Annotated in this window: 48 protein-coding genes (2 of these 48 cut by a window edge); 39 read left to right on the top strand and 9 right to left on the bottom strand. The window is 62.5% G+C overall.

The window, feature by feature from the left end; translation table 11 throughout:
• A protein-coding gene (locus tag DTP52_RS16225; protein ID WP_109754265.1) for an excinuclease ABC subunit UvrA crosses the window boundary here: on the bottom strand, window positions 1-2,505 show its 5' portion. The gene continues 174 nt to the left of window position 1, outside the view; the window shows 2,505 of its 2,679 coding nt (coding positions 1-2,505); its start codon is at window positions 2,503-2,505; its stop codon lies off the left edge, out of view.
• Window positions 2,506-2,700: 195 nt separating this feature from the next.
• Here DTP52_RS16225 and DTP52_RS16220 point away from each other — a divergent pair, with 195 nt between their 5' ends.
• From DTP52_RS16220 to nahK, 9 genes are all read left to right on the top strand, one after another.
• The gene (locus DTP52_RS16220; protein WP_109754264.1) at window positions 2,701-4,179 is read left to right on the top strand and encodes a hypothetical protein; all 1,479 of its coding nucleotides are present in this window, start codon (window positions 2,701-2,703) and stop codon (window positions 4,177-4,179) included.
• 284 nt (window positions 4,180-4,463) lie between these two features.
• Window positions 4,464-6,632, top strand: coding sequence for a transcriptional regulator NosR (nosR, locus tag DTP52_RS16210; RefSeq protein WP_256594258.1), 2,169 nt, complete (start codon window positions 4,464-4,466; stop codon window positions 6,630-6,632).
• A gap of 53 nt (window positions 6,633-6,685) precedes the next feature.
• Window positions 6,686-8,605 carry a TAT-dependent nitrous-oxide reductase gene (gene nosZ / locus DTP52_RS16205; RefSeq protein WP_109754262.1) on the top strand — a complete coding sequence of 640 codons (1,920 nt, stop codon included), beginning with the start codon at window positions 6,686-6,688 and terminating at the stop codon, window positions 8,603-8,605.
• A 25-nt stretch (window positions 8,606-8,630) separates the two neighbouring features.
• Window positions 8,631-9,944 carry a nitrous oxide reductase family maturation protein NosD gene (locus DTP52_RS16200; RefSeq protein WP_109754261.1) on the top strand — a complete coding sequence of 438 codons (1,314 nt, stop codon included), beginning with the start codon at window positions 8,631-8,633 and terminating at the stop codon, window positions 9,942-9,944.
• On the top strand, window positions 9,941-10,858 hold the full coding sequence (locus DTP52_RS16195) for an ABC transporter ATP-binding protein (RefSeq protein ID WP_109754260.1): 918 nt from the start codon (window positions 9,941-9,943) through the stop codon (window positions 10,856-10,858). The genes DTP52_RS16200 and DTP52_RS16195 overlap by 4 nt, the downstream gene beginning before the upstream one ends.
• A complete protein-coding gene (locus DTP52_RS16190; RefSeq protein WP_109754259.1) occupies window positions 10,855-11,685 on the top strand; it encodes an ABC transporter permease in 831 nt (276 codons plus the stop codon). Before DTP52_RS16195 ends, DTP52_RS16190 begins: the two co-directional genes overlap by 4 nt.
• A gap of 32 nt (window positions 11,686-11,717) precedes the next feature.
• Window positions 11,718-12,245, top strand: a complete 528-nt coding sequence (locus tag DTP52_RS16185; protein WP_109754258.1) for a nitrous oxide reductase accessory protein NosL — start codon at window positions 11,718-11,720, stop codon at window positions 12,243-12,245.
• A gap of 241 nt (window positions 12,246-12,486) precedes the next feature.
• Window positions 12,487-13,650: a nitric oxide-sensing protein NosP gene (gene nosP, locus DTP52_RS16180; RefSeq protein ID WP_109754257.1), complete on the top strand. Its 1,164-nt coding sequence runs from the start codon at window positions 12,487-12,489 to the stop codon at window positions 13,648-13,650.
• On the top strand, window positions 13,580-16,222 hold the full coding sequence (nahK, locus tag DTP52_RS16175) for a hybrid sensor histidine kinase/response regulator NahK/ErcS' (RefSeq protein ID WP_109754256.1): 2,643 nt from the start codon (window positions 13,580-13,582) through the stop codon (window positions 16,220-16,222). Before nosP ends, nahK begins: the two co-directional genes overlap by 71 nt.
• A 145-nt stretch (window positions 16,223-16,367) precedes the next feature.
• Here the strand turns inward: nahK and DTP52_RS16170 are convergent, their stop codons facing one another.
• The 6 genes from DTP52_RS16170 to DTP52_RS16145 form a co-directional block, all read right to left on the bottom strand.
• Window positions 16,368-17,033: a response regulator transcription factor gene (locus tag DTP52_RS16170; protein ID WP_053122521.1), complete on the bottom strand. Its 666-nt coding sequence runs from the start codon at window positions 17,031-17,033 to the stop codon at window positions 16,368-16,370.
• A gap of 59 nt (window positions 17,034-17,092) precedes the next feature.
• Window positions 17,093-17,626 carry a PQQ-dependent catabolism-associated CXXCW motif protein gene (locus tag DTP52_RS16165; RefSeq protein WP_109754255.1) on the bottom strand — a complete coding sequence of 178 codons (534 nt, stop codon included), beginning with the start codon at window positions 17,624-17,626 and terminating at the stop codon, window positions 17,093-17,095.
• Between the two features lie 250 nt (window positions 17,627-17,876).
• Window positions 17,877-18,671: an ABC transporter permease gene (locus DTP52_RS16160; protein ID WP_109754254.1), complete on the bottom strand. Its 795-nt coding sequence runs from the start codon at window positions 18,669-18,671 to the stop codon at window positions 17,877-17,879.
• On the bottom strand, window positions 18,668-19,399 hold the full coding sequence (locus DTP52_RS16155) for an ABC transporter ATP-binding protein (RefSeq protein ID WP_109754253.1): 732 nt from the start codon (window positions 19,397-19,399) through the stop codon (window positions 18,668-18,670). The genes DTP52_RS16160 and DTP52_RS16155 overlap by 4 nt, the downstream gene beginning before the upstream one ends.
• Window positions 19,396-20,385, bottom strand: a complete 990-nt coding sequence (locus tag DTP52_RS16150; RefSeq protein ID WP_109754252.1) for a YVTN family beta-propeller repeat protein — start codon at window positions 20,383-20,385, stop codon at window positions 19,396-19,398. The genes DTP52_RS16155 and DTP52_RS16150 overlap by 4 nt, the downstream gene beginning before the upstream one ends.
• 26 nt (window positions 20,386-20,411) lie before the next feature.
• Complete coding sequence (locus DTP52_RS16145; protein WP_109754251.1) at window positions 20,412-21,578, bottom strand: ABC transporter substrate-binding protein; 1,167 nt, start codon at window positions 21,576-21,578, stop codon at window positions 20,412-20,414.
• Between the two features lie 154 nt (window positions 21,579-21,732).
• On the opposite strand from DTP52_RS16145, the gene DTP52_RS16140 reads away from it, so the two are divergent.
• Genes DTP52_RS16140 through DTP52_RS16130 form a run of 3 tightly spaced genes read left to right on the top strand, consistent with a single transcriptional unit; the run spans window position 21,733 to window position 23,893 of the window.
• Entirely contained in the window at window positions 21,733-21,999 is a 267-nt protein-coding gene (locus DTP52_RS16140; protein ID WP_109754250.1) for a hypothetical protein, read from the top strand.
• A gap of 2 nt (window positions 22,000-22,001) precedes the next feature.
• Window positions 22,002-23,255 carry a histidine kinase gene (locus DTP52_RS16135; RefSeq protein WP_109754249.1) on the top strand — a complete coding sequence of 418 codons (1,254 nt, stop codon included), beginning with the start codon at window positions 22,002-22,004 and terminating at the stop codon, window positions 23,253-23,255.
• Complete coding sequence (locus DTP52_RS16130; protein WP_109754248.1) at window positions 23,255-23,893, top strand: response regulator transcription factor; 639 nt, start codon at window positions 23,255-23,257, stop codon at window positions 23,891-23,893. The genes DTP52_RS16135 and DTP52_RS16130 overlap by 1 nt, the downstream gene beginning before the upstream one ends.
• Window positions 23,894-24,078: 185 nt before the next feature.
• On the opposite strand, the gene DTP52_RS16125 is transcribed toward DTP52_RS16130, so the two are convergent.
• Window positions 24,079-24,723 (bottom strand): pentapeptide repeat-containing protein, encoded by a 645-nt coding sequence (locus tag DTP52_RS16125; protein WP_109754247.1) that lies wholly within the window; start codon window positions 24,721-24,723, stop codon window positions 24,079-24,081.
• 248 nt (window positions 24,724-24,971) lie between these two features.
• A complete protein-coding gene (gene exaA / locus DTP52_RS16120) occupies window positions 24,972-26,828 on the bottom strand; it encodes a quinoprotein ethanol dehydrogenase (protein WP_109754246.1) in 1,857 nt (618 codons plus the stop codon).
• A 254-nt stretch (window positions 26,829-27,082) separates the two neighbouring features.
• Here exaA and pedF point away from each other — a divergent pair, with 254 nt between their 5' ends.
• The 27 genes from pedF to DTP52_RS15985 form a co-directional block, all read left to right on the top strand.
• On the top strand, window positions 27,083-27,544 hold the full coding sequence (gene pedF / locus DTP52_RS16115; protein WP_109754245.1) for a cytochrome c-550 PedF: 462 nt from the start codon (window positions 27,083-27,085) through the stop codon (window positions 27,542-27,544).
• Window positions 27,545-27,549: 5 nt separating this feature from the next.
• Entirely contained in the window at window positions 27,550-28,425 is an 876-nt protein-coding gene (locus tag DTP52_RS16110; protein WP_109754244.1) for an ABC transporter substrate-binding protein, read from the top strand.
• 10 nt (window positions 28,426-28,435) lie between these two features.
• Window positions 28,436-29,194 (top strand): quinoprotein dehydrogenase-associated SoxYZ-like carrier, encoded by a 759-nt coding sequence (locus DTP52_RS16105; RefSeq protein ID WP_109754243.1) that lies wholly within the window; start codon window positions 28,436-28,438, stop codon window positions 29,192-29,194.
• 16 nt (window positions 29,195-29,210) lie between these two features.
• Complete coding sequence (locus DTP52_RS16100) at window positions 29,211-30,146, top strand: quinoprotein relay system zinc metallohydrolase 1 (protein ID WP_109754242.1); 936 nt, start codon at window positions 29,211-29,213, stop codon at window positions 30,144-30,146.
• 285 nt (window positions 30,147-30,431) lie between these two features.
• Window positions 30,432-32,207, top strand: coding sequence for a PQQ-dependent methanol/ethanol family dehydrogenase (locus DTP52_RS16095; protein ID WP_109754241.1), 1,776 nt, complete (start codon window positions 30,432-30,434; stop codon window positions 32,205-32,207).
• A 294-nt stretch (window positions 32,208-32,501) separates the two neighbouring features.
• Window positions 32,502-34,022: an aldehyde dehydrogenase family protein gene (locus DTP52_RS16090; RefSeq protein ID WP_109754240.1), complete on the top strand. Its 1,521-nt coding sequence runs from the start codon at window positions 32,502-32,504 to the stop codon at window positions 34,020-34,022.
• 269 nt (window positions 34,023-34,291) lie between these two features.
• Window positions 34,292-34,363, top strand: a complete 72-nt coding sequence (pqqA, locus tag DTP52_RS16085; RefSeq protein WP_003243383.1) for a pyrroloquinoline quinone precursor peptide PqqA — start codon at window positions 34,292-34,294, stop codon at window positions 34,361-34,363.
• A 132-nt stretch (window positions 34,364-34,495) separates the two neighbouring features.
• Window positions 34,496-35,653 (top strand): alcohol dehydrogenase-like regulatory protein ErcA, encoded by a 1,158-nt coding sequence (ercA, locus tag DTP52_RS16080; RefSeq protein WP_109754282.1) that lies wholly within the window; start codon window positions 34,496-34,498, stop codon window positions 35,651-35,653.
• A complete protein-coding gene (locus DTP52_RS16075) occupies window positions 35,637-37,007 on the top strand; it encodes a hybrid sensor histidine kinase/response regulator (protein ID WP_109754239.1) in 1,371 nt (456 codons plus the stop codon). Before ercA ends, DTP52_RS16075 begins: the two co-directional genes overlap by 17 nt.
• A 178-nt stretch (window positions 37,008-37,185) precedes the next feature.
• Window positions 37,186-38,373: a DUF1624 domain-containing protein gene (locus DTP52_RS16070; protein ID WP_371925596.1), complete on the top strand. Its 1,188-nt coding sequence runs from the start codon at window positions 37,186-37,188 to the stop codon at window positions 38,371-38,373.
• A 385-nt stretch (window positions 38,374-38,758) separates the two neighbouring features.
• Complete coding sequence (gene mqo, locus DTP52_RS16065) at window positions 38,759-40,402, top strand: malate dehydrogenase (quinone) (RefSeq protein ID WP_109754237.1); 1,644 nt, start codon at window positions 38,759-38,761, stop codon at window positions 40,400-40,402.
• A gap of 476 nt (window positions 40,403-40,878) precedes the next feature.
• Entirely contained in the window at window positions 40,879-41,481 is a 603-nt protein-coding gene (locus DTP52_RS31645) for a transposase (RefSeq protein ID WP_109754236.1), read from the top strand.
• A 68-nt stretch (window positions 41,482-41,549) separates the two neighbouring features.
• Window positions 41,550-43,112, top strand: coding sequence for a ShlB/FhaC/HecB family hemolysin secretion/activation protein (locus tag DTP52_RS16055; RefSeq protein WP_371925595.1), 1,563 nt, complete (start codon window positions 41,550-41,552; stop codon window positions 43,110-43,112).
• Between the two features lie 17 nt (window positions 43,113-43,129).
• Window positions 43,130-44,929, top strand: a complete 1,800-nt coding sequence (locus DTP52_RS16050) for a DUF2341 domain-containing protein (protein WP_109754234.1) — start codon at window positions 43,130-43,132, stop codon at window positions 44,927-44,929.
• Between the two features lie 10 nt (window positions 44,930-44,939).
• Window positions 44,940-45,365, top strand: a complete 426-nt coding sequence (locus DTP52_RS16045) for a biopolymer transporter ExbD (protein ID WP_003201710.1) — start codon at window positions 44,940-44,942, stop codon at window positions 45,363-45,365.
• Between the two features lie 2 nt (window positions 45,366-45,367).
• Window positions 45,368-46,075 carry an energy transducer TonB gene (locus DTP52_RS16040; protein ID WP_109754233.1) on the top strand — a complete coding sequence of 236 codons (708 nt, stop codon included), beginning with the start codon at window positions 45,368-45,370 and terminating at the stop codon, window positions 46,073-46,075.
• Between the two features lie 40 nt (window positions 46,076-46,115).
• On the top strand, window positions 46,116-47,807 hold the full coding sequence (locus DTP52_RS16035; protein WP_109754232.1) for a putative porin: 1,692 nt from the start codon (window positions 46,116-46,118) through the stop codon (window positions 47,805-47,807).
• Between the two features lie 15 nt (window positions 47,808-47,822).
• On the top strand, window positions 47,823-48,470 hold the full coding sequence (locus DTP52_RS16030) for a DNA repair protein (RefSeq protein WP_109754231.1): 648 nt from the start codon (window positions 47,823-47,825) through the stop codon (window positions 48,468-48,470).
• A 22-nt stretch (window positions 48,471-48,492) separates the two neighbouring features.
• Entirely contained in the window at window positions 48,493-48,972 is a 480-nt protein-coding gene (locus DTP52_RS16025; RefSeq protein ID WP_109754230.1) for a YbjN domain-containing protein, read from the top strand.
• The gene (locus DTP52_RS16020) at window positions 48,969-49,913 is read left to right on the top strand and encodes a peptidylprolyl isomerase (RefSeq protein WP_109754229.1); all 945 of its coding nucleotides are present in this window, start codon (window positions 48,969-48,971) and stop codon (window positions 49,911-49,913) included. The genes DTP52_RS16025 and DTP52_RS16020 overlap by 4 nt, the downstream gene beginning before the upstream one ends.
• Window positions 49,914-50,090: 177 nt before the next feature.
• Complete coding sequence (locus DTP52_RS16015; protein WP_109754228.1) at window positions 50,091-51,071, top strand: LysR family transcriptional regulator; 981 nt, start codon at window positions 50,091-50,093, stop codon at window positions 51,069-51,071.
• Window positions 51,072-51,204: 133 nt separating this feature from the next.
• Window positions 51,205-51,702, top strand: coding sequence for a GNAT family N-acetyltransferase (locus DTP52_RS16010; RefSeq protein WP_109754227.1), 498 nt, complete (start codon window positions 51,205-51,207; stop codon window positions 51,700-51,702).
• Window positions 51,703-51,799: 97 nt separating this feature from the next.
• Complete coding sequence (locus DTP52_RS16005; RefSeq protein WP_109754226.1) at window positions 51,800-52,294, top strand: hypothetical protein; 495 nt, start codon at window positions 51,800-51,802, stop codon at window positions 52,292-52,294.
• A 117-nt stretch (window positions 52,295-52,411) separates the two neighbouring features.
• Complete coding sequence (locus DTP52_RS16000; RefSeq protein WP_109754225.1) at window positions 52,412-53,083, top strand: DUF3313 domain-containing protein; 672 nt, start codon at window positions 52,412-52,414, stop codon at window positions 53,081-53,083.
• Between the two features lie 125 nt (window positions 53,084-53,208).
• Window positions 53,209-53,709, top strand: coding sequence for a thiol peroxidase (gene tpx / locus DTP52_RS15995; RefSeq protein ID WP_109754224.1), 501 nt, complete (start codon window positions 53,209-53,211; stop codon window positions 53,707-53,709).
• 191 nt (window positions 53,710-53,900) lie between these two features.
• Entirely contained in the window at window positions 53,901-55,217 is a 1,317-nt protein-coding gene (locus DTP52_RS15990) for an MdtA/MuxA family multidrug efflux RND transporter periplasmic adaptor subunit (RefSeq protein WP_109754223.1), read from the top strand.
• Window positions 55,214-57,671, top strand: the 5' portion of a protein-coding gene (locus tag DTP52_RS15985) for an MdtB/MuxB family multidrug efflux RND transporter permease subunit (RefSeq protein WP_109754222.1). The gene runs 638 nt beyond the window's last position; the window shows 2,458 of its 3,096 coding nt (coding positions 1-2,458); the start codon lies at window positions 55,214-55,216; its stop codon lies off the right edge, out of view. Before DTP52_RS15990 ends, DTP52_RS15985 begins: the two co-directional genes overlap by 4 nt.

Raw genomic sequence — 57,671 nt, 5'->3', positions numbered from 1 at the left:
GACGCGCATGTCGTGTTCCACGACCACCACCGTGTGGCCTTCATCCACCAGGCGATTCAACTGCACCAGCAAGCGATCCACGTCCTGGGGATGCAGCCCGTTGGTTGGCTCATCCAACACATACAAGGTCGCGCCCCGGGCCTTGCGCTGCAGTTCTGTTGCCAGCTTGATCCGCTGGGCTTCGCCGCCGGACAGTTCCGTGGCTGGTTGGCCCAGGCGCAGGTAGCCCAGCCCGATATCCTGCAACACTTGCAATGAGCGCCTGGCCGCTGCTTGCTCGGCAAATACTTCGAGTGCCTGGTTTACGGTCAGCTGTAGTACCTGGGAAATGTCCAGGCCCTGCCAGCTCACCGCCAGGGTCTGCGGGTTGTAACGCGCACCATGGCAGGTGGGGCAGGGGGCGTACACGCTGGGCATGAACAGCAATTCGACACTGACGAAGCCTTCACCTTCGCAGGTCTCGCAACGGCCCTTGGCGACGTTGAAGGAAAACCGCCCGGCATCGAATCCCAATTCCCGCGCCTGCTCTGTCGCGGCGAACAGTTTGCGCACGTGGTCGAACAAACCGGTGTAGGTGGCGAGGTTGGAGCGCGGCGTGCGGCCGATGGGTTTCTGGTCCACCTGAACCAGCCGCTTGACCGTATCGAGCCCGGCGACAACGCGCCCGGCGCTGGTTTGCACCGGTTCGTCTTCCAGGCTTTGCTCGTCGGATTCGACGTTGGGGCCGGGCTGGCCCAGATGGGTGCCGACCAGGTCCAGCAGGGCCTGGCTGACGAGGCTGGATTTGCCCGAGCCAGAAATACCGGTCACGGCAGTGAAGCAGCCCAAGGGAAAGGCCGCGCTCAGGTTGTCGAGGTTGTTGCGGGTGATGCCTTCCAGGCGCAACCAATCCCTGGGTGTCCGTGGGCTACGCGCCGCCGCCTGCTCTTCGTCAAAGAGGTAGGCGCGGGTTCGTGATTCAGGCACTTGTCCAAGACCCGCCGGCGGACCGCTGTAGAGCACTTTCCCGCCTTGTTCGCCGGCGTCCGGGCCGACGTCGATGAGCCAGTCGGCGCGGCGCATGGTATCGAGGTCGTGCTCGACCACAAACACGGAGTTACCGGCTGCCTTGAGGCGTTGCAGGGCGCCAAACAGCGCTTCGCTGTCGGCCGGGTGCAGGCCGGCAGAGGGTTCGTCCAGCACGTAGATCACGCCGAACAACTGGGAATTGAGCTGGGTCGCCAGGCGCAGGCGTTGCAGCTCGCCGGAGGACAGCGTCGGTGTGCTGCGCTCCAGGGCCAGGTAACCGAGGCCCAGGTCGATCAGGGTGACGATGCGTTCCAGCAGCTCGGCGGCGATGCGTTGGGCGGCCAGGCGCTTCTCCAGGGAAAGGTTGGGGGTATGACGGGCGTCGGGCCCGCCCGCGTGCGGGCTCTCGCCCCTGGCGGCGCGTTGTTCACGGGCCTCTCGGGTTTGCCGGTGGCTGAGGACGTCCCCCGTTTCTTCGGCCTGTTCAAGGTAGTCGGGCGCCAAGACACCCTTGAGCACCTCGGCCAATTCCAGCAACGGCAGGTGCGACAGTTCGGCGATGTCCAGGCCGGCAAAGGTCACGGTCAGTGCCTGGCGTTTGAGGCGCTTGCCCTCGCACACGGGGCAGGGGCTGGCGCGCATGTATTGCGCCACGCGTTTGCGCATCTGGGCGCTTTGCGAGTGCATGAAAGTGTGCAGCAGATAGCGTCGGGCGCCGCTGAACGTGCCCTGGTAACTGGGTTCGAGCTTGCGCTTGAGGGCGGCGCGGGTCTGGGCCGGAGTGAGTCCGGCGTATACGGGAACGGTAGGGGTTTCTTCGGTGAAGAGAATCCAGTCCCTTTGTTTTTTCGGCAGGTCGCGCCAGGGTATGTCGACGTCATAACCGAGGGTCACCAGGATGTCCCGCAGGTTCTGGCCCTGCCAGGCCATGGGCCAGGCGGCCACGGCGCGCTCACGGATGGTCAGCGACGGGTCCGGCACCATGGACGCTTCAGTCACTTCATAGACTCGACCCAGGCCGTGGCATTCCTGGCAGGCACCCTGGGGCGTGTTGGGTGAAAAGTCCTCGGCGTAGAGCATCGGTTGGTTGGCAGGATAGCTGCCGGCGCGGGAGTAGAGCATGCGGATCAGGCTCGACAGGGTGGTGACGCTGCCCACCGATGAGCGCGCGCTGGGTGTGCCGCGCTGTTGCTGCAAGGCGACTGCCGGGGGCAGGCCCTCGATGCTGTCCACGTCCGGCACGCCCACCTGGTCGATCAGGCGCCGCGCGTAGGGCGCAACGGACTCGAAATAGCGACGCTGGGCTTCGGCATAGAGCGTGGAAAAGGCCAGCGACGATTTGCCAGAGCCCGACACGCCGGTGAACACCACCAAGGCATCGCGGGGGATGTCCACGTCGACATTCTTGAGGTTGTGTTCGCGGGCGCCACGTACCCGGACGAAGCCGGTGGTTTCAGGCAATGAAGCGATGGGGGCGGGGCCGGAGCGTGAGGGCATGGGGCGTTCCTTGTGGGCGTCTGCTTGGGGCGTCTTGGCGTTCAGGTGAAATGGCGTCACGGGGGAGAATGGAACCTGAGTCACAGCGTTGACAATTATGCGACCGGGTTCGTCCGTTCTCGTGCGATAAAAATTTACTCCGGACAAAAGAGATGAGAAAAGCTTTGCAGTTTTCCCATGGATACGGACCTCCCCATGCCTCGATCAAAACTGCTCACGACTCTGTTTGTCGCACTGCTGGCCGGCGCCGCGCTGTGGTACATGTGGATGATTGCCAGCGCCAAGCTGGAGTGGGGTGGCGACAGCCCTGACCAGCAGCAAGTGGGCGCGGTGAAGGATACTCGGTTGCGAGCAATGACCCAGTATTGCACGGGGGTAACGGTGACTGCGCAGGGAACCTGGCTGGTGGCGCGCCTGGAGAGCGACGCGCAAGCGCTCGAGCCGGCCGCTGACGTCGTGAACCTGGATGTGGTGGTCTATGGCAAGGCGGATGAGAACAAGGAGTCGGAAGAGTCCGGGGCCTTTGCCGGTTTGTTCTCTCGCGGCGACAAGGAAACCTCTTTCATTTCCCGCCTGGATGCCCACGGGCAATTTCAACTGGTAGCGCATGTCAGCGGTGCCGCCTGCCTGGTGGCCAGTCCGGATGGGGGCAGCGTGTTCCTGCTCACGGGCCTTGATCGGCCTGAAACTGCGAACACCGATGAGATCCGCCAGACCGTGGTCCTTCGCAGCGATGACCAAGGCCGGCGCTGGACCTGGTTGACCAAAGGCTGGTTCCCCGAGGCCGATCAGTTGGCGTGGAACCTGGCCCCCTATTTCCATGGGTCGAATGAAGTCTGGGTCTTGGGGCGACCGAGCGCACCGGACGAGGGGAGCATGCAAGGGACGCCAGGCGCGATCTCCACGGGTGTCTTTTACTCTGCCGATCGCGGTGCGAACAGCACCCCGATAATGGCCCCCGAGTCGCTGCTGGTATCGACCGAATACCTGCACAACAAACGTCCCGACGTCACTGAGTGGCAGACAAACGCAGGCGAACATGGGGAAACCCAGACCAATGTCCTGCAGTTGGACGCCCAGCACGCGTTTATCTGGGTGTCTCAACGCTTCTGGGGCAGCCATCCAGATGGTGTCAGCGACAACATTGCGTTCAACGTCACCACGCGAGCCCGGTTGCACGCCAAGGCAGGGCAGTGGCAGGTGGTGGACGTGCAGCGTGATGACAACCTGTTTGTGGGCAAGCTGATACAGAACGATGCCGGGCGGGTGATCGGGCTGATTGACCAGGGGGACCACGGGCAGGACGTCGTCGCCGAACTGGACACCACCGCGCTGACCTGGACACCCTTGAGCGACCTGCCCAGTGTGTTTGCGCCATTGGCATCGGACAGTAGATTGCGCGGTGGCAATTTTTGGGTGGGCCGTGACACCTTGTTGATCAACACCAGCAGCGAACACCACCCACCGCGCTGGCTCTACTGGTGGTCGGACGCGAACATCTCCGCCGACGGAGTGTTCTATTCCAGGGATTGGGGCCGCTCCTGGCAACGCCTCGACATCGATGGCTACCTGGGCATTCTGGGCTTTCAACCCGCGCAGGACCGCGTGATCTGGGCCAAAGGCAACTGGTACGACAATAATGACGGGCGCATCTACTCCTATGGGTTGCGCTGAGGTTGGACCGAGCGCTGTTATTTGAATTGACATCAACTTGTGGCGAGGGGATTTATTCCCGCAGGGTTGCGAAGCAGCCCCTATGAGGCTGATCAGATTCAATCTGGCACACTGCGGGGAAGGACTTTGGGGCTGCTTCGCAGCCCAGCGGGGATAAATCCCCTCGCCACAGGTTATTTGTGAGTAGGGGTTAAGTTTTTCCCAAGTTGATTTCAATCAAGGGCCGATAAGGGGGGCGGACCCTACGATGATCGCCAAGATCCTGTCTTTAAGACCTGGCGTCCATGACCCCTCTTTTCGTGATGCAGCACCCATCCCGTTTCTGGCTCCGCGCACTGTTCACCCTCCTGTTTTTATTCGCGGGCCTGGCCCAGGCCAAGGACTACGGCGACATCCAGCAACAGCGCATCCACCATGTCCTGAAGCAGACCGACTCGATCTCCGAGCCCGAAGGGCGGTTCAAGGTGCGCAAGCTGTCCGCTGCCGGCAAGGTCCTGGGTTATGTGTTCCAAAGCCTGGACGTGGTGGACATTCCCGCCTATTCAGGCAAGCCAATCAATGTCCAGGTGGTCCTCGATCCGGCCGGTGTGATTCTCGATGCCTATGTACTCGAACACCATGAGCCGATTCTGCTGATTGGCATCGCCGAAGAAAAACTCCATGCATTCAGCGCGCGCTACAGCGGCATCAAGGTCAACCAGCGGGTGGTGGTGGGGCATTCCAGCGACCCGAATGCCGTGACGGTGGATGCCATTGCGGGGGCCACCGTCACGGCGATGGTGGTCAACGAGGTCATCATGCGTGCCGCCCATGATGTCGCGGTGTCCCTGGGCCTGGTCAAGGGCGATGCCGGGTTGGCCGTGGCGCCAGCCCGTGTGCGCGAGGATATCTACGAGCCTGCCGACTGGAAGACCCTGACCGGCAACGGCGCTGTACGGCGCCTGCACCTGACTCGCGGTCAAGTGGACGCCACCTTCAAAGGCACCGAGGCCGAACAGGTCGAAGTCGCCAGCGCCGAACAGGCCGACGATACCTTTATCGACCTTTACGTCACACATCTGAACCCGCCCACCATCGGCCGCAATCTGTTGGGCGAGACGCAATACCGCGCGCTGATGAGCGAGCTCAAGCCGGGTGAACAAGCCATTGCCGTGATGGGCAGCGGGCGCTATTCCTTCAAGGGCTCGGGTTATGTGCGCGGCGGCATTTTCGACCGGGTGCTGTTGCGCCAGTTCGGCGATGTCATCAGCTTTCGCGACATGGACTTCCAGCGCCTGGATGACGTGGCCGTCGAGGACATGCCTGAGTTCGATGAAATGGCGATTTTCATCGTCCGCGCGTCCCACCGCTTCGATCCCGGCTCGCCCTGGAGCCTGGAGCTGCTGATACGCCGCCAGACCGGGCCGGTCAGTGGCATCTTCAGCAGCTTCGAGCTGGCCTACCAACTGCCCGAGCCGTACCTGGAGCGGCCATTGCCGACCGCTGAGCAACTGGCGGCCGCCGAAGAAGCCAGCCGGCCGATGTGGCTGACGCTCTGGTATCAGAAAGGTGTCGAAATCACTGTCCTTGGCATCGCCCTGCTGGTGCTGACGGCAGTCCTGTTTTTCCAGGATTCACTGGCCCGGCGGCCAACACTGTTGCATTGGGTGCGTCGCGGTTACCTGGTCTTCACCGTGGTGTTCCTTGGCGGCTACGTCTTGGCGCAACTGTCGGTGGTCAACGTGCTGACGTTCGTCCATGCCTTGTTCGAGGGCTTTCGCTGGGAGCTGTTCCTCACCGATCCGCTGATCTTCATTCTCTGGGTGTTCACCGCCGGCAGCATTCTGCTCTGGGGACGCGGAGTGTTCTGCGGCTGGCTGTGTCCGTTCGGCGCGTTGCAGGAGCTGATCAACGAGTTGGCGCGCAAGCTCAAGGTGCCGCAATACGAGTTGCCATTCGCCGTTCATGAGCGGCTGTGGGCGATCAAGTACATCATTTTGCTGGTGCTGTTTGGCGTTTCGCTGGAGTCCATGGCCACCGCCGAACGGCTGGCCGAAGTCGAGCCCTTCAAGACCGCCATCACCCTCAGGTTTGACCGCCAGTGGTGGTTCGTGGCCTACGCAGTGGGCCTGCTGGTGATCAACCTGTTTACCCGCAAGGTCTATTGCCGTTACGTCTGCCCACTGGGCGCAGCCCTGGCGATGCCGACCCGGCTACGGCTGTTCGACTGGCTCAAGCGTCGCAAGGAATGTGGCAACCCCTGCCAACTGTGCGCCAAGGAATGCGAGATCCAGGCGATTCATCCCGATGGCCGGATCAACGCCAACGAATGCCATTACTGCCTCGACTGCCAGATGACCTGGCACAACGAAAACAAATGCCCGCCGCTGATCAACAAGCGCAAGAAGCGCGGCAAGGCGACCGTGACCGATCCGCAACTGATTCCCGTGGTGCAGGTGAACCCGGCGCCTTGAGGCACCCCAATGGCCTGTCCCTTGACCGTTTCATTCTTCATGGAGCACACAGCATGAGCGATAAAAAAAACCAAACCCCTGGCGCGGCGGAAGAGCCCAGGGGGGTCAGTCGGCGCAGTTTTCTCGGCACGGGTGCGGTAACGGGTGCGGTACTGGCCGGCGCAACGGCGCTGGGGGCCGGGACGTTCACCCGTGAGTCCTGGGCTGCGGCGGCCAAGGAGGCCAAATCCAAGATCCACGTCGGGCCTGGGGAGCTGGACGAATACTACGGTTTCTGGAGCGGCGGCCACCAGGGCGAGGTGCGGGTGTTGGGTGTGCCATCGATGCGTGAGCTGATGCGCATCCCGGTGTTCAACGTCGACTCGGCCACCGGTTGGGGCCTGACCAACGAAAGCAAGCGCATCCTGGGCGACAGCGCCAAATACCAGAACGGCGATTGCCACCACCCGCACATCTCCATGACCGACGGCAAGTACGACGGCAAGTACCTGTTCATCAACGACAAGGCCAACTCCCGCGTCGCGCGCATCCGCCTGGACATCATGAAGTGCGACAAGATCCTCACCGTGCCCAACGTGCAGGCGATCCACGGCCTGCGCCTGCAAAAAGTGCCGTACACCAAATACGTATTCGCCAACGCTGAGTTCGTGATCCCGCACCCCAACGACGGCCATACCTTCGACCTGCAAGACAAGAACAGCTTCACGATGTTCAACGCCATCGATGCCGAGAAAATGGAGATGGCGTTCCAGGTGATCGTCGACGGCAACCTGGACAACTCCGACGCTGACTACACTGGCAAATACGCCGCCAGCACCTGCTACAACTCCGAGAAAGCCTACGATCTGGGCGGCATGATGCGCAACGAGCGCGACTGGGTGGTGGTGTTCAACATCCCGCGTATCGAGGCGGCGATCAAAGCCGGCAAATTCATCAACCTGGACGGTTCCAAGGTGCCGGTGGTCGATGGCCGCAAAACCGATGGCAAGGACTCCGAGTTCACCCGCTACATCCCGGTGCCGAAGAACCCCCACGGACTCAATACCTCGTCGGACGGCAAATATTTCATCGCCAACGGCAAGCTGTCGCCCACCGTCTCGATGATCGCCATCGACCGCTTGGACGATTTGTTCGCCGACCGCTTCAAGGACCCACGCGAAGTGATCGTCGCCGAGCCGGAACTGGGCCTGGGGCCGCTGCACACCACGTTCGACGGGCGCGGCAATGCCTACACGACCTTGTTCATCGACAGCCAGGTGGTGAAGTGGAACATGGACGAGGCCATCCGCGCCTACAAGGGCGAGAAGGTCAATTACATCAAGCAGAAGCTCGACGTCCAATACCAGCCCGGCCACAACCATGCGTCCCTCACCGAAACCAGCGAGGCAGACGGCAAATGGCTGGTGGTGTTGTGCAAATTCTCGAAGGACCGCTTCCTGCCAACCGGCCCATTGCATCCGGAGAACGATCAACTGATCGACATTTCCGGTGAGGAAATGAAGCTGGTGCACGATGGCCCGGCGTTCGCCGAACCGCATGACTGCATTCTCGCGCGGCGCGACCAGATCAAGACCCAGAAAATCTGGAACCGCAACGATCCGTTCTTCGCCGACACGGTTGCCCGGGCGAAGAAAGACGGCATCAACCTGGAAACCGACAACAAAGTCATCCGCGACGGTAACAAGGTGCGGGTGTACATGACCTCGATGGCGCCGGCCTATGGCCTGACGGAGTTCACCGTCAAGCAAGGCAATGAGGTGACGGTGACCATCACCAACATCGACCAGATCGAAGACGTGTCCCACGGCTTTGTCATGACCAACCACGGCGCGAGCATGGAGATCAGCCCGCAACAGACCTCATCCATCACCTTCACCGCCGACAAGGCCGGCTTGCACTGGTACTACTGCAGCTGGTTCTGCCACGCCCTGCACATGGAAATGGTCGGGCGCATGCTGGTTGAAAAGGCCTGAGTCATTCACTAGGGAGACAGGCGCAATGACCGGGAATATGAAGTATCCAAACGTTTGTCGACCGGTCATTGCCCTGGTGTTCTGCCTGCTGTCGGGCGGCGCGTTCGGAGCGCCGCAGCCGATCACCGATTTGCCTTTGCAGGCCGAGGGTGACCAACAATGGCGCCTGCCTGCGGGCCAGTACCGGGGCTCGTTCAGCATTGACCAGCCCATGACCCTCACGTGTGCGTCGGATGCGGTATTCCAAGGCCAGGGTGAGGGAAATGGGTTGATCATTCGCGCCCCGAACGTGCGAATCCAGGGATGTACGTTCCTGGACTGGGGCCACGACCTGACGGCCATGAATGCGGCTGTTTTCATCCAACCGGTCGCCCAAGGGACCGTGGTTCGTGGAAACCGGATGCAGGGCCAGGGCTTTGGTATCTGGGTCGATGGCACCCGCGATGTCAGCCTGATCGACAACCGTATCCAGGGCGACCCCAACCTGCGTTCCCAGGACCGTGGCAACGGCATCCATTTGTATGCGGTGCACGGTGCCCGGGTCATCGGTAACCAGGTGCGCGAAACCCGTGACGGCATCTACATCGACACCTCCAGCGGCAACCTGCTCCAGGGCAATACCCTGGAGGACTTGCGCTACGGCGTGCATTACATGTTTGCCAACGATAATCGCCTGCTGGACAACGTCACCCGGCGTACCCGCACTGGCTATGCGTTGATGCAAAGCCGCCAGCTGACGGTCATCGGCAATCGCTCCGAACAGGATCAGAACTACGGGATCCTGATGAACTACATCACCTATTCGACCCTGCGCGACAACTTCGTCACCGATGTGCGCGACGGGTCTACCGGCGACACCATGATCACTGGCGCCGAGGGCAAGGCCCTGTTCATTTACAACTCGTTGTTCAACCGCATCGAAGGCAATCATTTCGAGCGCAGCGCCGTGGGCATCCACCTCACGGCCGGCTCGGAGGACAACCGCATCGCCGGCAATGCCTTCGTCCACAACCAACGCCAGGTCAAGTACGTTGCCACGCGGTTGCAGGAATGGTCGGCGGATGGGCGCGGCAATTACTGGAGCGATTACCTGGGCTGGGATCGCAATAGCGACGGCCTGGGTGACGTGGCCTATGAACCCAACGACAACGTCGACCGCCTGCTGTGGCTGTATCCCCAGGTGCGGTTGTTGATGAACAGTCCGGGAATCGAACTGCTGCGCTGGGTGCAGCGAGCCTTCCCGGTGATGAAATCTCCCGGGGTGATGGACAGTCATCCGCTGATGGAAACGCCTGTCCAGCCCCCGCAACGCAACAGTGCTGAGGAGGACGCGTCTTGAACGTCGTCGAGATCGAAGGTGTCAGTCAGCGCTATGGCGATGTCACGGTGCTGCGCGGGCTGGACTTGAACCTGGCCCAGGGCGAGGTGCTCGGCCTGTTCGGGCACAACGGTGCGGGCAAGACCACGACCATGAAGTTGATCCTCGGTTTGCTGCGGGCCAGCGAGGGCGAGGTGCGTGTCTTCGGGCGCGCGCCCAGCGACCCGAGCGTGCGGCAGATGCTCGGTTATCTGCCCGAGAACGTCATGTTCTATCCGCAGTTGAGTGGGCTGGAAACCTTGCATCATTTTGCCCGGCTCAAAGGCGCCGCACCGGAGCAGGTGGCGCGTTTGCTCGAAGAAGTCGGCCTGGCGGACGCGGCCCGGCGGCGGGTGAGCACCTATTCCAAGGGCATGCGCCAACGCCTCGGCCTGGCCCAGGCACTGCTTGGCCAGCCGCGCCTGTTGCTGCTGGACGAGCCGACCGTGGGGCTGGACCCCATCGCCACCCAGGACCTCTATCAATTGCTCGACCGCCTGCGCTGGCAGGGCACCAGCATCATTCTGTGTTCTCACGTCTTGCCAGGCGTGGAAGCGCACATCAACCGCGCCGCGATCCTCACCCGAGGACGCCTGTTGGCCCTGGGCAGCCTGGCCCGGTTGCGCGAGGACGCGGGGCTGCCGACGCTGATCCGCGCCTCGGGCCTGTCCCGGGCCGACTGGCTTCGTCAGCATTGGCGCAGCGAAGGGCATGCCACCCAAGGTTGGGGCGCCGAAGGGGTGCAGGTGTCGGCGCCGGATGGCAGCAAACTTAAATTGCTGCGCCAACTACTGGCCCAGGATGACCCGACGGACGTCGAGATCAAGCCGCCGTCCCTGGAGGATTTGTACCGGCATTACATGGTCCGTGCCGCAGCCGAGGAGGCCAGCCTATGAATCCGGTCTGGAACATGGCCCGCAAGGAATTCAGCGATGGCTTGCGCAATCGCTGGTTGTTGGCGATCAGCCTGTTGTTCGCGGTGCTGGCGATCGGCATCGCCTGGCTCGGTGCGGCGGCGTCCGGTCAACTGGGGTTTACCTCGGTGCCCGCCACGGTGGCCAGCCTGTCCAGCCTGGCGACCTTCCTGATGCCTTTGATTGCCTTGCTGCTGGCCTATGACGCGATTGTCGGCGAGGACGAGAGCGGCACCTTGCTGCTGTTGCTGACCTACCCGTTGGGGCGCGGCCAACTGTTGCTGGGCAAGTTTGTCGGTCACGGCCTGATCCTGGCCCTGGCCACCTTTATCGGATTCGGCTGCGCGATGCTCGCCATCGCCCTGTTGGTGGACGATGTCCAACTGAGCCTGCTGCTCTGGGCCTTCGGTCGATTCATGGTGTCCAGCACACTGCTGGGCTGGGTTTTCCTCGGGTTGGCCTACGTGCTGAGCAGCTTGTCGGCAGAAAAATCCACCGCGGCCGGATTGGCCCTGGGGGTCTGGTTTTTCTTCGTGCTGGTGTTCGACCTGGCCTTGCTGGCGTTGCTGGTGCTGAGCGAGGGGCGGTTCAGCCCGGAGCTGTTGCCATGGCTGCTGCTGTTCAACCCTACCGACGTGTATCGGCTGATCAACCTGTCCGGGTTCGATGCCGCGTCCAGTGGCGCCGCGGTGCTGACCCTGGGCAGCGACTTGCCGGTGTCGGGGCCTTTGCTCTGGCTGTGCCTGGGCCTGTGGATGGCGGTTCCGTTGTGGCTGGCCTATCGGTTGTTCAATCGCCGGTGCCCGTGAATTTCTAAACTTGATCAAGGGAGCATGCAACGATGAACAGGGTGTACTTCAAGACGGGCCGCCTCATGGCCGGATTATTGATGTGTCTGGCGCTGGCGGCTTGCGGCAAGGCCGAGCCACCGGCGACCAGTGAGGCGACGCTGGCGTTTCATCCCAGCGATGAGTGCCATGTGTGCGGCATGGTCATCACCGACTTTCCCGGCCCCAAGGGCGCGGCAGTCGGGACCGATGGCGTGAAGAAATTCTGCTCGCCGGCAGAGATGCTGGGCTGGTGGTTGCAACCGGAAAACCATCGGGCCGACGTCAAGCTGTATGTCCACGACATGGGCCGCAGCCATTGGAATACGCCGGATGACGCTCACCTGATCGACGCCCGGACTGCCTACTTCGTCATCGGTAGCGGGCTCAAAGGCGCCATGGGCGTCGTACTGGCCTCGTTCTCCGACCCCCAGGCGGCACAGAAACTCGCCAGCGATACCGGCGGTCAGGTGTTGCGCCTGGAAGACATCGACCAGAAACTGTTGGGGCAGGCCACGGCCATGTCGCCGATGAGCCACTGATATTGTCTGCACACCGAACGGCTCTTGTGGCAAGGACGCTTGTGGGAGCAAAGCTTGCTCGCGATAGAGGCGCCTCGATTCTGCCAGACCGCATCGCCTCTATCGCGGGCAAGCCTTGCTCCCACATAGCGGGAGTAATCTCATCCCATGGAAGCGTCCACCCGCTACCCAAGTAGCATTCGTCGACCCGGCGCGGCTTCGTACACTCAGGGCTCCTATCACGCACCCGCCGGAGGCGAAGATGCAGCAGGCCCAGAGCGAAGGTGTGGTGAGCGCCATGTCCCAGGCCACGGACGTCCAGCAGGTGGCCCAGGAGTTGGCGCGGCAGTTGTTGCACCCGTACCTGGGTTTCGTGCTGTTTTTCTGTTCCGCCGAATACGACTTGCCGGCCCTCGGCCAGGCGTTGTCCCAGAGTTTCGGCGGGATTCGCCTGGTGGGCTGTACCAGCGCCGGTGAAATCACCACCCAGGGTTACGGCCGCAATTGCGTGACGGCGGTGGGGTTCGATCATCGGCACTTTTCCATTGCCGCCGAGCTGATCGGCGAAATGGAGCACTTCAGCCTGATCGACGCCCAGCAAATGGTCGAGCGCCTGGCGAGCGGTTGCCGCAGCAATGCCTTGGCGCCGATCAAGGGCCACAGTTTCGCCTTGACCCTGCTCGATGGCCTGTCCAGTCGCGAGGAAATGGTACTGGCGGCGTTGAGCGCCGCGCTGGGGGACATCCCGCATTTCGGTGGTTCGGCCGGTGATGACAACTACCTGACCCACACCCATGTGTACTTCGAAGGCCAGTTCCACAGCGGCGCGGCCGTGGTGTTGCTGATCAACACCTGGCTGGAGTTCGAAGTGTTCACCACCCATCACATCCTGCCCCGGCAAGAGAAGTTGGTGGTGACTGGCGCCGACAGTACCTCGCGACGGGTCTATGAGCTCAACGCCGAACCCGCTGCCGAAGAATACGCCCGGCATATCGGCGTGCCAGTGAGTGCACTCGACTACCGGGTCTTCGCCGCCCATCCACTGGCGGTGCGCATCAACGACCAGTACTACGTACGGGCGATCCAGCAGGTGCACCCGGACCTGAGCCTGAGTTTCTACTGCGCGGTGGAGAACGGCATCGTCCTCACTGCGATGACCCCCGGCCCGTTGCTGCACAACCTGCAAAGCCTGTTCGACGGCTTGCAGGCGCGCCTCGGCGACTTGCTGCTGACCATCGGCTGCGATTGCTTCCTCCGGCGCCTGGAGCTGGAAGATCGCGGCGGCCTGGAGCAGATCGGCCAATTCCTGCGCGAACAACGGGTGATGGGGTTCAACACCTATGGAGAACAGTTCAATGGCATGCATATCAACCAGACGTTCACCGGAGTTGCCATTGCCCGACATCGCGTCCCCGGACATCGCTGAGCTGCAGGCCCAGCTCGCCACCCTGCAGCATGAAAACCGCAAGTTGCGACGCATCAACGAGGCGCTGATCGAGCGGGTGGAGTCCGGCGTAACCCGAGGCAACGACCCCTATGCGGCGTTCCAGCACTCGGTGGTGCTGGCCGAACAGGTGCGCGAGCGCACCGATGCCCTGAACCAGGCCATGGCCGAGCTCAAGGCCGGCAATCACTTGTTGGGCGAGGCGCGGCTGCGGGCGGAAACGGCTCATCGGCACTTGATCGATGCGATCGAAAGCATCTCCGACGCGTTTGTGCTGTTCGACGAGCAGCAACGCATTGTCCTGTTCAACAGCCGTTTCAAGGCCTTCTGGGCCAACAGCCGGGTGCGCATCATCGCTGGCATGCGTCTGTCCGAGGTCAAGCGCCTGATGACCGCCAACGGGCTGTTCAGCGAAGAACCCCGCGGCCAGGCCGATGAGCATGTGCTGTATCGCTTGCAAAATGGGCGATGGCTGCAAGTCAGCGAGCGGCCGACCCAGGAAGGTGGACGGGTGATCCTGTTCACCGACATCACCGACGTCAAGCTCAGTGAAACCGTGCGCCGCGAGCAGGCCATCGCGCAGAAGTCCCACTTGTTGCAGCGGGCGGTGGACAACCTGTCCCAGGGCGTGGCGATGGTCAACGCCCAGGGTGTGCTGGAGCTGTGGAACCGGCGCTTCCTCGAACTCAGCGGCCTGGCCCCGGTGGCGGCTCATCGGCCGTTCAACGAAGTGATCGCCGACAGCGAACTGCAACTGCTGACCCCGGCCAGCCGCGACAGTAACGGCCGGCTGATCCACGAATGTGAGCAGCGCCTGTCCGATGGCCGGGTCCTGGAGGTCCGCACGCATCCACTGCCTACCGGCGGCTACGTCAACACCTTTACCGACATCACCGAGCGCTACCAGCACGCCGAGGCCCTGAGCGAAAGCGAGCGCTGGATTCGCCTGATCACCGACCATGTGCCGGCGCTGATCGCCTATCTCAATGCCGACCTGGTCTACGAATTCACCAACAAGGTCTACGAGCAGTGGTATTGCTGGCCCCGTGGCGTGATGCTTGGTCAGAGCCTGCGCGAAGCCCACAGCGAACAGCATTACCAGCGCCTGGAAGCCTACGTGGCCCGGGCCTTGGCGGGCGAGAGCGTGACGTTCGAATTCGCCGAGACCAACATCAACAACCAGGAGCGCTACATGCTGCGCTCCTATGTACCGAATCGCTTGGCCAACGGCGAAGTGGTGGGGATCTTCGTGCTGATCCGCGATATCACCGAACGCCGCCGCACCGCCGAAGCGCTGCACCAGGCCTATCAGAACCTGGAACAGCGGGTCCAGGAGCGCACCGCCGAACTGACCACCCTCAACGACCAGTTGTTGCGCGAGATCGACGAGCGCAGCCGTGTGGAATTGCGCCTGCGCGAGGCCAAGCGCGAGGCCGAGCAGGCCAACCTGTCGAAGACCAAGTTCCTCGCCGCGGTCAGCCATGACCTGCTGCAACCGCTCAACGCCGCCCGGTTGTTCACCAGTGCGCTGCTGGAGCGCCGCGAGCCGGTGGCCAACACGCAGCTGGTGCGCAACGTCAGCAATTCGCTGCAGGACGTGGAGAATCTGTTGGGCACCCTGGTGGACATATCCAAGCTGGACGCCGGGGTGATCAAGGCCGATGTCGCACCGTTCGGCCTCAGCGAGTTGCTCGATAACCTCGCCGCCGAGTATGTCCAGGTCGCCCGTAGCGAAGGGCTGGCGCTGCACTATGTCGGCTGTTCAGTGTTGGTGCGCAGCGACATGCAATTGCTCGCGCGGATCCTGCGCAATTTGCTGACCAATGCCATTCGCTATACCCCCAGCGGCCGTGTCGTGCTGGGCTGCCGGCGGCATCGCCAGAGTGTTTCGATCCAGGTCTGGGACAGCGGCATCGGTATTGCCGAAGACCGTCTGGAGGAAATATTCCAGGAGTTCAAGCGCGGCGACGTACAGCGGCCGAATCAGGACCGTGGGTTGGGCCTGGGCCTGGCGATCGTCGAGAAGATCGCCGGGATCCTCGGGCACCGGATCCAGGTGCGCTCCTGGCCGGGCAAGGGCTCGATGTTCGCCGTCGAAGTACCTTTGAGCGCCACTGCGCCCAAGCCGTTGCCATGCCTGGACATGAGCGAGCCGATGCTCGAGCGACTGCGCGGAGCGCGGGTCTGGGTGCTGGATAACGATGCGGCGATCTGCGCCGGTATGCGCACCTTGCTGGAAGGTTGGGGGTGTCGGGTGGTGACCGCGCTGTCAGAGCAAGACCTGGCGCGGCAGGTGGACAACTACCATGCCGAGGTCGACCTGCTGATCGCCGATTATCATCTGGACCACGATCAGAACGGCGTCGATGCCGTGGCCCGGATCAACGCCCGCCGGGGTTCACCGATCCCGGCGATGATGATCACCGCCAACTACAGCAACGAGCTCAAGCAGCAGATCCGCGAGCGCGGGCACACCTTGATGCACAAGCCGGTGCGGCCGATGAAGCTGAAGATTGCGATGAGTCATCTGTTGGGCCAGATCCAGGGCCATTGAGCCGAACACTGTTGTGGCGAGGGAGCTTGCTCCCGCTGGGCTGCGAAGCAGCCCCCAGGGTCTGTCTGGCATATCGAGTTGTCAGGGTTTAGGGCCGCTTCGCGCCCCAGCGGGAGCAAGCTCCCTCGCCACAGGGTTGTGCGCCTCAACGCCGCAGATAAGCCCCGAAATCAATATCCCCGGCACTGAGGATCGCCTGCACCCGGTTGTGCACATTGAGCTTGCGCAGGATCGCCGAGACGTGGGCCTTGACCGTGGTTTCGGCGATGTCCAGGGTGTAGGCGATCTGTTTGTTCGACTCGCCCTTGGTCATGCGTTCGAGTACCAGCAGTTGCTTGCGGGTCAGGGCCTGGAGCAGTTCCGGCGGGAACGCGGGGGTTTCGTTCAGGCGCCGGCCCATCGGGCTTTTTTGCGTGCGAATGATGTCGGGCGGCAGGTACACGTTGCCGTTGAGGATCTGCTCGATGGCGTCGGTCATCTGCGAGCGTGGCGAGGATTTGGTGATGAAGCCCACCGCGCCATAGGTGATGGCCTGCAGCACCACCTGCTTGTCCTGCTCGGCGGAGACGATCACCACGGGAATGGTAGGTGCCTCGTTGCGCAGGTTGATCAGGCCATTGAGCCCGTGCATGCCGGGCATGTTCAGGTCCAGCAGGATCAGGTCCAGGTCGTCGTGCTCGGCAGTCAATGCCAGGGCACTGTCCAGGTCGGCGGTCTCCATGACCTCGCTGCCAGGAAAACCGTCGCTGATGACGTTGTGGATGGCTTCGCGAAACAGTGGGTGATCGTCGGCTATCAGGATTTTATACATGGCCATTCACCTCGTTATTGTCGTGTGGGGCAGGGCAGTTGCACGCACTTTTTGCATGATCATGGAAAGGGTTCGGGCCGGGCCGCTTGCAAGGGCAGGTTGGCCGCCTCCCAGGCATCGAGGCCATCGCGGTACCAATACAAATGCTTATAGCCCATGGCAGCGGCGCGTTTTACCGCGTTCCAGCTCAGCCAGCAATCGGCGCGGCAATAAAAGACCAGCGGTAGATCCAGCCGCCCGCCGGTGGCCGTGCGCAGGTGATGGCTGAAGTAGGCCTGCCAGGTGGGGTCGAGATCGCCGTCACCGGTATTGGCCAGCCACAGGCTGCCGGGGAGGTTGGCATGGGGTTCGCTGTCGATGAAACGTCCCTGGACCCAGGGACGGCGATAGACGTCGATCAGGATCGGGGGGGAGGCTTGGCCAAGCAGGCGTTGCAGGGCCTGGGTGTCGAGGGTCTGGGCGCCGTCGACGGTGGCGGGCGTCGGGCTGCGGTATTGGGCGATGCGATAGCCCTGTGCTGAAAACAGCGCGGTATCGGCCTGCGCGACATTCAGCGCCAGGCCCAGCAGGAGGATCGCCAGCAAACGGGGCATAGGATTTATCCTTTTTGTTATGCGCCCATTACATGCCAGGGTCGAGGTCTTGTGAATGCGACCATAGACAGGAAAACCGGTACTAAAGTAGTAATTTGAGTGTTAAAGACCCGCGCGACATGGAGAACATGCACCGAACCCTGTGGGAGCAAAGCTTGCTCGCGATAACGGTGTGCCAGTCAACATCAATTCTGGATGAACCGCCGCCATCGCGAGCAAGCTTTGCTCCCACAGACTGTACAACGAGGCGTTAGCTGCCGGCCTTGCGCAACGCCGCATGCTGCGGATTGAACGTCCACACCGCCAGCAGCGCGAACACCAGGGTCAACCCCACGCACACCACCATCGCCAGCAGGTTGAACCGCTCATACAGGGCAAACCGCACCAATTCCACGCCATGGGTGAACGGGCTGACTGCGCAGAGCCAGTACAGCCACGGGCTGGCTTCCTGCATTTTCCACAGCGGGTACAGCGCCGAAGACAGGAAGAACAGCGGGAAAATCACGAAATTCATCACCCCGGCAAAATTCTCCAGTTGCCGGATGGCATTGGACAGCAGCAAGCCCAGGGCGCTGAGCATCAGGGCCACCAGCAGCAAGGCCGGCAGGGCCAGCAGCAGGCCCATGGTCGGTGGCTGGATGCCGTACAACCAGGCGATGGCGAGGAAGGCATAGACCTGCAACAGCGAGATCAACGAGGTCGCCAGTAACTTGCTTGCCAACAGGAAAGCCCGGGGCAGGGGGCTGGTGAGCAGGACGCGCATGCTGCCCATTTCCCGGTCATAGACCATCGACAGCGAACCCTGCATGCCGTTGAACAACAGGATCATGCAGGCCAGCCCCGGCACGATGTACACCTCGTAGGGGATGTAGGTGTCGTAGGGCGCGATGATGGCGATGCCCAGGGCCGCGCGAAAGCCGGCGGCGAACACCAGCAGCCACAGCAGTGGCCGCACCAGGGCGCTGAGCAGCCGTGTGCGTTGCAGCACGAAGCGCAGCCATTCGCGCGTCACGATGCCGCTGAAACAATACCAGTACGCGCTCATGGGTGGACTCCCTTGGCGGTCAAGAGTGTGAAGGCTGAGCCGAGGCTGCCGCCGTGTTCCAGGCTCACGGCATCGGCGCGGCCACTGGCGACCAGGCGGCCTTGATGCACGATCAACAGGTCGTCGCTGGGCTGCACTTCGTCCAGCAGGTGAGTGGTCCAGAGCACGCTGATGCCTTGCTCGCTGCACAGTTGCCGGATGTGCAGGCCCAGGGCGAGGCGGCTGGCCGGATCGAGGCCGACGCTGGGTTCGTCGAGCAGCAACAGGCGCGGTTCATGGAGCAGGGCGCGGGCGATTTCCACCCGGCGTCGATGGCCGCCGTTGAGGTCGCGCACCCGCTCGTGGCGCCGCTCGGTCAGGTGCTGGCGGGTCAGTTCGGCGTCGATGCGGACGGCGCCCTGGCGTCGCGAAAAGCCGTGCAGCGCCAGGTGATAGCGCAGGTTCTGTTCAATGCTCAGGTCCAGGTCCAGGGTGCTCTGTTGGAACACTACGCCCAGCTGGCGCAAGGCCGGTCGTGGTGACTTTTGCAAGGAGTGGCCGCCAACGCGGATGTCGCCGTGCTGTAAGTCATACAGCCGGGTGAGCAGGGCGATCAGCGTCGACTTGCCGGCCCCGTTGGGTCCCAGCAGCGCGGCGAAACGTCCGGCGGGCAGACTGAAACTCATCTGTTTGAGGGCTTCGCGTGCGCCATAGGCAAAGCTCAGGTCGCTGACTTCCAGGGCGTTCATGGCGTAACCACCACGCCCCAAGGGTAGCGCCCGACTTTCACCGACTTGAGGACCTTGCGGCTCTCCACATCGATGACCGAGACGTCACCGCTGACGCCGTTTGTCGCCAACAGTTGCTTCTGGTCCGGGGTAAACGCCAGTTGCCAGACTCGGCGGCCCACCAGCAGGTAATCCAGCACTTCGAAGGTCTTGGCATCGATCACCGCCACATGGTTGGCCGGGCCCAGCGCGACGAACGCCAGTTTGCCGTCGGCACTGAGCTTGATGCCCACCGGCTGGACCTTGTCCGGGTGCACGCCTTTGATCTGGAACGTCAGGGTCTTGAGGATTTTACGCGTAGCCACATCGAGCACGGTCAACGTGCCGCCGATCTCCGCCGAGGCCCAGAGCTGCGTACCGTCGCGATTGAATTCGACGAAGCGCGGCCGCTGGTCCACCAGGGTGTTGTCGGCCAGGGTCTGGGTGCTGGTGTCGATCCAGTGCAGCATGTTGGTGGTTTCACTGGTGTTGACCGCCCACTTGCCGTCAGGGCTCACGGCCATGCCTTCGGGCTCGACACCCACGCCGATCTGGCCCAGCACTTCGGAGGTCTGGGTGTCGATCACCGTCACCAGCGCATCGTCTTCGTTGGACACATACAGCCAACGGTCGTTGGGGTGCAGGGCGAATTGCTCTGGATCTTTGCCGGAGGGCAGTTCCTTGATGATTTTGCGGGTGGCGACGTCCATCACCTGGACCCGGTCCGAGTCACTGGCGCAGATGTACAACAGGCGATTGTCATGGGACAGCAACAGGCCTCGGGGGCGTTGGCCCACCGGTAGGGTGTCGATGACTTCCAGGCTTTGCATGTCGATCAGGCTCAGGCTGTTGTCTTTCTCGTTGGAGACCCAGGCGATGCTGGCGGCGGCGGGGCCAGCGGCCAGCAGGGCAGCGCCCAGGGCGAGGGCTTGGCAGAGCCGGGCCGGGTAAATCAGGGAGCGACGCATGGCGGTTTCCTTATTGTTGTTATCGATCAGGGGTAACGGCAGCTCACCTCGGGCTGGTCATAGCCCAGGCTGTCCATTTCATTGGTAGGGTGGAGGAAACCGTCCTGGGGCGAGGTGCTGACCAATGCCCGGGGTTGGACCAGGGGAATGGGTTGGCGCAACTGGCCGTTCCAGGGCCGATAACTGAGCTTGCGGCCCTTGAAACCGTCCAGGGGCAACTGGTCGCTGAGGGCCAGTTGGCGGATAGCGAGCGGGTCGTCCTGACGCAACTTGCTCACCGCGCTGGCGATGCTGCGCACGGCGATCCAGGCGGCGAAGTCGCGGTCGTTCATCCAGCGTCCGGCCAGGGCTTCGAAGCGTTTTTGCAACTGCGCCGCGCCGTAGGTTTCCACGGTCTTGTGCCAACCGGTGGGCGTCAGCCCTTGGGTGCCGGCCACCGGGCGTGGGTACCAGGTCTGGTAGGGCAGGTATTCGCCGAAATCGCCGCGCTCGTCGGCCACCAGCACCACGTCGTACTCGGCGGTCTGGGTGAACAGCGGCATGTCGGCCTGGGCGCTGCGACGCTGGTCGTTGTCGAACTGCCAGGCCTTCTCGGCGACGATCTTCATGCCGAAGCGTTTCATCGCCCGGCGCAATGCGGCGGCATAGGCCTGGTCCTCGGGCGTCTGGCCCACGATCAGCAAGGCCCGCTGCCATTTACGCACGACGCTGAATTGCACCAGAGCATCGGCGAGCATGGCGCGGTCGGGCAGGCTGTGCAGTACGTTGCCCAGGCAGTCGGTGGTACGCAGGCTGTCGTCGGGGCTGCCGGCGTTGAACAGCAGGCTGTCGGGCAGGGCGGCGCTGAGCTGGCGCAGGCTGGCGACCGGTGCGTTGACCACGAACAGCCGCAGGCCCTGGTCGTGTTGGGCGCGGGCGGCCAGGAGCAGCGCTTCGGGAGTGTCGACGCTGGCGCTTTCCAGGCGGTAGTCGTGCTTGAGAAAACGTCCGGTGCTGTTGCTGTCGATGATCGCCAGTTCAGCACCGCGCAAGCCGGCATCGGCCGGTTCGGCAATGACGTTGGACAGCAGCGGGCCGGGGTCGGGGCGATAGCCCAGGTAGCCGATGCGCACTTGCAGCGGTGTGGCATCGCCAGCGTGAGCGGTTGCCGCTGCCAGCAGAGAAACCAAGGCGTAACTGACGAGCCGGCGCATGACATCCTCCATTGCGGGTAGCGCCAGCATAGGAAGCCAGGGGGGCGGGGGAAATATGTAGAAAGTACCGCCGGTGCAGTACCAAGGTAGTAACTCGCCTTGGCGGCCGGGGTTTTAGCATGCAAGGCATCGTCATTGACCAGGAGGGACGACCATGCGGATTCTCAAAGCGCTGCTGCTGCCGTTTCTGCTGATCCTGAGCCTGGTTGGCGTTGACCGGCTGGCCGGTAAAAAAATCGGGTGCAATGGACATAAAAGCTGCGGCCACCCCGTAACCCCGGTGGGAGCGAGCCTGCTCGCGATAGCGGCCTCACATCCAACATTATTGTCGACTGACCCACCGCTTTCGCGAGCAGGCTCGCTCCCACAAGGGATTTGTGTCCGGCGCGGATGTGAGTTCATCCCGGCAATGGGCCGCTAACCATGTCAGCCCTCTGGCGCATCAACCTCTGGGTGTCAGCCTTTTTCGCCCTGGTCACCCTGGCCTGTGCCGTCCTGTTGTTGCACCAAGCCACGACCGATGTGAGACGAGAACTGCAATCGGCCGAGTCGGTGGTGCATTACCTGCGCGAAACCGCCGAGCGCGACCCGGCCAGTCTCCAGATGCGCTTGACCGGTAGCCTGCGTCATGTGCGGGTCCACTGGTTGGCCCCTGGGGAGCTGTTTCCGGCGGATGAGAAAGGGATAAAGGCCTGGTTCGGGCGTCGACTCCTGGAGGACGGACCCGCCGCCCAGGTGGTGGATTTGCCTGACGGTCGGCGGGCCTGGATTGCCGTCGATCCTCGGGATGAAATCGACGAGATTATCGATTCATTGGTGCAACTGCTGGGCGTTTGCGCCCTGGCGCTGTTGCTCAGCCTGCTGGTGATCCGCTGGGCGGTGCGCCGGGGCATGCGTTTGCTCGATGAGTTGCTGCAGGCGCTGCGTCAGGTGTCTGCCGGAAACCTGCAGGTACGCCTGGGCACTGAGGGGCTCCCGGAAGCGCAGCAACTGGCGAGGTACTTCAACCGCATGACCGCCGCCCTGGCCGAGGCCCAGGCTGACAACGCCCGGCTCACCCAGGCCTTGCTGGCTGTGCAGGAACAGGAGCGCACCCGGCTGGCCCAGACCCTGCACGATGACCTGGGCCAATACGTGGCTGGCATTCGCGCTCATGCCTGCCTGCTGCGCCTGGTGACAAACCAGCCGCAAGCGCTAGAGCAGACCGTCAGCCAGCTCGAAGACCATTGCGAGCATTTGCAGCATGGCTTCCGGGCGCTGGTGCATGACTTGTACCCGGTGGTGTTGCAGCACTTGTCGTTGAGCGATGCCATAGGGGTGTTGGCGGGGCAATGGCAAAAGACCCAGGGCATTGCCTGTCGGGTGTCGATCGATGAGGCGTTGCCGCCGTTGTCCGGTGCCGACAAGACCCATCTGTATCGCTTGTTGCAGGAAGCCCTGACCAACGTCGCCCGCCATGCGGGCGCCAGCGAGGTGCGCATTCGCCTGCAACACCGTGCCGGACGCCTGCGCCTGCTGGTGCGTGACAATGGCCGTGGAGCCACGCAACCGGCACGAGCAGGCGTTGGCTTGCACTCGATGTCCGAGCGGGCCCGCAGCCTGGGGGGCGAGTTGCGGATCATCAGCCAGCCTGGCGCCGGTTGGGCGCTGGCCTTGAATATTGCCTTGGAGGCGTGATGAACATTTTGTTGGTGGATGACCACGCGGTGGTGCGGCAGGGCTATGCCAGCCTTTTGCGGGTGTTGATGCCGGACCTGCTGGTCCGCGAAGCGGCCACCGGAGAGGAGGCCTTGAGCCTGGTGCAGGAGCAGGTGCCGCATCTGGTGATCATGGACTTCGGCCTGCCCGGTATCAGCGGCCTGGAAACCACGCGGCGATTACGCCAGCGCCTGCCGCAACTGCGTGTGCTGTTCTTCAGCATGCACGATGAATTGCCGTTGGTACGCCAGGCGCTGGACGCAGGTGCTATGGGCTACCTGACCAAGAATTCGGCGCCCCAGGTGCTGGTGGAAGCAGTACGCCGGGTGCTGGCCGGCCATGCCTACATCGAACAGTCCCTGGCCACACAACTGGCCTGCGCCAGCTCCAGGCACGATGTCGACCCACGCCTGCAATGCATGACCCAACGGGAGTTGGAGATCTTCGTCATGCTCGCCAAGGGCACCCCCGCACGCACCATCGCCGAACAGCTGTGCATCAGCGCCAAGACCGTGTCGAACCACCTGACGCTGCTCAAGAGCAAGTTGCAGGTCAGCTCCCATGCCGAGCTGGTGCACCTGGGGATTGATATGGGGGTGGTGCGGGTGGCGGGGTGAAAACCCTCATTCCCAGGCGATGACGATCCACTGTGGCGAGGGAGCTTGCTCCCGCTGGGTGCGAAGCGCCCCCAAAAACCGGCACCTCGGTGCATCAGGTCCATTGAGTTGACCCTATTGAGGGCTGCTTCGCAGCCCAGCGGGAGCAAGCTCCCTCGCCACAGGGTTTATGTGCTCCAGAGCCTTCACTGATCCCAGGAAGTCGGGCACCCCGTACAACCCTGCATGTTCGCATCCTGAAAATTCCCGTAATGCTGGCGAGAACCGCTCAGGTTGGCCTGTTCCAGGTTGCTTTCGCCGAGCTTGGCTTCTTGCAGGTTGGCGTCACGCAGATCGGCGCCCTTGAGGTCGGCCTTGCTCAGCCAGGCCATTTCCAGGTCAGCGGCTTGCAGGTTGGCCTCGTGCAGTCGCGCGCCGGACAAGCGAGCGAACTGAAGATAGGCTGCGGTCAGGTCGGCACGCTGGAACTGCGCACCCTGGGCGAACAGCCCCCAACCCTGGATCGCCTTGAGCGTGGCGCCGCTGAAGTCCGCCAGGCGCAGGTTGCTTTGCTGCAGACTGGCACGGGTCAGGTTGGCGCCCTGTAGCTGGGCTTTTTCAAGGTTGGCCAGGTCCAGTCGCGCATGGCGCAGGTCGGCGTCGCGCAGGTCGGCACCGCTGAGGTTCATTTTGCGCAGGTCCTGGTTCGCCAGTTTTGCTCCACGCAGGTTGGCGCCGGGGCATTGACTGGCTTCGGCGATGAGGCAGCCGTTGATGGTCAGAGGTGTTTCGGTGTCGTCGGCGTTGGCATGGACGCAGATGAGCAGAAGCAGCAGAGGGAGAAATCTCATGGCAGTAAACTCGGTTGACTGTGGGAGCGAGCCTGCTCGCGATAGCGGCGGGACATTCAACATCACCGCTGACTGAACCATCGCTTTCGCGAGCAAGCCCGCTCCCACAAGGGATCTGCAGCGGACACAGATTTTGTGTCCGACAACCATCAACTGTGGGAGCGGGCTTGCTCGCGAAGCCGGCGGCACATTCAACATCACTGCCAACTGAACCACCGCCATCGCGAGCAGGCTCGCTCCCACAAGGGCTATTGGCGGGCCACCTTGTTATCCCAACTCGGAATCTTGAACACCCAGAACGACCCGCCCTGGGCAACCGGCTTGGTCAGTTCGGCCATGTCGCCGCCCCACAACGGCACGGCGCCGCCGTAGCCGACGGTCACGCCGATGTACTGCTCGCCGTCCTGCTCCCAGGTGATGGGCGGGGAGACGATGCCGCTGCCGGTCTGGAATTTCCACAGCTCCTGGCCGGTCTTGGCGTCGAAGGCCTTGAAGAAACCATCGCCGGTACCGGTGAACACCAGGTTGCCCTTCGTCGCCAGCACGCCGGCCCACAACGGCAGTGCTTCCTTGTGCTCCCAGACCACTTTGCCGGTAGTGGGGTTCATCGCCCGCAGGCTGCCGACGTGATCGTCGTACATGCGCTTGATGCGAAAGCCCATGCCCAGGTAGGCCGAGCCCTTCTTGTAGTTCACTTCCTCGGTCCAGTATTCCTCCTTCCATTGGTTGCCAGGGACGTAGAACAGCCCGGTGTCCTGGCTGTAGGCCATGGGGTTCCAGTTCTTGCCGCCGAGGAAGGGCGGCGAGACTTCCACCGGTTTGCCCTTGGTTTCGCCGGGCAATGGCTTGGCCGGACGTTGGCCGGGATTTTCCACTGGGCGACCGGTCTTCAGGTCGATGTGGCTGGCCCAGGTGATGTTGTCGACGAAGGGGAAGGCGTTCTGCAGCTTGCCGTTGTTGCGGTCCACCACGTAGAAGAAACCGTTGCGGTCCGCGTGGGCGGTGGCCTTGACCACCTTGCCGTCCTTGTCCTTGTAGTCGAACAGCACCAACTCGTTGTTGCCGGAGAAGTCCCAGGCGTCGTTGGGCGTGTGTTGGTAGAACCACTTCACCTCGCCGGTGCTCGGGTCGACACCGACCTGGCCGGAGGTGTAGAGGCTGTCGTAATCGTGAGGGTTGCCATCCTTGGCCGTGCGCGCCCAGGTGTTCCACGGGCCGGGGTTGCCCGCGCCGACGATGATGGTGTTGGTCTCGGCGTCGAAACTGGCGCTCTGCCAAGGTGCGCCGCCGCCATGGCTCCAGGCTTCGACCTTGCCGGTTTCAGTGGTCTTGTCGTCGGGCCAGGACGGCGCCTTGACGTCGCCGGTCGGCGTACTGTCCTTGCCGTTGAGGCGGCCCATGTGGCCTTCGACGAAGGGGCGCATCCAGACTTCTTCGCCGGTGTCCGGGTCGCGGGCAAACAGTTGCCCGACCACACCGAACTCGTCGCCGGAACTGCCGTGGATCAGCAGCACCTTGCCACTGGTCTTGTCCTTGATCAGCACCGGGGCGCCGGTCATGGTGTAGCCGCCGGCGTGGTCGCCGAACTTCTTGTTCCACACCACCTTGCCGGTGTTCTTGTCCAGGGCGACCACCCGCGCATCCAGGGTGCCGAAGTAGATCTTGTCGCCATAGATGGCCGCGCCGCGGTTGACCACGTCGCAGCACGGGCGAATGTTGTCCGGCAGCCGGTGGTTGTAGGTCCACAGGCGCTTGCCGGTCTTGGCGTCGAGGGCGAACACCCGCGAATACGAGCCGGTGACGTACACCACGCCGTCGCTGACGATGGCCTGGGACTCCTGGCCGCGCTGCTTCTCGTCGCCAAACGAGTAGGACCAGGCCGGGGTCAGTTTGAACACGTTCTTGTCGTTGACCTGGGCCAGCGGGCTCCAGCGCTGGGCGTTGGTGCCCATGCCGTATTGCAGCACGTCCTTGGTGGTCAGGTGATCGTTGGCGATGTCTTCCCAGGTGACGGCGGCGCTGGCCACGGGGCTCAGCGACAGACTACCGGCCAGCAGCAAGGCAACGGTCAAGGAAGAGAGGGCGGGTAGCGTTTTTATTCTCATGGTGGCAGTTCCCAGTGAAAGGTTTTGGCCTGACTAGGGTGAGTCGCGCCATGGCCTGGCCGATACGGAAAAAGTCCCGCTTTCGCCGGGAAGACTTCCCGAACCGCCTGTCTTTGCGACCTGCGTCGGATGGCTTGCTACCAAGGAACTAGAACGCGGCCACCAAAGCAGCATTCGGCTGGGGCAGGGGGGTTCCTAAGATGACGGCACGGCTTCTTCACAGAGGTCTTGCGTGCAATCCAGAGGGCATAACAATGACAACTAAACGCAACGCCATCATCGCTACCGCACTGCTGATGGGGCTGATCGGCGCAGGCTCCGCATGGGCCCATGGCAACGTAGTGCCCCAGGCAGTGGAAACCAAGGGTCTGACCCCGATCAAGGACGCCAACTTGCCGTTGGACGCTGATGGGTGGGCTTCCCAGAACCCGTATCGCAACTCTCCCGAGCGTGACAAAGCCGTGGAAATCGGCGCCTCGGCCTACAACCAGAACTGCGCGGCCTGCCATGGCCTGGAGGCCAAGTCCGGCGGGATCGCCCCGGACCTGCGCATGCTCGACGCCGCCGAAGCCGGCGATGAGTGGTTTGTCGAGCGCGTCCGTCACGGCGCGGTGCGCGACGGCCGGGTCTACATGCCGAAAATGGCCGACTACCTGAGTCAGGAAGCCTTGTGGGCGGTGCGCACCTATCTCGACAGCGTGCACGTCGAGGAGTGATCGCCATGCGCCTGTTCGCGTGGGTAATGTGCAGCTTGTTCTTGTGTGGCCAAGCGGTGCAGGCCCAGGTGCGCAGTTACGACCAGATGATCGCCGCCGGGGAGTTGAAGGTGGCGGTCTACAAGGACTTCGCGCCCTACAGTTTCGAAGACCACGGCCAACCCAGGGGCGTGGACGTGGAGCTGGCCCAGGCCTTGGCCAAGGCGCTTGGCGTGCGCTTGCAATTGATCTGGGCACCGCCTGGCGAAAAGCTCGACGACGACCTGCGTGATTACATCTGGCGCAGCAGCCCACTGCACGATCGGCAATTGGCCGACTTGATGATGCGTGTGCCCTACGATCACGACTACGTGCAAAGGCGCAACGACATCGGTGAGCTGGAAAATGCCCAGGTGGTGATGTTCGGGCCTTATCAGCAAGAGTGCTGGCAGGTGGCATATGACCGCCGCCGACTGGATTCGGTGGGCAGCGTCGCGGTGTTCCAGCAACACCCCATTGGCGTTGAAGTCGACAGCGTGCCGTCGTTCTACCTGACGTCAGTGTTCAACGGCATGCTCAGCGCCAAGACCCACCATTATCCCGGTGTCAGCCAGGCCTTCAAGGCCATGCAGGCCGGGGAGGTGGACGCCGTCATGGCCATGCGTGGGGAAATCGACTGGCAGGTGCACGAGGCGGCCGATCCGCAACTGGCGCTGGCGGAAAATGCCTACCCGAACATGGGCAAGCAACGCTGGGAAATCGGCATGGCGGTGCACGAAAGCAACCGTCAGTTGGCCTATGCGGTGGAAGAGGCGCTGGAAGGCTTGATCCGCGACGGCAGCGTCAAGACGGTCTATGCCCATTACGGCCTGCGTTACGACGTGCCCGAGATGTACCAATAGGAGCGCAGGGATGAAATGGCTCGTGTGGTGCCTGCTGTGGTGCAGTCTGCCGATGATCGCGTGGGCGGCTGTCGAGCCAGGCAAGGATCCGGTGCCGTCGGTGATGTGGGCCTTTTATCACAAGCAACTGTTGGGCGACGCGCCGTTCGTGTTCGACGACCGGGTGCGGCTGCTGGCACCACCCTTTGCCGAAGACGCTCGCCAGGTTCCACTGGAAATCGATGCCCGGGCCTTCGCCGGTGACGTGGTGCGGGTGCTGGCCTGGGCCGAACTGAATCCGCTGCCGAGGATCGTGGATTTCCGGCCGGGGGATCGTGTGTTGCCCTGGTTGTCGATCCGCATCCGGATCGAGCAAGCCACGCCGTTGCGCGCCGCCGTGCAGACCCGTGATGGTCTGTGGCACGTCGGCTCGACGCTGATCGACGCGGCAGGGGGCGGCTGTACCGCGCCGAGTGTGGTGCGCACTCAGCCAGGGTGGGAGGAACACTTGGGTGAGGTATTCGGCGCCCGTTACCCCCGGGGCGATACCAATCGCCTGCGCTTGCAGGTGGCCCATCCGATGGATAACGGCCTGGTGAGCGGGATCCCCGAATTTTTCCTCAACCAGGCCCAGTTACTGGATGCCGACGGCAAGGTGCTGGCGCATCTGGAGCTGTTTCCGGCGGTCAGCGAAAACCCCAACCTGGGCTTCGACATACAAGGCCCCGAGCAGACCCGCCTGTTGCTGCGCGACAACAGCGGCAACACGTTCGAGGCGGCGATCCCCTGAACACAAGGAGCGCGCCATGCGCTGGTTGTTGCTGATCTTCATGAGCCTGTGCTGGCCGACCTGGGCCGCGACGGACTATTCACTCAAGCCCCGGCAAATCGCCGAGGGCACCTGGCTGCTGGAAGGCAGCACTGAGAATTTTGCCAAGGCCAACGGCGGCAACATCGTCAATACCGCGTTCATCGTCACCGATGCCGGTGTGGTGGTGATCGACACCGGGCCGTCGAAGCGCTACGGCGAGGCGCTGCGCCAGGCCATTGCCACGACCACCGATAAGCCAATCATCCAGGTCTTGCTGACTCATCATCACCCCGACCATGTACTGGGCAATCAGGCTTTCAGTGACGCGCCCATCGGGGCCTTGGCGGGCACCGCGGACCTGCTGCGGCAACAGGGCGATGCGCTGGCGGAAAACATGTACCGGCTGGTGGGCGACTGGATGCGCGGCACCGAGGTGGTGTTGCCAACCCAGGTGCTGGAGCCCGGTGTGTTGAAGGCGGGTAACCATACCTTGCGACTGCTGCAACTGGCCGGGCACACCGGGGCCGACCTGGCGATCTTCGACGAAACCACTGGCGTGCTGTTCGCCGGCGACCTGGTGTTCTACGAACGCGCTTTGACCACTCCCAACAGTCCGGGACTCGAAGTCTGGCTCAGGGATCTGGACACCTTGCAGGCCTTGCCCTGGAAGCAGATCGTGCCCGGCCACGGCCCGGTCGCGACCGATGCCCGGCCTTTCTTGCAGATGCGCGACTACCTGGGCTGGCTCGACCAACTGATGCGCGACGGCGCGGCCCGGGGCGACGACATGGCCGAGATGATCCGCAGCCCCATTCCTGAGCGCTTTGCCGGGATCAGCCTGAGTCGTTATGAGTTGATTCGCAGCGTCAGTCATCTCTATCCACGTTACGAGCGGGCGGGGATGAAGCGGGTGGACACCCAACCCGAATGATTCAGGCTGTCCCGTGGCGAGGGAGCTTGCTCCCGCTGGGCTGCGCAGCAGCCCCTGTTATCAGTCACTCTGGCCATCAATATTGACTGGGCTATTTTCAGGGCCGCTGCGCGCCCCAGCGGGAGCAAGCTCCCTCGCCACGGGGGGGCGCTGCTCCTCCACATGTACCAAGGAACTAGAAAACTCAACACAGCGGGCAATTGTTGGCAGCGGCCCCGAGCCCAAGAATCTGTGGCAGACCGGGAAAAATTCCCGGGTATAACAATAACCGCAGAGGTAGCCGTCATGAGTCATCCCGCACGTCGCCAACCCTTCGCCGTGAGCCTGCTGCTCAGTGCCATGCTGCTGTCCGGTTCGGCCCTTGCAGCCGTGACCGATCAGGAAATTCTCCAGGACCCGAAAAACCCGCAACAGGTCGTGACCAACGGCCTGGGTGTCCAGGGCCAGCGCTACAGCCCGCTCGATACCCTCAATGTCAATAACGTCAAGGACCTGCGCCCGGTCTGGGCGTTCTCCTTCGGCGGCGAAAAGCAGCGTGGCCAGCAAGCCCAGCCGATGATCAAGGACGGGGTGATGTACCTCACCGGTTCTTACTCGCGGGTATTCGCGGTGGACGCGCGCACCGGCAAGAAACTGTGGCAGTACGATGCTCGCCTGCCCGATGACATCCGCCCTTGCTGCGACGTGATCAACCGTGGCGTGGCGCTGTATGGCGACCTGGTGTTCTTCGGCACTCTCGACGCCAAGCTGGTGGCCCTGAACAAGGACACCGGCAAAGTGGTGTGGAGCAAGAAAGTGGCCGACCACAAGGAAGGCTACTCCATCAGCGCCGCGCCGTTGATCGTCAACGGCAAGCTGATCACGGGCGTGGCCGGTGGCGAGTTCGGCGTGGTAGGCCAGATCAGCGCCTATGATCCGAAAAATGGCGAACTGCTCTGGACCCGTCCAACCGTGGAAGGCCACATGGGCTATGTCTACAAGGACGGCAAGGCGGTCGAGAACGGTATTTCCGGCGGCGAGGCCGGCAAGACCTGGCCGGGCGATCTCTGGAAAACCGGCGGTGCCGCGCCTTGGCTGGGTGGCTACTACGACCCGGAAACCAACCTGCTGCTGTTCGGCACCGGCAACCCGGCACCGTGGAACTCCCACCTGCGTCCTGGCGACAATCTCTATTCTTCGTCGCGCCTGGCCCTGAACCCGGACGACGGCACCATCAAGTGGCACTTCCAAAGCACGCCTCATGACGGCTGGGACTATGACGGCGTCAACGAACTGATCTCGTTCAACTACAAGGACGGTGGCAAGGACATCAAGGCAGCGGCCACCGCCGACCGTAACGGCTTCTTCTACGTGCTCGACCGCACCAACGGCAAGTTCATCCGTGGCTTCCCGTTTGTCGACAAGATCACCTGGGCCACTGGCCTGGACAAGGACGGTCGGCCGATCTACAACGAGGCCAGCCGTCCGGGCGCGCCGGGCAGCGAAGCGAAGGGCAGCTCGGTATTCGTGGCACCGGCCTTCCTCGGCGCGAAAAACTGGATGCCGATGGCCTATAACCAGGACACCGGGTTGTTCTACGTGCCATCCAACGAGTGGGGCATGGACATCTGGAACGAAGGCATCGCCTACAAGAAAGGCGCGGCGTTCCTTGGCGCCGGTTTCACCATCAAGCCGCTGAACGAAGATTACATCGGCGTGCTGCGGGCCATCGACCCCAAGACCGGCAAGGAAGTCTGGCGCCACAAGAACTTCGCGCCGCTGTGGGGCGGGGTGCTGACCACCAAGGGCAACCTGGTGTTCACCGGTACGCCTGAAGGCTTCCTGCAAGCGTTCAACGCCAAGACCGGGGAAAAGGTCTGGGAATTCCAGACTGGTTCCGGCGTGCTCGGCTCGCCCATCACCTGGGAAATGGACGGCGAGCAATACGTCTCCGTGGTCTCTGGCTGGGGCGGCGCGGTGCCGTTGTGGGGCGGCGAAGTGGCCAAGCGCGTGAAGGACTTCAACCAGGGCGGCATGCTTTGGACCTTCAAGTTGCCAAAGGACTTGGTGGCCAAGCGCTGAGCTGAATCTGGGGCGGGTGCAGCCCTTGTGGCGACTGCTCTGTGGGAGCAAAGCTTGCTCGCGATGCAGTCGCCTCGGTTACCTGAGAGACCGCATCGCCTTCATCGCGGGCAAGCCTTGCTCCCACAGGGGCGATGCGTCGTTTCACCAAAAAACCTCGTCCCAATGCTTGAAACCTACGACCAAATAACGAGAGTCCCCCCTGCCAACGACGCATTCGTCCGGCTGGCGGGGCTCTCTACCATCGGCCTATCGCCTGTCCCGTGACAGGCATCGACCAGGCAGAGGCCCATCATGATCTACGCACAACCCGGAACCCCAGGCGCCGTCGTTTCCTTCAAACCGCGTTATGGCAATTTCATCGGCGGCGAATTCGTCGCGCCGGTCAATGGCGAGTACTTCACCAACACGTCCCCGGTCAACGGCGAAGTCATCGCCGAGTTCCCACGCTCCAGCGCCGCCGACATCGACAAGGCCCTGGATGCCGCCCACGCCGCAGCCGACGCCTGGGGCAAGACCTCGGTGCAGGACCGTTCCCTGGTGCTGCTGAAAATCGCCGACCGTATCGAGCAGCACCTGGAAGTCCTCGCCATCAGCGAGACCTGGGACAACGGCAAGGCCGTGCGCGAAACCCTCAATGCCGACGTACCGCTGTCGGCTGACCATTTCCGTTACTTCGCCGGCTGCATTCGCGCCCAAGAGGGCGGGGCCGCCGAGATCAACGAACTGACCACGGCCTATCATTTCCATGAGCCGCTGGGTGTGGTCGGGCAGATCATCCCGTGGAACTTTCCGCTGCTGATGGCCGCCTGGAAACTCGCCCCGGCCCTGGCCGCCGGTAACTGCATCGTGCTCAAGCCGGCGGAGCAGACGCCGCTGTCGATCACGGTCTTCATCGAACTGATCGCCGACCTGCTGCCGCCCGGTGTGTTGAACATCGTCCATGGTTTCGGCCGTGAAGCCGGTGAAGCCCTGGCCACCAGCAAGCGCATCGCCAAGATCGCCTTTACCGGCTCCACTCCAGTCGGCTCGCACATCATGAAATGCGCCGCCGAGAACATCATCCCGTCCACCGTGGAGCTGGGCGGCAAGTCGCCGAACATCTTCTTCGAAGACATCATGCAGGCCGAGCCAGCCTTCATCGAAAAAGCCGCCGAAGGCCTGGTGCTGGCGTTCTTCAACCAGGGCGAAGTCTGCACCTGCCCATCCCGCGCCCTGGTGCAGGAGTCGATCTATGTGCCGTTCATGGCCGAGGTGATGCAGAAAATCGCCAAGATCAAGCGCGGCAACCCACTGGATACCGAGACCATGGTCGGTGCCCAGGCTTCCCAGCAGCAATACGACAAGATCCTCTCCTACCTGGAAATCGCCCGGGAAGAGGGCGCCGAACTGCTGACCGGCGGTGCGGCCGAGCATCTGGAGGGCGACTTGTCGAGTGGCTATTACATCCAGCCGACCCTGCTCAAGGGGCATAACAAGATGCGTGTGTTCCAGGAGGAGATCTTCGGCCCGGTGGTGGGTGTGACCACCTTCAAGGACGAAGCCGAAGCCCTGGCCATCGCCAACGACACCGAGTTCGGCCTCGGCGCCGGCCTGTGGACCCGCGACATCAACCGCGCCTACCGCATGGGCCGGGCGATCAAGGCCGGTCGCGTCTGGACCAACTGCTACCACCTGTACCCGGCGCACGCCGCGTTCGGTGGCTACAAGAAGTCCGGCGTGGGTCGTGAGACGCACAAGATGATGCTCGACCACTACCAGCAGACCAAGAACCTGCTGGTGAGCTACGACATCAATCCGTTGGGGTTCTTCTAACCCAGCAACACTGCACCCCCTGTGGGAGCGAGCCTGCTGTGGGAGCAAGGCTTGCCCGCGATACAGACGACTCGGTCAGCCGGTCAGGCCGAGGGCGATTCATCGCGAGCAAGCTTTGCTCCCACAGCAGGCCCCACATTTGAATATGTATGCCCCTGAATTGATACCAACGCACCCCACCCACCGCTTCGAAAGTAGCATTCGAACGCCGGGTACAGCGTGCATTAATGACTTGCCGGAATCGCCCGGTACAAGAAGAGGAAAGACCCATGTGGACTAAACCCGCGTACACCGACCTGCGTATTGGCTTTGAAGTGACGATGTACTTCGCCAACCGATGAGTGCCGGCCCGGCCTGGAGCGTTCAGGCCGGGCTACCCATTGGTCTGATTGCAATCGCGGTGGGATGCTTTAGGCTCAAGGTATCCCACGACAATAACAACAGGCTTACCGATGAGCCACGTACCTGAAAAAATGAGCCTCAGCCCGCTGCGCAAGTTCGTTTCCCCTGAAATCATGTTTGGTGCCGGTTGTCGGCACAATGTCGGCAATTACGCCAAGACCTTCGGTGCACGCAAGGTGCTGATCGTCACCGACCCCGGGGTCATCGCCGCCGGTTGGGTGGCTGACGTCGAAGCCAGTCTCCAGGCCCAAGGCATCGATTACTGTGTCTACAGCGCGGTCTCGCCCAATCCGCGGGTCGAGGAAGTGATGCTCGGTGCCGACCTTTACCGGGAAAACCATTGCGATGTCATCGTCGCGGTGGGTGGTGGCAGCCCGATGGATTGCGGTAAAGGCATCGGCATCGTCGTTGCCCATGGCCGCAACATTCTTGAGTTCGAAGGCGTCGATACCCTGCATGTACCCAGTCCGCCGCTGATCCTTATTCCCACCACGGCGGGGACGTCGGCTGACGTGTCGCAGTTCGTGATCATTTCCAACCAGCAAGAACGAATGAAGTTTTCCATCGTCAGCAAGGCGGCGGTACCGGATGTATCGCTGATCGACCCGGAAACCACCCTGAGCATGGACCCGTTCCTGTCCGCCTGTACCGGCATCGACGCCTTGGTACATGCCATCGAGGCCTTCGTGTCCACCGGCCACGGCCCGCTGACCGACCCCCATGCGCTGGAAGCGATGCGCCTGATCAACGGCAACCTGGTGCAAATGATCGCCAACCCGGCGGACATCGCCCTGCGGGAAAAGATCATGTTGGGCAGCATGCAGGCCGGGTTGGCGTTCTCCAACGCGATTCTCGGTGCAGTTCACGCGATGTCCCATAGCCTGGGCGGTTTCCTCGATTTACCCCATGGCTTGTGCAACGCGGTCCTGGTGGAGCATGTAGTGGCGTTCAACTACAACTCGGCGCCGGACCGTTTCAAGGTGATTGCCGAGACGCTGGGCATCGATTGCCGAGGGCTCAACCACCGGCAGATCCGCACCCGGTTGGTGGAGCACCTGATTGCCCTCAAGCACACCATCGGCTTCCACGAGACCCTGGGCCTGCATGGCGTGAGCACCTCGGACATTCCGTTCCTGTCGCAACATGCGATGGATGACCCGTGCATCCTTACCAATCCTCGGGAGTCGAGCCAGCGGGATGTCGAGGTCGTCTATGGCGAAGCCCTCTGACGAGCAGCAAAAAGCCCTGGCCGGGCTGCTGGGGCTGGGCAACCATTCAACGCGCAAGAGTCACTACCCGGAACTGGCGGCGCGCCTCGATGAGCTGGAACAGGCCCGGCAACACCTGCAACAGCTCAATGATCAGCTGGAGCAGCGAGTGGCCGAGCGCACCGATGCGTTGCTGGAGGCCAACCACAACCTGCAGCAGCAGATCGCCCAGCGCGAGTTGATCGAACAGCAGTTGCGCGATGCCCGGGACGCCGCCCAGGCCGCCAATCGCAGCAAGGACAAATACCTGGCCGCCGCCAGTCATGATCTGTTGCAGCCACTCAACGCGGCCCGCCTGCTGATCGCCACGTTGCGCGAACGCCAGTTGCCTACCGCCGAGCATGTGCTGGTGGAACGGACCCACCAGGCGCTCGAAGGGGCTGAAGACCTGCTCACCGACCTGCTGGACATCTCTCGGCTGGATCAAGCCGCCGTCAAGCCCGACCTGGCGCCGTATCGGCTGGATGAGTTGCTGGGTCCGCTGGTTTCAGAGTTTCAATCGGTGGCCGGCGCCGCCGGGTTGGACCTGCGGGCGCGGTTTGGCGACGAAGCGGTGCTGACCGACTTGCGCTTGATCAGCCGTATCCTGCGCAACCTGCTGAGCAATGCCTGCCGCTATACCGATCAGGGCGGTATTCTCCTGGCGGCCCGGCGCCGGGGAGGGCAATTGAGCATTGAAGTCTGGGATACCGGGCGTGGCATCGCTGCCGATTGCCTGGAGTCGATTTTCCTTGAATTCAACCAGCTCGACGTCGGCCGGGCGGCGGACCGCAAAGGCGTGGGCCTGGGGCTGGCGATTGTCGAACGCATCGCCCACATCCTCGGCTATCGGGTCCAGGTACGCTCTCGGCCGGGACGTGGTTCGGTGTTCAGCATCGAGGTGCCGCTGTCCAGCGAAAAGCCCCTGCCCGTGTCGCTGCTCCCCGTACAGGCGGTTGCCGGCAACCCGCTGCCAGGGCGGCGTTTGTTGGTAATCGACAACGAATTGAGCATTTTGCAAAGCATGGCTGCGCTGTTGGGGCAGTGGGGCTGCGAAGTGTTGACCGCCACCGACGAAGCGGGCGCCCTCGACGTGCTACAAGAACGCGCGCCGGAGTTGATCCTGGCGGATTTCCACCTGGATCATGGGGTCGTGGGCTGTGAAGTGGTCAAACACCTGCGCGAGCATTTCCAGCAGGCGATCCCCGCAGTGATCATCACCGCCGACCGCAGCGACCAATGCCGCCGCGCCCTGCGCAAACTGGGTGCGCCGCTGCTCAACAAACCGGTCAAGCCTGGCAAGTTGCGGGCGGTGTTGAGCCAGATGCTCGGGTAGCGGCCCTCTTAAAGAGCACCGAAATCGCAACTACCACAAATCCTTGTGGGAGCGAGCCTGCTCGCGATAGTAGTTTCATGTTATGTTATCCGCTTTCGTTTGGCAGGGATTCTCATTCCTCGCCTTGCACGGACCAACGACCTTCCATCCGAGTAATGCCATGAGCCTACCTTCAAGCATGACGAGCCCGTCCGGCGTCATCGCGCCTTCACTTGTAACCAGCGCCGCCAAAATCCATGTACGCATGCTTGCCATCGATGCCCTGCGCGGTTTCGTCATGTTGCTGATGCTGGTGGATCACGTTCGCGAGACATTCCTGCTGCATCGTCAGGTCACCGACCCCATCGATGCGCTCAGCGTGACCCCGGACCTGTATTTCACCCGTCTGCTCAGTACGCTCTGTGCCCCGGTCTTCATTTTCCTCACCGGTTTGTCGGCCTGGCTCTACAGCCAGAAACATACCGCCGGCCAGACCTCGTTGTTCCTGCTCAAGCGTGGCTTGTTCCTGGTCTTCCTGGAATTGACCTTCGTGTGTTTCGCCTGGAACGCCGAGTTCCCGCCCAAGACCCTGTGGCTGCAAGTGATCTGGTGCATTGGCATCTGCATGATCGTCCTGGCCGCCTTGCTGCACCTCAAGCGCAGTTGGCTGATCGTCCTCGGCGTTGCCATCGTCGCCGGGCACAATCTGTTGGACGGTGTGGTGCTGGGGCCAGACTCTCCGTTTTTCGTGCCGTGGTCGATTCTTCATCAACGGGCGTTCATCGATATCACCGAGTTCACCCGGGCCCGCACCACGTATCCGGTGCTGCCGTGGATTGGCGTGATCCTGCTGGGCTGGGCCATCGGGCCGTGGTTTGGCAAGGACGTTGAACCCGCCGTGCGCCTGCGGCGGTTGTTCAAGACGGGCCTGGGCCTGCTGCTGGCCTTTGTGCTCATCCGTTACCTGAACGTATACGGCGATAAACCCTGGGTCCAGACCGGCGATGCGCTGCGCACCTTCATGAGCTTCATGAGCGCGACGAAGTATCCGCCGTCGCTGATGTTCCTGATGCCGACCCTGGGAATAGGGCTGATGTTGCTGGCTCTCTTTGAAAAAGCCCAGGAGCGGGGTGTTATTGCGCTGTTGGCGATCTATGGCGGCGCACCGATGTTCTTTTACCTGCTGCACCTTTACGTGCTCAAGGCCCTGTACCTGATCGCAGTTGCCATCTGGGGCACCAACCAGGGTACTTATTTCGGGTTCGATGATTTACCCATGGTGTGGTTGTGGAGTGTGTTACTGGGTGTCGTGCTGTTTTTTCCGACCCGTTGGTTCGCCGGGTTCAAGCAACGGCGGCGTGATATCGCGATCCTCAAGTATCTTTGACCCACAGGGGCTCTGGACGCGCGAACGGTGCCGATCAGGGCCATTAAAATGCCGTCATTTGGTCGGCGTTTTTGCCATGAATGTAAAAAGACGCTTCGGTCTGTTTATTTCCTTATGTAAACTGCCCCCCGCTGCGACAATCGGGCACGGCCACGCCAGGCCCGATCAACACCGTTCGCAGCGTCCCTCACCCCAGCTGAAGCCAAGACCTACAAGAAGTCAGCGCCGGAGAGACATAAACGAGAGGCCGACGTATCGCTCGGCCCTGTAGGTCCATCCTCCAGTCCGTCTCGATACCCATCCTGCTGGCGTTGCCGGTGGCCGATGAGGTCTATCCTTGACCAGGGCAGGTGGACGGAATGGCGTTCATCCTAGGGATACACACATGTTGAAGAAAACACACACGGCGCTACTGGGCCTGGCGATGGCGATGGGTCTTGCGACCACGCACGCCGCCGAGCCAAAAAAAGTGGATGTCTTGCTCATTGGTGGGGGCATCATGAGCTCGACACTCGGCGTCTGGCTCAATGAGCTGGAGCCGGGCTGGACCATGGAAATGGTCGAGCGCCTGGACGGTGTTGCCGAAGAGAGCTCCAACGGCTGGAACAATGCCGGTACCGGTCACTCCGCGCTGGCCGAGCTGAACTACACGCCGGAAGACAAGAACGGCAAGGTCGATATCTCCAAGGCCATCGAAATCAACGAAGCCTTCCAGATCTCCCGTCAGTTCTGGTCCTGGCAGGTCAAGAACGGTGTGTTGAAGAACCCGCGTTCGTTCATCAACTCCACGCCGCACATGAGCTTTTTGTGGGGCGACGAGAACATCGCGTTCCTGAAGAAACGCTACGAAGCCCTCCAGGCCAGCCCGTTGTTCGCGGGCATGCAGTACTCCGAAGATCGCGAGCAGATCAGCAAGTGGGTTCCGCTGATGATGCAAGGGCGTGACCCGAGCCAGAAAGTCGCGGCCACTTGGAGCCCACTGGGCACCGACGTGAACTTCGGCGAAATCACGCGTCAATTCGCAGCTTATCTGCAAACCAAGCCGAACTTCTCCCTCAAGCTGTCCAGCGAAGTGGAAGACATCACCCGCAACGAAGACGGCACCTGGCGCGTTTCCTACAAGAACCTTAAAGACGGTACCGAAACCGAGACCGACGCCAAGTTCGTGTTCATTGGCGCTGGCGGCGGTGCCTTGCATCTGCTGCAGAAGTCCGACATCCCGGAAGCGCGTGAATACGCAGGTTTCCCGGTGGGTGGTTCGTTCCTGGTCACCGAAAATCCGACCGTTGCCCAGTTGCACCTGGCCAAGGCGTACGGCAAGGCTTCGGTCGGCGCACCGCCGATGTCGGTTCCACACCTGGACACCCGAGTGCTGGACGGCAAGCGCGTGATCCTGTTTGGCCCGTTCGCAACGTTCTCCACCAAGTTCCTGAAGAACGGTTCGTACTTCGACCTGCTGACCAGCACCACCACCCACAACGTATGGCCGATGACCAAAGTCGGTATCGAACAGTACCCACTGGTCGAGTACCTGGCCGGCCAGCTGATGCTGTCGGATGAAGACCGTTTCGCCGCCTTGAAGGAATACTTCCCGGAAGCCAAGCAGGAAGACTGGCGCCTGTGGCAGGCTGGCCAGCGCGTGCAGATCATCAAGCGTGACGAAGAGAAGGGCGGCGTGCTGAAACTCGGTACCGAAGTGGTCGCTTCCCAGGACGGCAGCATCGCCGGCCTGCTGGGTGCTTCGCCAGGCGCCTCGACCGCTGCGCCGATCATGCTGACCGTGCTTGAGAAGGTCTTCAAGGACAAGGTCGCCAGCCCGGCCTGGCAGGAAAAACTGCGCCAGATCGTGCCGAGCTACGGCACCAAGCTCAACGATAGCCCTGAGCGTGTTGCCCAGGAATGGGCCTACACCAGCGAGGTCCTGCAACTGGATCCGCCGCCAGCGATTGGCAAGCCAGGGACCCCTGCGGCACCGGCCAAGCCGGCTGCTGCCCGCGAAGCCAATCCAGCGGCTGACATGGCGCTGTAAACCGGACACTGTCTGGTGAGGTACAAGAACGCCGCTCATTGAGCGGCGTTTTTTTTGCTCCCATCACAAGCCGCTCGGGCGTATACCGACACCCACTGTGCGGGCTTGCTCGCGAAGACGGCAGTCCATTCAACATCCCCTCCAACTGACCCACCGCTTTCGCGAGCAAGCCTGCTCCCACAGAACGCCTGAGGCGAGCATCAGATCTGAAAACACCCGAGAATCCCTGTGGGAGCGAGCCTGCTCGCGAAGACGGTAGCCCATTCAACATCCCGCCAACTGACCCAACGCCATCGTGATCGCGAGCAGGCTCGCTCCCACCAGACCTCACGCTCCATACCCTTCCAAATGAAGCTTTCATGACAAAAGTTCGGTAGCACATCGCCATTCCCGTCATGCCTGTGTGACGTGTTCGAGGGGACCTTTCAGGTCGTTTGGAGCCGGGGCGCGAAGCCGGGAGTGAGGCGATGGGGACTATGGAACGTTATTCGAAAGTAGGCATGCAGGAGCTTGACCAGCGGCTGTCGAAGATCGTCGAGGCGGCGCGCAAGCAGCCGGTCTCGGTGTATCGCTACGGCGCGCCGTGGGTCTGGATCGTTTCCCAGGATGATTGGCAGGGCGCGCTCAAGGAAGTGTCCAGCTACATCCCGCAGGGCCATTCACTGGTGTTGCTGCGGCCGCAGATCGATGACCTGCTGGATGAGCATCGCGAGGTGCTGCAAGGCCTCAACGCCAGCGCCCAGATGCTGATCGCGCCGCAAACCGCCATGCACATCCTCCTGCTGCAACTGCTCTATTCAGTGCCCAGCGAGCAGCAACTCTACGAACAACTCAACTACAACCTGCTGTTCCGCTGGTTCGTCGGCCTGGACCTGAACCAGAAGGTCTGGAGCTTCAACGTCCTGAGCAAAGACCTCGCCACGCTGCTGGGCGACGCGCGGGCGGTGCAGCTCATCCAGAAAATCATTGGTGAAGTGTTCTGTGGCGCCTTGCTGCAAATGCCGGAGTTCTCCTTGAATTTCGCGCTGCTGCATACCTGGCTGGCCCGGCATGCCACGACATCGACCGCTAGCAATTGAGCCGTACTTTGAATTCAGGGGGTGGTGTGGAGCATTTCTTCAAATCGCGGCCGGCGCTGTGGGGCTGGCTGCTGTTGGCGGTCGGGGGGCCGTCGGCATTCGCCGCAGAAGGAGGGCAGGGGGCCGAAGCGGCGCCGGTTCGCCTGGTGGACGTGAACGAGTATTTCGTGCGTGGCAACACCGTGCTCGATGCCCGGGCCATCGAAGAAGCGGTGTATCCGTTCCTCGGCCCGCAAAGGGCCTTGAGCGACATCGAAGGCGCCCGGGAAGCGCTGCAAAAGGCCTATCAGGCGCGCGGTTACCAATCGGTGTTCGTCGAGTTGCCAGAGCAGAAGGTCGAAGACGGCATCGTCTACCTGCAAGTCAGCGAAACCAAGGTCGGTCGGGTGCGCGTGGTGGGGGCCAAGCACTATTCGCCCGTGGAAATCCGTGACGACGTGCCGGCGCTCAAGGAAGGCGAGGTACCGGATTTCGCCCAGGTCCAGGCGGAACTGGCGCAGTTGAACAAGACCCCGGGGCGCCAGGTCATGCCGCTGGTACGCGAAGGCCAGCGCCCCGGAACCATGGACGTCGATTTGCAGGTCGAAGACCAGAACCCCTGGCAAGCCAGCCTGGGGCTGAACAACGACTACAGCGCCGACACCGAAAAACTGCGTACGGTCGCGAGCCTGGGCTACAACAACCTCTGGCAATTGGGCCACAGCGTTTCGCTGACTTTCTTTACCGCCCCCCAGGACACCGAAAACGCCAAGGTCTGGTCGGGTTCCTACACCGCGCCGCTGAGCGAACGCTGGAGCGTGCAATTCTCGGGTTACCAATCCGACAGCAACGTGGCGACCGTCGGCGGCAGCAACGTGTTGGGCAAAGGGCATTCCTACGGGGTGTCGGCGATCTACAGCCTGCCGTCCAGCGGGGCATGGGTCAACAGCTTTTCGGTCGGGGTGGACTTCAAGGATTTCGACGAGGAGCTCAACCTCGGCGGCGCCAGCGACAAGGCACCGCTCAAGTACGCGCCATTCACCTTTGCCTACAACGGCTTTCGCTACACCGAAAACAGCCAGTTGGGCCTCGGCCTGAGCCTGGTGGCGGGTACGCGTAGCCTGCTGGGCTATGGCAGCACCGACGAAGAATTCGACTACAAGCGCTATCGCGCCAGCCCCTCCTTCGCCGTGCTCAAGGGCGACGGTAATTACACCTTCACCTTCGCCAATGATTGGCAAACCGCCTCCAAGGCCGCTTTCCAACTGGCCTCCGGGCCGCTGGTTTCCAACGAACAATTCTCCGCCGGCGGCGCCACCTCGGTACGCGGCTATCTGGCTGCCGAGCGCACCGGGGACGACGGCTACTTGCTGTCCCAGGAGCTGCGCACTCCGTCGCTAGCCAAGTTTCTCGGCAGCTATGTCCAGGAGTGGCGCTTCTATGCCTTCGCCGAAGGCGCGCAGTTGTACCTGCGCGACGAACTGCCCGATCAGGAAGCCGATTACAGCCTCGCCAGCGTCGGCCTCGGCACCCGCGCGAGCCTGAGCAAATGGCTGTCCGGCAGCCTCGACTGGGGCTATCCGCTGCTCGAAGGGCCGAACACCTCGAAACAGGAATCGCGCCTGCACTTCAACCTGCAAGCGACGTTTTGAACCCAGGAGTCATGTCCATGCAACGCTTACTGTTATCCCTGTTTATCTGCCTGGGGCTGGTGCTTCCGGCGACCGCCAACGCCTGGTGGCAGGACGACTGGCACTATCGCAAACAGATTTCGGTGGACACCACGCCCCAGGGCGCCGCCATCGCCCAGGCCCTGGGACGCACCGCGTTGCTGGTGCGCCTGCACACCGGCAACTTCACCTTCGACGGCGTCAAGGACGACGGCTCGGACCTGCGCTTCGTCAGTGCCGACGACAAGACCGTGCTCAACCACCAGATTGAAAGCTTCGATCCGCTGATGGGCATGGCGCTGATCTGGGTCGATGTGCCGAGCGTGGAGGGCGGTCAGCGTCAGGACCTGTGGATGTATTACGGCAACCAGAAGGCGCCGGCCACCGGCAGCGGCCAGTTGACCTTCGACCCGGATTACACCGCGCTGTACCACTTCGACGGCGCCACCGGCGTACCGCCCAAGGACACCACGGCCTACGGCAACAACGCCCAGGGCGCGACCGGCACCAGCATCGACGGCGTGATCGGGCGTGCCTTGCAGTTCAACGGCCAGCCGCTGCTGTTGCCCGCCAGCCCTTCGTTGCAACACAGTGCCGGCGCGGCATTCACCTTCAGCACCTGGCTGCGCCAGCACCAGGCCAGCGGCGAACAGATCGTCCTGGCCCGTCGCGAAGCCGCCACCAGTCTGTTGGTGGGCGTAAACCAGGGTGTGCCGTTCGTGGCGATCAATGACCAGCGCGCGGTCTCGACCCAACCGCTGAATCCCGGCCAATGGCAGCACTTGGCGTTGACCGCCTCGGGCGACCGGGTCGTGCTGTATGTCAATGGACGTGAAGCCGCCAGCCTGGCGCTGGCGATGCCGGCGTTCAATGCGCCGATTGCCTTGGGTGCTGACGTTTCCGCCGGTGCTTTCGCGCCTTTCAGCGGGGCCATGGACGAAGCGCGGTTGTCCAAGGTCGCCCGCCCGGCGCCGTTGCTATTGGCCGACGCCAATGCCCAGGGCGCCGAATCGAAACTGGTGGCCTACGGGGTCGATGAAGAACAGTCCGGCTTCGGTTTCGGCAGCCTGGGTTTCCTGCTCAAGGCCGTGCCGCTGGACGCTTGGGTGATCATTGGGGTGCTGGTGCTGATGATGTTCCAGTCGTGGATCATCATGATCCGCAAGAACCGCATGGTCAGCCGTCTCAGCGCGGCCAACGAAGCGTTTCGCGAGCAGTTCGCCAGGATCGGCACGCGCCTGGAAATGTTCGCCGACGACCAGGACCTCGCCCAGCGCCTGCAACACTCGTCGCTGTGGCGCCTGTACCTGGTGGCCGTCAAGGAAATCCGCACCCGTCGTGAGCAGGGCGCTGATACCTCGTCGGTGTCCGCCGCCACCATCGAGGCGATCCGCTGCTCCATGGACGGCGTGCGCACCCGGGAAAACCAGCAACTGAGTTCGAAGCTCTCGACCCTGTCCAACGCCATTGCCGGCGGCCCCTACATTGGTCTGCTCGGCACGGTATTGGGGATCATGGTGGTGTTCCTCGGCACGGCGATGGCCGGTGACGTCAACATCAACGCCATCGCCCCGGGCATGGCTGCAGCCTTGCTCGCTACCGCCATGGGCCTGTTCGTCGCGATTCCTGCGCTGTTTGGCTACAACCGCCTGATCACCCGCAACAAGGAAGTCAGCGCCGACATGCGGGTTTTCGTCGACGAGTTCATCACGCGCCTGGCGGAAATGCACGGCGAAGGCCAGTCCGGTGAAGCGGCGCAGCGCCGCAACCATCACGCCCAATCGTCCGTACCGGCCTGAGGAAATCGCCATGGCTAGCGTAAACGCTTCACACGATGACGACGATGACGCGGCGGTCGACAGCATCAACATCACGCCGCTGGTGGACGTGCTCATGGTGGTGTTGGTGATGTTCATCCTCACCGCCACGGCCCAGGTGTCGGGGATCCAGATCAACCTGCCCAAGGCCAGCGCCTCGGTGTCGTTGTCCGAGGCCAAGACCAAGGCGATTTCGGTGAACGATGGCGGGCAGGTGTTCCTCGATGCCTATCCGGTGACCCTGGCCGAGCTGGAAGAGCGCCTGCGCATCGAGAAGGCGCAGAGCCCGGACTTTCCGGTGATCGTGCGCGGCGACGCCACGGTGCAGTACCAGAAAGTCATTGAAGTGCTGGATCTGTTGCGGCGTCTGGAACTGTCCCAGGTCGGTCTCGTCACCGGCAAACCGAGCCAGGGCTGATCATGACCGCCAGACTTCCCATCGATCCGCCTCCCGTGAAGCCCTCGCCGTTGCGCCTGCTCAAGTGGGCCGCCGGCCTGCTGCTCGGCGCCGTGGCGGCTTGGCTGCTGTGGCAGTGGGCCAACGACATGAGTGGCGTGCGCCGCGAAGCACCGAAGGTGCCGACCATCATCCCGCTGCCGCCGCCTCCGCCCCCACCACCGCCGGAGAAACCCAAGGAGCCGGAGCCCCAGGTCGAGGAAAAGGTGGTCGAGCCAGAGCCGACCCCGGAACCCGAAGAGGTCAAGCCCGAGGAAGAGGCGCCGCCATCGCCGGTCGATGACCTGGCGAACCCGATGCAAATGGACGGCGATGCCCAGTCCGGCAACGACGCCTTCAACATCGGCGCCGGCAAGGGCGGCGGCATGGCCGGGGCAGGGGGCGGACGCCTGGGCAATGGCACCTACAGCCAGTTTTTGGCGTTCACCTTCCAGCGCTTGCTGCGAGAAAACCCCGACCTGCGCAGCCTGGCGTTCTCGCTGCAGGCCGATGTCTGGCTCAGTGCCGCGGGCGAAATCACCCGGGTCGAGCTGGTCAAGTCCAGCGGCAACCCGCAAGTCGATGAACAGGTGATTTCCGCGCTGCGTGCGGCGCCCCATTTGAGTGAACGGCCACCGGCCTCCCTGACTTTGCCCGTGCGCCTGTCCTTGCAAGGGCGCCGACCGGGTTAATCGAATTTTTAGAAAGTTTGCCAACAGGAGTTGTGTGCAGATGATTTCCAATGTGAATCGATTGTCGTGGGCGATCGGCCTGGTGGTCCTGAGCCTGGCCGGGCACGCGGTCGCCGCCCCGGCGCCTTCGGAAAACGCCACGATCAATCTGATCCGCCTGCTGGTGCAGCAGGGCGTGTTGAAGCAGGACCAGGCCGATGGCTTGATCGCCCAGGCCGAACGCGAAGCCGTGCAGGCCCGCCAGGCGGCCACGGCGGTTGCCGCAGCGCCGGCCGGTGCGCCAGGGGACGTGCGGGTGCAATACGTGCCGAACATTGTGCGTGAGCAGATCCGCGACCAGGTCAAGGCCGAAGTCATGGCCACTGCCAAGCAGGAAAACTGGGCTCAGCCCAACACCTTCCCGGATTGGGTTTCGCGTATCAGCTTCGATGGCGATATTCGCCTGCGGGATGAGTCGCGCTATTACTCGGGTACCAACAGCAACGAAATCGTCGACTTCGCCCGGCTCAATGATAAAGGCCCCTACGACGTCAACCCCAACAGCAGCTCCAGCCTGCCGCCGTTGCTCAACACCCGCGAAGACCGGGAAAACCTGTTCCGCCTGCGCGCACGCCTGGGCATGAAGGCCGTGATCGCCCCGCAATGGACCGCGGGCATTCGCATCGGCACCGGCTCGGACAACAACCCGGTGTCCACCACCCAGACCCTCGGTGGCGGTTTCGGCAAGAAAGACATCTGGCTCGACCAGGGCTACCTGACCTGGAAGCCATCGGACGAACTGACCCTGACCGGCGGGCGTTTCGCCAACCCGTTTTTCTCCACCGACCTGTTGTATTCCGGTGACCTGAACTTCGATGGCGTGGCGGCGAATTTCAACCACAAGCTCAATCAGGACTGGGGCGTCTTCGGCACCGTCGGCGCGTTCCCGGTGGAGTACACCAACGACACCAGCACCAGCAACGGCAGCGACAAGGAAGAGAGCGATAACAAGTGGTTGTACGGTGCGCAACTGGGGGCCAACTGGGCGATCAACGACAGCAACCGGATCAAGGGGGCCTTGGCCTATTACCGCTTCGACGACATCGAAGGCCAGCGCTCTTCGCCGTGCCAGCCTTGGGCCGGTGATCCAGGCTGCGACAGCGACGGATCGCGGGTGGCGTTCATGCAGAAGGGCAACACCGTGTTCCTGCTACGCGACATCACGCCCAACCCCCTCAATCCTTCCACCACGCCGCAGCCGCAATACGTCGGCCTGGCCTCGGAATTCAACCTGCTGGACCTGAACCTTGCCTGGGACACCGATCTGCCCGAAGACCTGAAGCTGCGCAGCCAGGCCCACTACGTCCACAACCTGGGCTATGACGAGGGCGAGATGCGCAAGCGCTCCGCCGGGCAGTTCGCCAACAACCTGGACAGTGATGGCGAGGTGGAAAGCGGCGCCAACGCCTGGATGCTCCAGTTCACTCTCGGCAACTCGCTGGAACTCAAGCGCGAGGGCGACTGGAACCTGTTCGCTGGCTACAAGTACATCCAACCGGACGCCTTGCCGGACGGTTTCAACGATTCGTCATTCCATCTGGGTGGCACCAACGCCAAGGGTTATTTCCTGGGCGGCAACTATGGCCTGGCGAGCAACGTCTTCGCCACCGGTCGCTGGTTGAGTTCCGAAGCGGTGTACGGCGCGCCGTACGACATCGATGTCTTGCAGCTTGAAATCAACACGCGCTTCTAAGCGCAGGGAGGCCTCATGAAAAGGCGAGCCAAATACCCATGCCCGGCCGCGTTGCTGGTGCTGGGCCTGCTGCTCGGCGGCGTGGCCCATGGCGAAGGCCTGGAAGAACGGCTGCGGGCACAACTGCGCAGCACTACCGCGCAGTTGCAGGCCCTGCAAAGCGAGCAGGCCCAAGCCAGCGCCGCTCGTCAGGCTGCGGAGGGGCAGGCCAGGGACGCCCAGGCGCAGATCAAGCAATTGACCGCGCAACTGGCCAAGGCCCAGGCCGTGATCGACCAACTGGCCGGGCACCAGCAAAACCTGCAAAGCCAGGCCCAGGCCCAGGTGGCTGCCAGCAACGAACAGGTCGGCAAATTCAAGAAAGCCTATGAAGAACTGCTGGCCCTGGCCCGTGGCAAAGAGACCGAGCGGGCTCGCCTGGAGGGGCAATTGAGCGAGCGTGACACACAAGTGCAGCAATGTTCGGTCAAGAATCAGCAAATGTACGAAGTCGCCAAGACGCTGCTGCATGCCTACGAAACCATTGATGTGACCGACATCATGAAGATCCGCCAGCCGTTCGCGGCCAAGGCCCGGGTGCGTTTCGAGGAGCTGGCCCAAGGCTTTGGCGATGATCTCTACAAGAACCGTTTCGATGCGCCCCAGGCCTCGATCACTCACTGAACAGCACAAGGAAGAATCGCGCATGACCTCAATGATTGAATACGTCGGTGCCAAATCCCTGACCGAGTTGTTGCAGGCCGCTGGCTATCGGGTCAACGAAACCGAGCAGAACGGCATCGTGCAACTGCTCAGCGCCAGCCAGGGCATCGGCTTTGCCGTGCGCTTGGGCAATCCTGCGCCGACAGCAGGCGAATACCTGGACTTCACCTTCAGCTGTGCCTTGCGGGTACAGGGCGAGTTGCCGGCTGGATTGGCAGAGCAATGGAACGCCTCGCGCCGCTTTGCCCGGTTGTCGTTGCAGGGCGGATTCCTGGTGATGGAAATGGACGTGGTGGTGGCGGCAGGTGTGAGTGCCGATCATTTGCGCAGCCATCTGGAGCTGTGGGATCGCCTGTTGCAAGAGTTCATTGTCTACCTGCGTGAGTACAGCCAGAACGCGGCGCGCCTGCAAACCCCGGCCGAGCCCACCGAGGCGCCCTTGGAAGAGGCCGTCGCATCGTGAAAAAGCCGACTTTCGTCATCAGCGCCGCAGCGCTGGGGCTGATCGCCGTGGCGCTTGTGCTGGGCCTGCGGCCGGGCAGCGATCCGGTCGCCGCCGTGCAGACCGCCAGTGTTGTCTCGGTCGACTCGCCGAGTTTGGCCCGATTGGGCAACCAGCAGGTCAGCCCCGATGAACTCAAGGCGTTGCTGGCCGCACTGGCCCCCGAGGTTCGTCAGCAAATGCGTGGCAATCGGGCCGCGCTGGAAGGCTGGATCCGTGCCCGCCTGGCGGAAAAAGCCGTGTTGGAGCAAGCCGATGCCCAGGGCTGGCGCCAGCGTCCGGAGGTGGAGCGCCAGACGCGAGCGGCGGCCGAGCAGATTGTGTTTCGCGACTACTTGCAGTCGGTCAGCCAGGTACCGGCCGGCTATCCCAGTGAAGAAGAGTTGAAGCGGGCTTACGACGCCGGGAAAGCCAACTGGACTGCGCCGGCGTTGTACCGCGTCAGCCAGATTTTCCTGGCCGCGACCGAGCCGCAAACGGTGGAAGCGGTGCGCCGGCAAGCGTTGGAACTGAGTAAAAAGGCCCAGGCCTCGCCCGCCGAGTTCGCCGCCCTGGCCAGCCGTTTTTCCCAGGATCGCACCAGTGCCGAGCGGGGCGGCGACAGTGGTTTCCAGCCATTGCAGCAACTCGTCCCGCCGGTGCGTGAGGCGGTGGCGCGCTTGAAGGTCGGTGCGGTGTCGGATCCGGTGCAGAGCACGGCGGGCTTTCATGTCATCAAACTCGCCGAACAACAACCGCCCCGGGAAGCGACCCTGGACGAAGTCCGCGAACGCCTGACCCAGGCCCTGCGCGCCCAGCGCCAGGAGCAGATCGCCAAGGCGTACCTGGACGGCATGCTCGACACGGCTACGTTGAGCATCGATGGCGCGCAGTTGAGCAAGGTGCTGGAGGAAGGGCTCTGACCTCGACAATCTTTGGATGTGAACACCTTTGTGAGGTGAACATCTTTTGTGGCGAGGGGATTTATCTGTGGGAGCAAAGCTTGCTCCCACAGATAACCCCCTCGCCACAGGGAGCCGCGCTGTATCTGGAACGTCGCGCAGCTCCACCGTATTCGTACAACCGACAGGGAGTCACCCATGACCTTCATCGAGCCCGCAGGACGCCAGGCTGTCACCGCATACCGCACACCGTTGCATGCCCCCGCCCCCTGGTTGGCAATGGCCAGTGGTATCGAACCGCAGGTGGCGCAGTGTTTCCTGGTCAGTGCCCGTTGCGGCTGCTTCATGCAAGCGGCCCGCAGTCTCAACGTCAAGGCGACCTGGCTGCGCAAGCAGTTGGCGCAGTTGGAGACGCGCTTGCAGCGCTCGTTGTTCAGCTTCCAGGGCAGCGCCTTGACCCTCAGCCGCGAAGGCCGGCAGTTGCAGGCGCGCTTGATCGCCCTGGCTCACGAAAGCGCGCCGCCACTGAACGATCAGCCCTTGATTCGCCTGGCCGTGGCCGAGTCGATTCTGCATGACATCCTGGGGCGCGACTTGATTTCGTTGCTGCGGCGCAACGCCAGCGTGCGATTGCAGATCATCACCCTGGACAGTGAACTGGCGCTGCAAGCCGTCAGTGCCGATCTGGTGCTCTGGTTGAGCGATACCCATGGGGCGGCGCCAGGGCCGAGCTTCGCCACGTTGCCAGCGGATCGACTGGCGCGGCTGGACTATGTGCCACACATCGCCAAGCGCTACTCACGAGCGGCCACGCGCCCGGATTGCCTGGACGACCTGAATGACTACATGCTGGTGCAATGGCAGGCGGACCGACACGTGGACTGCTTCGCCCCGTGGAACGCCTTGATAGAACAACGCCGTGCCGGTGTGGTGCAGGTGCAATCCTACGAACTGATGCTGGAAATGATTCGCTGCAGCGCCTGCATCGGCCTGTTGCCACAGTACATGAGCCGCTTCGACCGAGGCCTGGTGGCGTTGCCGGAAATATTCGGCCTGTCGATGCAGCGGCACTTGTGGATGGCCGTCAATACTCAGACCGAAGGCTCGCCGGAGGTGCAGATGCTGCGTGAATTGATCCAGCACACGCTGGATGAGCGTCGGGATTGGTTCCAGGCATAACCGAAACTGAGTGTAGCCCCCTGTGGGAGCTTGCCTCGCAACCACCCCAGGGCTTTTGTTGGGGGCAGGTTTCCCCACAGCTTGACGCGGCTTATAGTGCTCGGCCTTGTCGCGCCTCCAGGAAGGAGCCCCCATGTCCGAGTCTTCGATCACCCTCGAACGCTTCACCGAAGCCCACATCGCCGGAGTCACCGCGCTCTACAACGACCCGGCGGTGACGCGCCAGGTGCTGCAGATGCCTTTCCAGTCCACTGAAACCTGGCGCAAACGCCTGGTGATGGATGACGAGCGCTTGTTGAAACTGGTGGCCCTGCACGCGGGCGAAGTCATCGGCAACCTGGGGCTGGAGCAGTTTTCGCGGGTGCGTCGGGCCCATTGCGGCAGCCTCGGCATGGGCGTGGCTGTCGCCTGGCAGGGCAAGGGCGTAGGTTCCATGCTGCTGGCTGCCGCGCTGGATGTCGCGGACAACTGGATGAACCTGCGGCGAGTCGAGTTGACGGTGTACGCCGACAATGACGCGGCCATCGGGCTGTACCGCAAGTTCGGTTTCGAAACCGAAGGGTTGATGCGCGACTATGCCGTGCGTGACGGGCGCTGGGTGGACACCCTGGCCATGGCGCGGCTGCGTTGAAGGACTGGCTGTTCAGGTAAACGGGCTTTTGCGTACGCCGGCCTCTTGAACCTGTCATCATCCAGCTCCGCAGCATGCCTTGATAGAGGAACAGCCCATGGACGATATACGGCAATTGGGCGAGATGCTTCGTCACTACGCAGACAGCGAAGCGCACAAAAAACAACAGCATCAGGCCCAGTCATTGGTGTGGTCAGAACAGATCAAGGCTTTGTACGAACAAATCGGGCAATGGTTGGCGCCAGTCCTGGCACCCGACCTGTTGACGTTGAATCGTGAGAGCTATGTGGCTCACGGGCCGAGCGTTCCGGTAGAGACGTCCGGTTTCAAGACTGAAAAACTGACCTTGACCATTACCGGTAAACCGGTGGAGTTCGTGCCGGATGTGATGGGCGTGGGTGGGCTGGTTTCCTTGTCGATCATGGGGCTGGCCTCGACCCGCCATGGGAGCATTTCCTTGGTTTGCCAGCCACCATCGGTGCAATGGCAATGGCGGCGGACCAATGGATTGAAAGACCCCGACACGTTCGCTTTCGACGCAGACTTTCTCGCACAACAATTACAGAGCCTGATACCGCGCGATCGAGGCTGACGGTGTGTGGCGAGGAACCTCATCGTCATCGACCTTCTTCCAGGGCAGGCAAAAAATGGCTCATTGGCTATACCTGTAGTTCCGGCCCCGCCTCGTGTGGCTTACAGGAGTGACAGCATGAAGTTTTCGTCGATGATCGGCACTGTTTGCATTGCCTCGCTCGCTTTGGCGGGTTGCTCTAGCAAAGTTACCCAGCCGGATGAGTATTCCGGGTTCCTGGGCGATTACAGCCGGCTCAAGGAAGAAAAGTCGCCGTCGGGGGCCGAGGTCATGCGTTGGGTCGATCCGAAGATTGATCCGGGCAAGTACACCCACCTCTATATCGAGCCGACGCAGCTTTATCCCAAGCCGCAGCCGACCGTGAAGATCCCCGCGGCCACGCTGTACGGCATCACCGCCTATTACGATCAGGCCCTGAAGCGCGAAGCGGGGAAATCCTTGCCCCTGGCGACCAGTCCAGGGCCGGGTGTATTGGTGATGCGGGCGGCCATCACGGCTGTCGGCAGCAAGACCGAAGGCTTGAAACCTTATGAGGTGATCCCGATTGCGCTGGTGGCGGCCGCTGTCAGCACTGCCAGTGGCATTCGCGACCAGGAAACCACCCTGGGTACCGAAGCGGTTTTTATCGACGGTGGCAACAACGCGGTGGTCGCCCAGGTGGTGCGCAAAGGGACGGGCAAACCGTTGTCCAACGAGTCCCAGGTCATGAAGCCCGAGGACGTCAAAGGGGTCATCGATGGCTGGGCGTCGGATTTGCATCAGTCGTTCCTGAAGCTCAAGGCTAAATAGCCACGGATGTCTGCAGTGGGCGCTGGTGACGTCATGTCTTTTTATGTCCGGGCATAGGTCGCAGCTCCATTTCATGGTTAACTCCGGCCTTCACCTTTTTCAAACCTGTCAGAAGGAATCCGTTCATGGCTACAGTCACCCTCAAAGGCAACCCAGTCCAAGTCAACGGCCAATTGCCACAAGCCGGTTCCAAGGCACCAGCCTTTTCCCTGGTGGCCGGCAATCTGTCCGACGTTTCCCTGGCGAGCTTTGCCGGCAAGCGCAAAGTGCTGAACATTTTCCCTAGCGTCGACACCCCGACCTGCGCCACCTCCGTGCGCAAGTTCAACGCCCAGGCCAATGAGCTGAACAACACCGTGGTGCTGTGCATCTCTGCCGACCTGCCGTTCGCCCAGGCACGTTTCTGCGGCGCCGAAGGCCTGGAAAACGTCCAGAACCTGTCGACGCTGCGCGGTGCCGAATTCATCCGCAACTACGGCGTGGAAATTGCCGATGGCCCGCTCAAAGGCCTGACCGCCCGTGCCGTGGTGGTGCTGGACGAAAATGACACCGTGCTGCACAGCGAACTGGTCAAGGAAATCGCTGAAGAGCCGAACTATGACGCGGCCCTGGCTGTTCTGAAATAAGCGGAATGAAATAAGGTCTTTATTACAATTGTTAACGGCCTGGCCCTGTCCAGGCCGTTTTCTTTTGTGCTTCAAGGTCTTAGCCGACGATTCATCAGGTAAGCCCAACGTAAATTGCCGGTAAAGGCGCTTTGCTAAACACCCGCCAGTGCTTATCGTTCAGCCTCCTGTAAAAGAAGTCCACGCGCCCAATGGTTGATCACTCCATGCAATCCTCTGTATCCCGCAATTCCCGTCGCTGGCTGTTCGGCCTGTTCATCGTATTGGTCGTCGCGGCGCTGGCCTGGAAGTTCTGGCCCGGTGGCCCGGCCCAGAAACCAGGAGCAGGGGAGAAGGCCGCGGCGGGGCACGTGGGGCGCTCCGGTGGCATGCGGCCAGGGTTCGGTGGCGCGACGGGGCCGATCCCGGTTCGGGTGGCGCCGGTGGTGAGCGGGGATTTCCCGCTGTACTTCAAGGCGCTGGGCACGGTCACGGCCCTCAATACCATCAACGTGCGCAGCCGCGTGGGTGGCGAACTGGTCAAGATCGCCTTTGAAGAGGGACAAATGGTCAAGGCCGGGGACTTGCTGGCCGAGATCGACCCACGTCCGTACCAGAACGCCTTGCTCCAGGCCGAAGGCACGCTGTTGCAGAACCAGGCCCAGTTGAAAAATGCCCAGGTAGACCTTGAGCGGTATCGCGGCCTGTACGCCGAAGACAGTATCGCCAAGCAGACCCTCGACACCGCCGCGGCGCTGGTGGGCCAGTACCAGGGCACGGTCAAGACCAATCAGGCGGCGGTCAACGACGCCAAGCTCAACCTGGAATTCACCAGGATCCGCGCGCCGATCACCGGCCGCGTGGGCCTGCGCCAACTGGACATCGGCAACCTGGTGGCAGCCAACGACACCACGGCCCTGGCGGTCATTACCCAGACCCAACCCATCAGCGTGGTATTCACCCTGCCGGAGAACAACCTCGACACGGTGCTCGCCCGTTACCGCAGCGGGGCGAAACTGCCCGTCGAAGCCTGGGACCGCGGCGACGTGAAGCTCCAGGCCAGCGGCGTGCTGCAAAGCCTGGACAACCAGATCGATGTCACCACCGGTACCTTGAAGTTCAAGGCTCGCTACGAGAACCGCGACCAGTCGCTGTTCCCCAACCAATTCGTCAATGTGCGCCTGCTGGCCGATACCCTCAAAGGCGTGACCCTGGCGCCGACGGCGGCCATCCAGTTCGGTACCAATGGCACCTTCGTCTATGCCTTGGAGGGCGACAAGAAGGTCACCATCAAGAAATTGAAGATTGGCGCCAGCGACGGTGCGAACACCGTGGTCACCGAAGGCCTGGCCGCCGGCGACCGGGTGGTGCTCGAAGGCACCGATCGCTTGAAGGAAGGCAGTGAAGTGGAAGTGGTCAGTGACAGCCAGGAAGTGCCCACCACGCCGACCGAGCACCTGCAGGGCAAGTCCGCAGCGGCACCCACTGAGCCGGCCACGGTCGACAAGGCGAAAAAGGGCGGCGCATGAATCTCTCGCGGCTGTTCATCCTTCGCCCGGTCGCCACCACCCTGAGCATGCTGGCGATCATCCTGGCCGGCCTGATCGCCTATCGGCTGCTACCGGTGTCGGCATTGCCCCAGGTCGATTATCCGACCATCCGTGTGATGACCTTGTACCCGGGCGCCAGTCCCGATGTGATGACCAGCGCGGTCACCGCGCCCCTGGAACGGCAGTTCGGGCAGATGCCGGGCCTGACGCAAATGGCCTCCACCAGTTCCGGTGGCGCGTCGGTGATTACCCTGCGCTTCAACCTCGACATCAACATGGACGTCGCCGAGCAGCAGGTGCAGGCTGCGATCAACGCCGCCACCAACCTGCTGCCCAAGGACCTGCCGGCACCGCCGGTGTACAACAAGGTCAACCCGGCCGATACCCCGGTGCTGACCCTGGCGATCACCTCCAAGACCATGCTGCTGCCCAAGCTCAATGACTTGGTGGACACCCGCATGGCGCAGAAAATCGCCCAGATCAGTGGGGTCGGCATGGTCACCATCGCCGGTGGCCAGCGCCAGGCCGTGCGAATCAAGGTCAATCCCGAGGCCCTGGCGGCCAACGGCCTGAACCTGGCGGATGTGCGCACGCTGATCGGTGCTTCCAACGTCAACCAGCCCAAGGGCAACTTCGACGGCCCGACCCGGGTCTCGATGCTCGACGCCAACGACCAGTTGACCTCGCCCAAGGACTACGCCGAACTGATCCTGGCCTACGCCAACGGCGCGCCGTTGCGGCTCAAGGATGTGGCACAGATCGTCGACGGCGCCGAAAACGAACGACTCGCCGCCTGGGCCAATGAAAACCAGGCCGTGCTGCTGAACATCCAGCGCCAGCCGGGGGCCAATGTCATCGAGGTCGTGGACCGGATCAAGGCCCTGCTGCCGAGCATCACCGACAACCTGCCGGCCGGCCTGGATGTCACCGTGCTGACCGACCGCACCCAGACCATCCGCGCTTCGGTCACCGACGTGCAGCATGAGTTGCTGATCGCCATCGCCCTGGTGGTCATGGTGACGTTCCTGTTCCTGCGCCGGGTCAGTGCCACGATCATTCCGTCGGTGGCTGTGCCGCTGTCGCTGATCGGCACCTTTGGCGTGATGTACCTGGCCGGTTTCTCCATCAACAACCTGACCCTGATGGCCCTGACCATCGCCGCCGGTTTCGTGGTGGACGATGCCATCGTGATGCTGGAGAACATCGCCCGCTTCATCGAAGAGGGCGACAGCCCGTTGCAGGCCGCGCTCAAGGGCGCGAAGCAGATCGGTTTCACGCTGATTTCCCTGACCCTGTCGCTGATCGCCGTGCTGATCCCTCTGTTGTTCATGGCCGATGTGGTGGGGCGCTTGTTCCGCGAGTTTGCCATCACGCTGGCGGTGGCGATCCTGATTTCCCTGGTGGTGTCCCTGACCCTGACGCCGATGATGTGCGCCCGCTTGCTCAAGCGCGAGCCCAAGGCAGAAGAGCAGGGCCGCTTCTATCGCGCCAGCGGTGCCTGGATCGACTGGCTGATTGCCGCCTACGGCCGCAAGTTGCAGTGGGTGCTCAAGCATCAGCCACTGACTCTGCTGGTGGCGGTGGCTAGCCTGGTACTGACGGTGGTGCTGTACCTGGCCGTGCCCAAGGGCTTCTTTCCGGTGCAGGACACCGGCGTGATCCAGGGCATTTCCGAGGCACCGCAATCGATATCCTTTGCCGCCATGAGCGAGCGCCAGCAGCAACTGGCGAAAGTGATCCTCGCCGACCCGGCGGTGGAGAGCCTGTCGTCCTATATCGGTGTGGACGGCGACAATGCCACGCTCAATAGCGGCCGCCTGCTGATCAACCTCAAGCCCCACAGTGAACGGGACGACAGCGCCAGCGAGATCATTGCCCGCTTGCAACCGCAATTGGATCGCCTGGTGGGCATCCGCCTGTTCATGCAACCGGTCCAGGACCTGACCATCGAGGATCGGGTCAGTCGTACCCAGTACCAGTTCAGCCTGTCCTCGCCGGACGCCGAATTGCTCAGCCTCTGGAGCGGTCGGCTGGTCGAGGCCCTGGCCCAGCAGCCGGAACTGACCGATGTGGCCAGCGACCTGCAGGACAAGGGCTTGCAGGTTTACCTGGTGATCGACCGCGACGCGGCTTCACGCCTGGGCGTCTCGGTGTCGAACATCACCGATGCGTTGTATGACGCCTTCGGCCAGCGGCAGATTTCCACCATCTACACCCAGGCCAGCCAGTACCGAGTGGTGCTGCAAGCCCAGGCCGGAGAGCGGATCGGACCGCAGGCGCTGGACCAGATTCACGTCAAGACCACCGATGGCGGGCAGGTGCGGTTGTCGAGCCTGGCCCGGGTCGAAGAACGCCAGGCGCAACTGGCGATTGCCCACATTGGCCAGTTTCCGGCAGTGATGATGTCGTTCAACCTCGCGCCGGGCGTGGCCC

The organism is Pseudomonas sp. 43mfcvi1.1, from assembly GCF_900115935.1.
Taxonomy (GTDB): Bacteria; Pseudomonadota; Gammaproteobacteria; order Pseudomonadales; family Pseudomonadaceae; genus Aquipseudomonas; species Aquipseudomonas bijieensis.
The sequence above is the reverse complement of the archived record's forward strand: the minus strand, read 5'-3'. Positions and strand labels throughout refer to the sequence as shown.

Bases quoted from the DNA above. Each gene is read 5' to 3' on its own strand.
- DTP52_RS16135 (WP_109754249.1), top strand. From the start codon at position 22,002: ATGTCAGCCCTCTGGCGCATCAACCTCTGGGTGTCAGCCTTTTTCGCC.
- DTP52_RS16095 (WP_109754241.1), top strand. From the start codon at position 30,432: ATGAGTCATCCCGCACGTCGCCAACCCTTCGCCGTGAGCCTGCTGCTC.
- DTP52_RS16025 (WP_109754230.1), top strand. From the start codon at position 48,493: ATGACCTCAATGATTGAATACGTCGGTGCCAAATCCCTGACCGAGTTG.
- DTP52_RS16030 (WP_109754231.1), top strand. From the start codon at position 47,823: ATGAAAAGGCGAGCCAAATACCCATGCCCGGCCGCGTTGCTGGTGCTG.
- DTP52_RS16075 (WP_109754239.1), top strand. From the start codon at position 35,637: ATGGCGAAGCCCTCTGACGAGCAGCAAAAAGCCCTGGCCGGGCTGCTG.
- DTP52_RS16130 (WP_109754248.1), top strand. From the start codon at position 23,255: ATGAACATTTTGTTGGTGGATGACCACGCGGTGGTGCGGCAGGGCTAT.
- DTP52_RS16155 (WP_109754253.1), bottom strand. From the start codon at position 19,399: ATGAACGCCCTGGAAGTCAGCGACCTGAGCTTTGCCTATGGCGCACGC.
- DTP52_RS16045 (WP_003201710.1), top strand. From the start codon at position 44,940: ATGGCTAGCGTAAACGCTTCACACGATGACGACGATGACGCGGCGGTC.
- pedF (WP_109754245.1), top strand. From the start codon at position 27,083: ATGACAACTAAACGCAACGCCATCATCGCTACCGCACTGCTGATGGGG.
- DTP52_RS16190 (WP_109754259.1), top strand. From the start codon at position 10,855: ATGAATCCGGTCTGGAACATGGCCCGCAAGGAATTCAGCGATGGCTTG.
- DTP52_RS16150 (WP_109754252.1), bottom strand. From the start codon at position 20,385: ATGCGTCGCTCCCTGATTTACCCGGCCCGGCTCTGCCAAGCCCTCGCC.
- nosR (WP_256594258.1), top strand. From the start codon at position 4,464: ATGACCCCTCTTTTCGTGATGCAGCACCCATCCCGTTTCTGGCTCCGC.
- DTP52_RS16110 (WP_109754244.1), top strand. From the start codon at position 27,550: ATGCGCCTGTTCGCGTGGGTAATGTGCAGCTTGTTCTTGTGTGGCCAA.
- mqo (WP_109754237.1), top strand. From the start codon at position 38,759: ATGTTGAAGAAAACACACACGGCGCTACTGGGCCTGGCGATGGCGATG.
- nosZ (WP_109754262.1), top strand. From the start codon at position 6,686: ATGAGCGATAAAAAAAACCAAACCCCTGGCGCGGCGGAAGAGCCCAGG.
- DTP52_RS16040 (WP_109754233.1), top strand. From the start codon at position 45,368: ATGACCGCCAGACTTCCCATCGATCCGCCTCCCGTGAAGCCCTCGCCG.
- DTP52_RS16010 (WP_109754227.1), top strand. From the start codon at position 51,205: ATGTCCGAGTCTTCGATCACCCTCGAACGCTTCACCGAAGCCCACATC.
- DTP52_RS16185 (WP_109754258.1), top strand. From the start codon at position 11,718: ATGAACAGGGTGTACTTCAAGACGGGCCGCCTCATGGCCGGATTATTG.
- DTP52_RS16220 (WP_109754264.1), top strand. From the start codon at position 2,701: ATGCCTCGATCAAAACTGCTCACGACTCTGTTTGTCGCACTGCTGGCC.
- DTP52_RS16140 (WP_109754250.1), top strand. From the start codon at position 21,733: ATGCGGATTCTCAAAGCGCTGCTGCTGCCGTTTCTGCTGATCCTGAGC.
- DTP52_RS31645 (WP_109754236.1), top strand. From the start codon at position 40,879: ATGGAACGTTATTCGAAAGTAGGCATGCAGGAGCTTGACCAGCGGCTG.
- DTP52_RS16100 (WP_109754242.1), top strand. From the start codon at position 29,211: ATGCGCTGGTTGTTGCTGATCTTCATGAGCCTGTGCTGGCCGACCTGG.
- DTP52_RS16170 (WP_053122521.1), bottom strand. From the start codon at position 17,033: ATGTATAAAATCCTGATAGCCGACGATCACCCACTGTTTCGCGAAGCC.
- nahK (WP_109754256.1), top strand. From the start codon at position 13,580: ATGGCATGCATATCAACCAGACGTTCACCGGAGTTGCCATTGCCCGAC.
- DTP52_RS16105 (WP_109754243.1), top strand. From the start codon at position 28,436: ATGAAATGGCTCGTGTGGTGCCTGCTGTGGTGCAGTCTGCCGATGATC.
- DTP52_RS16125 (WP_109754247.1), bottom strand. From the start codon at position 24,723: ATGAGATTTCTCCCTCTGCTGCTTCTGCTCATCTGCGTCCATGCCAAC.
- DTP52_RS16000 (WP_109754225.1), top strand. From the start codon at position 52,412: ATGAAGTTTTCGTCGATGATCGGCACTGTTTGCATTGCCTCGCTCGCT.
- DTP52_RS16160 (WP_109754254.1), bottom strand. From the start codon at position 18,671: ATGAGCGCGTACTGGTATTGTTTCAGCGGCATCGTGACGCGCGAATGG.
- DTP52_RS16145 (WP_109754251.1), bottom strand. From the start codon at position 21,578: ATGCGCCGGCTCGTCAGTTACGCCTTGGTTTCTCTGCTGGCAGCGGCA.
- DTP52_RS16050 (WP_109754234.1), top strand. From the start codon at position 43,130: ATGCAACGCTTACTGTTATCCCTGTTTATCTGCCTGGGGCTGGTGCTT.
- ercA (WP_109754282.1), top strand. From the start codon at position 34,496: ATGAGCCTCAGCCCGCTGCGCAAGTTCGTTTCCCCTGAAATCATGTTT.
- DTP52_RS16090 (WP_109754240.1), top strand. From the start codon at position 32,502: ATGATCTACGCACAACCCGGAACCCCAGGCGCCGTCGTTTCCTTCAAA.
- DTP52_RS16035 (WP_109754232.1), top strand. From the start codon at position 46,116: ATGATTTCCAATGTGAATCGATTGTCGTGGGCGATCGGCCTGGTGGTC.
- DTP52_RS15990 (WP_109754223.1), top strand. From the start codon at position 53,901: ATGGTTGATCACTCCATGCAATCCTCTGTATCCCGCAATTCCCGTCGC.
- nosP (WP_109754257.1), top strand. From the start codon at position 12,487: ATGCAGCAGGCCCAGAGCGAAGGTGTGGTGAGCGCCATGTCCCAGGCC.
- tpx (WP_109754224.1), top strand. From the start codon at position 53,209: ATGGCTACAGTCACCCTCAAAGGCAACCCAGTCCAAGTCAACGGCCAA.
- DTP52_RS16015 (WP_109754228.1), top strand. From the start codon at position 50,091: ATGACCTTCATCGAGCCCGCAGGACGCCAGGCTGTCACCGCATACCGC.
- exaA (WP_109754246.1), bottom strand. From the start codon at position 26,828: ATGAGAATAAAAACGCTACCCGCCCTCTCTTCCTTGACCGTTGCCTTG.
- DTP52_RS16070 (WP_371925596.1), top strand. From the start codon at position 37,186: ATGACGAGCCCGTCCGGCGTCATCGCGCCTTCACTTGTAACCAGCGCC.
- DTP52_RS16165 (WP_109754255.1), bottom strand. From the start codon at position 17,626: ATGCCCCGTTTGCTGGCGATCCTCCTGCTGGGCCTGGCGCTGAATGTC.
- DTP52_RS16200 (WP_109754261.1), top strand. From the start codon at position 8,631: ATGACCGGGAATATGAAGTATCCAAACGTTTGTCGACCGGTCATTGCC.
- DTP52_RS16005 (WP_109754226.1), top strand. From the start codon at position 51,800: ATGGACGATATACGGCAATTGGGCGAGATGCTTCGTCACTACGCAGAC.